Genomic DNA, 41,784 nt, shown 5'->3' with positions numbered 1-41,784 from the left:
AAAACCGCCCCGCCGGTGCGGCTGCCCTTGCCAAAGGCCTGACCTTGCTTGATCTGGTCGCAGACGCGGATAAGCCACAGCGTTTTGCCGAGCTCTTGAGCGCCTCGGGACTGTCAAAGCCAACATTTGCGCGCATCCTGCGGACGCTCATCGCATTTGGGCTTGTGAGGAATGACGAGGAAAAAGGCACCTACTCGTTGGGGCCACGATTTCTGGAATTGTCCCACCGGGTCTGGGATACTTTCGATCTGAACGCGGTGGCTGGCGCTGAACTGGAGCGGCTTTCGTCGGAACTCGGGGAAACTGTCGCGCTTTGTAAGCTCGACAATAACGAAGTGCTTTATATGGCTGAGAGTTCTGGCACTGGCCTAAGCGTGCATGTGCGCGCCGGGGATCGCGTGCCACTCCACTGCACCGCCGCGGGCAAAGCCCTGCTTGCTTTCCAAGACCCGTCCCTAACCCGCGCTTTCATTGATCAATCCCCGTTAGAGGCTTTCACCAAAACCACTCTCACGACGCAGAAAGAACTGGAAGGCGACCTCGCCCTGACCAAGGCACGTGGCTATGCGGTCTCTTACGAAGAACATCTTGAAGGCGTGAATGGCGTCTCGGTCGTTGTGTCGTCGCCGGATGGAACCCCACTGGGCGCTCTATCCATTCTTGCGCCCGCCTCTCGGCTTGGCGAAGAGCGCATTCACCCGGCAGGTCGCGACCTGATCGCCGCCGCGCGCCGTATCACCGGTGCCGCCGGTGCTGTCGCCATCAGCTCTCGCCCCCAGCCGCGCCAACAAAGCAGCAAAAGCGCACCGATGGATTTGGAATGCGTCCTGCCTTGGGGCGCACAACTGGGCGAAGCGCCGATCTGGCACAGCACTGACAACCTGCTCTATTGGGTCGATATCCTGCGTCCTGCCGTTTACCGCTTCAACGCCGAAACCGGCGTGAATGAGGCCTGCGTCCTGACCAAGCTTGTCAGTTCCGTCCTGCCAACGACTGAAAAGGAACTGATCGTCACCACGCAAGATGGTGTGGAGGTTTTGGACTTTGACAGCGGCAGCCTGCGCCCCTTCTGCGATCCAGAAGAAGGCTTGCACGAAAACCGTCTTAACGACGCAAAGATCGGCCCCGGCGGTGCGATCTGGGTTGGGTCCATGCGGATGGATGCGGCCAAACCAACCGGCGGGCTTTATCGCGTCGACAGCACTGGTACTTGGGCACGGCAAGAAAGCGGTTTGACCGTTTCAAACGGCCTCGCTTGGAGCCCCGACAACCGCACCTTTTATTTCGTCGATACCATTCCAGGCCTGATTTACGCCTATGATTGCGTGCCGGGCTCCGGCCAGATTTCAAACCGCCGGACCTTTGCGCAGATCCCTTCTGAAGATGGCCGTGCCGACGGGATTACAGTTGACGCGGAAGGCGGCGTTTGGGTTGCGCTTTGGGATGGCTGGAAAGTGCGCCGTTATGCTCCGGATGGCAGCATCGATTATGATATCGACGTCCCAGTCCCGCGCCCGACCAGCCTTTGTTTTGGCGGCACTGACAATGCCACTATGTATATCACCAGTGCCCGTACCCGTTTGCCAGCGGCAACGCTCTCTGAGGCGCCGCTATCTGGTGGAATTTTTGCAGTAGATGCGGGCGTCAAAGGCCTGCCCAGCAATCAGTTCAAACTCGAGGACTAAATGGACTATACCCCCAATGCTGTTTTTGACCTTTCCGGACGCAACGCCCTTGTGACCGGCGCAAGCCGAGGGATCGGTGCCGCCATCGCCAAGGGGCTTGCCGCCGCGGGAGCGCATGTATTTGTGCACGGCCAAACTCAAGAAAGCAGTGCCGAAACGGTGGCAGTAATCAGAGATGCAGGCGGTTTGGCCAGCCCGGTTCATGGGGATCTTTCGGCACCCAAAATGGGCAGCAAACTCATTGAAGACTGTGAGGATCAAGCCGGTCAGTTGGACATATTGGTGATCAACGCATCCGCCCAAGTGAACGCGCCATTGGCAGATCTGAAAGACGACGACCTCACGTTCCAAATCGACGTCAATCTGCGCTCTACCGTGGACATGCTGCGTGCCTGTCTGCCGAGCATGGCTGGGCGTGGATGGGGCCGTGTGGTGAGCATCGGTTCAATCAACCAATCTGGCCCGAAACCGGTGGTGACAGCTTACGCTGCCACAAAAGCAGCGCAGCACAACCTAATTCAAAGCCAAGCGCGGGAATATGCGCGCAGCGGTGTGACGCTTAATACGCTCTCACCAGGTCTCATTGATACAGACCGGAATGCCGACCGCAAAATCAACGACCCGGAAGGTTGGGCCGCTTATTTGGATCACGCAAACTGGATGGGCCGCGCAGGCACTCCAGAAGAGATGATCGGCACCGCCGTATTTCTCGCGTCAGACGCCAGTCGTTTCATGACTGGCGAAGTTGTGACTCTGTCCGGGGGCTATTGAAGCTCCCAACCGGTTGTTTGGATAAGCTTTATTGGCGACGCGATTTAATCGTCGCGAGCGCCATGTCTACGGCCTCTTCAATTGTCAGATTTGACGTATCGATCAAAACCGCATCATCGGCAGGCTTGAGTGGTGCCTCAGCCCGATTCATATCGCGCTCGTCCCGCGCTTTGACATCTGCCAGCACCTCGTCGCGGCTCACGTCTAGACCGTTGCCTGACAGCTCAAGATAGCGCCGCTCTGCACGCACCTCCGCAGAGGCTGTCACAAAAAGTTTCACGTCGGCGTTTGGGCAAATCACCGTGCCAATGTCGCGGCCATCCAATACGGCTCCACCAAGACGCCGTGCAAAGGCGCGCTGAAAGTCCACCAACGCGGCACGTACTTCAGCAATCACCGCAACTTTAGACGCTGCTTGAGCGACCTCAGGCGTGCGCAGGTTGTCCGCTTCCAAATCTTCGGACTGCAATGACGTCGCCGCGTCAACGGCCTCCGCACCAGACAATGTCTTCGCCCCAACCGCACGGTAAAGCAGGCCCGTATCCAAATGCGCGAACCCGAGCTGCTGAGCAACGGCTTTGGAAATGGTTCCCTTGCCAGCCGCAGCAGGACCGTCAATTGCGATGGTGATACGTGTTTCGTCCGCCATTAGTGGTTGTCACGCACAAGTTGGGCACCCAGATCCGCCATCAGTCCTTCAAAGATCGGGAAAGACGTCGCAATCGGGCTGCCATCATCCACGCTGACAGGCTTCTGTGCCGCCATGCCCATGACCATAAAGCTCATGGCAATACGGTGGTCAAGTTCGCTCGCGCAAGTCCCGCCACCCGGCACATTGCCATGGCCAAGACCTTTGACGATCCACCAATCGTCACCTTCTTCGACTTGAACACCATTCAGGCGCAGTCCCTTGGCCATGGCGTCGATCCGGTCAGATTCCTTCACACGCAGCTCTTTCACGCCTTTCATCACGGTGTCACCCTGAGCGAAAGACGCGACAACGGAGAGCACCGGGTATTCGTCAATCATGCTCGCTGCACGGGCTGGATCGACCTCAATACCTTTGAGGTCCGGCGAGAATTTCGCACGCAAATCCGCAACCGGTTCGCCACCTTCTTCGCGTTCATTTTCATAGGTCAGGTCGGCCCCCATCTCACGAAGCGTGGTAAACAAACCAGCACGGGTTGGGTTCAAGCCAATGTTTGGCACCAAAACATCAGATCCGGGCGTAATGATCGCCGCGCAAACCGGGAAAGCTGCGGAAGATGGATCGCGCGGTACGACGATCTTCTGAGCTTTTAGTTCCGGCTGGCCTGTCAAAGTAATAACGCGCCCCTCGTCGGTCTCTTCAACCGTCAGCTCTGCGCCAAATCCCTGCAACATGCGCTCGGTGTGATCGCGCGTCGCTTCTTTTTCGATCACCACGGTCTTGCCCGGCGCGTTCAGGCCCGCGAGCAACACGGCGGACTTCACCTGCGCCGATGGCATTGGAACTTCATAACGCACCGGCACCGGATCAGCCGCGCCCACGATTGTCATGGGCAAACGGCCACCAGAACGTCCAACGGATTGCGCGCCAAACAAAGCAATCGGATCGGTGACCCGCGCCATTGGGCGTTTGTTCAAAGACGCATCGCCGGTAAATGTCGCCGAAATACCAGTCGTCGCCATGCAGCCCATAATCAGACGCACGCCCGTGCCTGAGTTGCCGCAATCGATCACGTTCTCAGGCTCTGCAAAGCCGCCAACGCCAACACCGTGTACGGTCCATTCACCGCCGCCATGTTCAATGACATCAGCGCCAAACGCGCGCATCGCCTTGGCGGTGTCCAACACATCCTCGCCTTCCAAAAGACCGGTGATATGGGTCTCACCCACCGACAATGCCCCAAGGATCAGAGAGCGATGCGAAATCGACTTGTCGCCCGGTACATTGGCCTCACCTTTCAGCGGGCCGCAGGGGCGTGATGTCATTGGAATGGGGGTGCCGTGGCCAGACATTTTCACAATCCTCAAAAAGCAGTCAAAAGGCTGTTAGCGCAGAACATTCCGAAGGTCCATGGCACGCGCGCGCTGCCGGTCAAAAACCCCTGTATTCTTCTTTGTCAAAATACTCTGGGGTGAATTGGCTGTAAGCCAAGAGGGGCAAAGCCCCTACTCACCCAAGCCGCTTGAACGTAAGATAATGCGGCGTCCGGTCTTCGCGCAGAGCCTTTTGCTCATAACGGGTCGAAATCCAATCCCCCCAAGGCTCGCGCCAGTCGTTTGGGCGTTCCGCCAGCCACTCAAAGCCCGCTTTTGGAACCTCTTCCAATGTCTGACGCACGTAGTCTTCAATATCTGTGGCAACCCGGAAAATAGCGCCGGGCTTAAGAACCCGCGCCAATGGTTCCAAATGCTCCTGCGTCACAAAGCGGCGGCGATGGTGGCGCTTCTTGGGCCATGGGTCTGGGTAGAGCAAAAAGGCTTTTGAAATCGACTGATCCGGCAGCACATCAAACATGTCGCGCGCGTCACCGGGATGCACGTTGATGTTCTCGGCTTCAGCATCACGTATTTTGCCCAACAACATCGCAACGCCATTGATGTAAGGCTCACATCCAATGAATCCCACATCAGGGTTGTTCACGGCCTGATGCACCATGTGCTCGCCGCCACCGAAACCAACTTCCAACCAGACGTCTTTGTCCCCAAAGAGCCCCGCCAGATCAATATTTTCGCGATCCGGGTTCACATCCCAGTCGACCGCACCCGGAGAGAGCTTCGCCAAATCCTCATCCAGATAGGCTTCCTGCGACTTCCGCAGCCCCTTGCCTTTGAACCGGCCATAGAAATTGCGCCATGGCGCGCCGGAAGGGTGTTTATCGCTTTGTTTTGGATCGTCAGACATGGTCAGCCTCTTATAAGTGGCGCTCCACTGCCTTATGCTGGGCCTTGGGTCAAGGGCACCAACGAAAAAGCGCGACCCGATGGGCCGCGCTTCTCAACTCAATCTAGCGGTAAGTCAGATGGCTGCCTTGATGGCGTCCACCAGATCTGTCTTCTCCCAGCTAAAGCCGCCATCGGCGTCTGGCTTGCGACCGAAGTGGCCGTAAGCCGCGGTGCGCTGGTAGATCGGTTTGTTCATTTGCAGATGCTCGCGAATGCCGCGCGGGGTCAGATCCATGACCTGAGACACCGCCGCTTCAATCTGAGCATCCGCCGCTTGTCCTGTGCCATGGGTATCGGCATAGATGGACAAAGGCTTAGACACACCAATCGCATAAGACAGCTGAATGGTGCAGCGATCCGCCAGACCTGCCGCCACTACGTTTTTCGCCAAGTAACGCGCGGCATAAGCTGCGGAACGGTCAACTTTGGTTGGGTCTTTCCCAGAGAAGGCACCCCCACCATGCGGCGCAGCACCGCCATAGGTGTCTACGATGATTTTACGTCCCGTCAGACCCGCATCCCCGTCCGGGCCACCAATCACGAATTTACCGGTTGGGTTCACATGCCACTCGGTCTCATCGGTCAACCAGCCTGCTGGCAAGGTCTCTTCGATGTAAGGGGCCACAATAGCGCGGATGTCTGCGCTCGTGAGCGTTTCATCCAAATGCTGCGTGGACAGCACCAAAGACGTCACACCAACTGGCTTGCCATTCTCATACTTTACAGAAAGCTGAGATTTCGCATCCGGTCCTAAAACCGCCTGCTCACCAGATTTCCTCACTTCTGCCAATCGGCGCAGGATTGCGTGGGAATACTGGATCGGCGCAGGCATAAGGTCTGGGGTTTCGTTGGTCGCATACCCAAACATGATGCCCTGATCGCCAGCGCCTTCTTCTTTGTCCGCCGCCGCATCAACACCCTGCGCAATATGCGCGGATTGTTCGTGCAGCAAGTTGGTGATTTCCACGGTCTCGTGGTGGAACTTGTCCTGCTCATATCCAATGTCTTTGATACAAGCGCGGGCGATCTCGTCGATCTTGCCCATGTAGTCTTTTAGCTTGTCCTAATCGGAAAGCCCGACCTCCCCGCCAATCACAACCCGGTTGGTGGTGGCAAAAGTCTCAGCCGCAACACGCGCTTCTGGTTCCTCGGCGAGGAATGCATCGAGTACAGCGTCGGAAATGCGGTCACAAACTTTATCAGGATGGCCCTCCGAGACGGACTCGGAAGTGAAAACGTAATTCTGTCTGGCCATGAAGTGCTCCGTTAGATTTCATCTGTCACGCCAGGAAGCCGTTGTGACAGACAGTAATAGCCCCCCAATTAGGGTGCGTGAGTGACAACGTCAAATGGTATTGCGACGATTGCGCAGCCAGAGGGCGAAAAGGCCACAGCATAAAATGAGCGACACGGGGAGATCACCCGTGCGACTATACAAAGTTGTGCCGGACGGTTTGGGCAGATCCACATCCAAGAAACCGGCCTCATTTAGGGGCAACGCCTCCACAACCCGCCCTTTCGCATCAATCAAAGCGGATATCCCTGTGTTCGCTGCGCGCACCATGGGTAAACCTTGCTCGATCGAGCGCATGCGCGACTGCGCAAGCTGTTGATAAGGGCCCGAAAACGTTCCAAACCAAGCATCATTGGTGATTTGCATCAGGAAATCAGGGCGGGATTTAGAGGCCCCCACGTCTTGAGGAAAGACAGCTTCATAGCAGATCAACGGCAGAGCCATTCCCATAGACCCCAGATCCATCACCTCTGCGCCGCTGCCGCGGGAAAAGCCTCTCCCCTCAGAAGCGGCCAGTCCGTAAAAGCCAAATTGCGTGATAAACTCGCCAAGCGGCATGTATTCCCCAAATGGGACCAGGTGATGTTTGTCATAGGTCTGGGTGATTTGGCCTATTTCGTCCATCAAAACCGCCGAGTTGAACAACCGCACAATCTCAAACCGGTTGGCGCCAAACACAATAGGAGTCCCGTCCGCGGCTTCTGCAATCTGGTCCGGTTCAGTCGCACCTCCGGGCAGAGCAGCCGGAAGGCTTGTTTCAGGCCAAATGATCAGATCCACATCACCGGGCTGGGCCGTCAATTCCAATGCGCGATCAAAGATAATCGGCATATAGTCCGGGTCCCATTTTTGGTGCTGCGGCGCGTTGGGTTGCACCAATCGGATCGTGCCGACAGTCTCAACCTCGCCCTGCTGTTTTGGCAGTGGCCAAAACAAAGCCACACCGAACACGAGAACAAAACCCGCAGGGCGGAAGATCGGTTTTGGCTGCGCCAGCAACTGAAACATCCAGAAAGCTAAAGCAAAAAAAATGACGTTCAGCCCGTGCGGCCCCAGAAAGGCCGCCCCCTGCCCCAGAATGCTGTCCACCAGCCCATAAGCGGGCATACCCCATGGAAAACCCGTAAGCACATAGGCGCGGGCCAGTTCGGCGATTGCCAAGGTTACAACTAAAGAAGCCTCCCCAACTCGCTTTGCAACCCCAAATGCCAACGCCCAAAACAGCGACAAACCAGCGCTCATGAAGAACACCCCGAATGGGGCCATCCAGCCGGTTTGGCCTGCATCCACCAAAAAGGGCGACACGAGCCATTGCAAAGTCACGATGAAATAGCCCAGCCCAAACAGCCAACCATTCAAGACAGCAGCGCGGGTGTTTTGGGCGGCCGTCAACAAAGCGAAAGCGGCCGCAAATCCAATCAGTGAGAGCAAAGGCAAGCCAAAAGGTGCCTGCCCTAAACTTCCGATCATCCCCAAAAGAAACGGCGCACCAATCCGCGCCCAGCGCGGCTGATGCGACCAATTTTCCTGAAGTTTACTCAGCCACATGCTGCTGCGCTTCCGTCAGCAGGACCCGCAGCCGTTTGATGCGACGGGGATCAGCGTCGATGACCTCAAATTCGGTGCCATCTGGATGCACCACAACTTCGCCCCGTGCAGGTACACGACCAGCAAGCATAAAGACCAATCCCCCAAGGGTATCGATTTCTTCCTCGTCAATGTCTTCATGGGAGGTCAATGACCGGCCAATCTGAGCCTCGAACTCATCAAGTGGCGTTTTCGCAAGGGCAATGAAACAACCTGGCGCTTCTTCCGTCCACAACGATATTTCGGCCTGATCGTGTTCATCTTCGATCTCACCGACCACCTGCTCAATCAGGTCTTCGATGGTCACAAGCCCTTCGCCCCCGCCATATTCGTCAATCACCAAAGCCATATGGCGACGTTCGGTTTGCATCTTCGTCAGCAAAACCCCAATCGGCATGGAAGGCGGCACAAACAGCAATGGGCGGACCATGGCACGCAGCGCAAAGCGGCCGCTTGCACCATTAAAACCGTATTGCAGGGCCATGTCTTTCAAATGGAGAAACCCGATCGGCGTATCTAGCGTGCCATCATAAACAGGCAGCCTAGTAAATCCGGTTTCACGAAACGCATCAACAACCTCGCCACGGCTCATGGTCGCCGCCAAAGCTTTGATGTCGGCCTTAGGCACGGCCACATCTTCAACCCGCATCCGGCGCAGGTTGATCATGCCCGGCGCAGGGGTGAAGGTATTTTCGACCTGAGGGTTCTGAAAATTGTCGCCTGCGTCAGCAGGGCTTATCGCTTCAATCAAACGACGGAAAAACCCGCCGGATCGTTGTTCTTTTTGGGTCAGCCCATGCGCGCTTTGCGCTGCGCTAGAGGACCCGTCGGTGCTGTCGCCCATTTTACCTTTCCAAGTGGGGTTCTACCCCGGTATCTCTCTATATGGGTCGGAAATACCCATTTTGCCAAGTATCTTTGTCTCTAATGTTTCCATCAAAGTGGCATCTTGGTCACGGATATGATCATACCCTAATAGGTGCAAAATGCCATGCACCAAAAGATGGGTCACGTGATCCTCAAATGCCTTGTTTGCTTCATCCGCCTCACGTTTGCAGGTTTCAAAGGCAATCGCGATGTCACCAAGTTCCGGGTCGGGACCGGTCGGTGGCAAAGGCTGATCGCCATCCACCTCAGCGCCACGTTCCTCCGAAGGCCAGCTCAGCACATTGGTGGAGGACGGCTTTTCACGAAACTCGGCATTCAAATCCGCAATGCGCGCATCATCACAGGCCATGACGCAAATTTCCCAATCTGGTCCTAATTCAAGCTCGGCCACGACACCCTGCCCTGCACGTTCCGCCAACCGCTCAAGGTCAACCGCACTCCAGCGTTCATCTTCTATGACAAGATCAATCTCCATCTTCTCGCCATAGCGCGAAAGCCATAGGGTGAACAGCGAAATGAATACCCTTATTAGAGGCCAACATGATCCTGCACTGCGTCTTTTGTCATTTTCGCGATGATGTTTCTGAAGCTGATAAGACTGCGGCCCTGAAAGCGTTGGAGGCCTTCAGTTTAACGTTGGACGGCGTCGAAAGTTTCAAGTTCGGGCCCAACAAAGACTTCGAACAGAAGTCACAGAGCTACGATCAGGGATTCGTGATTGGGTTCACAAACGAAGATGCCCTGCATCACTATGCAGACCATCCAAAACATAAAAAGCTCGGGGGCCAACTCGCCCAACTCTGCCAAGGTGGCGGAGATGGGATTATTGTTTTTGACTTGGACGTCTAGGTTCCGCCATCGCCCGTTCGGCATCCGCGTCATAGGCTTTGATGATGGCCGCAACCAATGGGTGGCGCACGACATCATCGGCCGTGAAGTAATTGAAACTAATGCCTTTCGTGCCCTTCAACAGCCGCTCCGCATCCTTCAGGCCTGACTGCACACCGCGCGGCAAGTCGATCTGGGATCGGTCGCCCGTGATCGCCATTCGGCTGCCTTCGCCCAAACGGGTCAGGAACATTTTCATTTGCATCGTGCTGGCGTTCTGCGCTTCATCAAGAACCACAAACGCGTTCGCCAAGGTCCGGCCCCGCATGAAGGCCAGCGGCGCGATTTCGATTTTCTTTTCTTCGATCAACTTCGCCAACATCTTGCCCGGCAAAAAGTCATTCAACGCATCATAAAGCGGCTGCATGTAAGGATCGACCTTGTCCTTCATGTCACCCGGCAGGTAGCCCAGCTTCTCGCCCGCTTCTACAGCCGGACGAGACAGAATAATCCGGTCCACCTCACCAGAAATGAACATGCTGACGCCCACGGCCACGGCAAGATAGGTCTTACCAGTGCCGGCAGGGCCAATGCCAAAAGCCAGCTCATTCTGGAACAGGCTTTGCACATAGGCCTTTTGCGCATCCGTGCGCGGCTCCACATGTTTTTTCTTTGTCTTAATCTCGATGTGACCGCCCTTGAACATTTCAAGTTGGTCGCCATCCCGCGGACCGGTGCCTTTTTCAGCGGTGCCCATGCGGATTTCGCGATCGATGTCACCGCTTTCCACAGCCTTGCCGCTTTCCAGACGCTCATAAAGGGATTGCAGCACCTCATGCGCTTCTTGCTGCGCGGCCTCTTCACCGTGGATCACCAATTGATTGCCACGGCGGATAATCTGCACACTCAGCTTTTGCTCTATATCCGCCAGGTTGCGATCATATTCTCCGCAAAGATCAATCAGCAAACGGTTGTCGGGAAACTCGATCAAGACTTCTCTCACGGTTTCAGGTGTGGGCGGTGGGGTCAGGGCGCTGGTGGCCAAGTAGATCTCCTAGGCTTGGTGTTCTGAGTCTCAGCGTTGCAATTTGTGCGGCCCAGCGCAAGGGCAAGCTTGGTAAAATTCATGTAAGCTTCACAAAAAAAGATCGCGCGAATTTCTTCGCGCGATCTGCCGAATAATTAAGCAATTTCAGGTGCCTAGCTTAGGCCGGATCGTTAAAGATCGTGCCTTTCTTATAGTCACCGGTCGCGTGATTTGGCGGCGCAATTGGCGCACATACCGGCTTGCCGTAGCGATCAAGACGCGCATCCATATAACCTTCGTTTCCGTCATCAATGATCCAGTGATGACAGCCGTTTGGATCGACCCAAATCCCCGCAACCAGATCAGTCAGCGGTTTGGCATCATAGCCACCGTCGACTGTCTTGTCGGATATCTCGGAGACCCCAAGGCCACGCTCTTCACTGAAACAGCCGGCCAAAGCGGTCATTGCGGTCAGAGCAACACAGAGTTTTACGATTTTCATGACCAGCCCCCCTTAGCGAATACACATAATTTCAACACGACGGTTGGCTGCCCGTCCCGCGGATGAACGGTTAGAGGCCCGCGGCATACGTTCACCATAGGCGCGTACATCGGCGATCTGAGCACCAGCCGCTTGACCAACCTTGGCCACTGCGTTGGCCCGACGCAGGCTAAGTGCCATATTGGCCTCATCGCTGCCGCGGCTGTCGGTATGGCCCATGACAATGTAGTATTGCGCGCCTGCGGATTTGAAGAAGTTCTTGATCTGAGATTTCCCAGAACTGCTAAGGGCTAAGCTGCCTGACCGGAAGAACTGATCCGAGCTCAACTCGCCACAAAGGTTGCCTTCGTTACAAACTGGCAGGCCCTGACGTGTCAGAACCGGGCTCATGTAACCTTCAGCGCCATCATCCATGACCCAGTGCTGACACCCATCGGGATCAACCCAAATACCTGGAATATATTCCTGCGCACGAACCTGTTTGGTTCCTTCAGAAATGGCGGCACCGGCGGAGGCTGTGATGGACATGGCCGCAATCAACGCCCCTCCCAACAGCTTACGCGTGGATGCATTCAATGTAACTGCCACGATCATACCCTCTATTTGCCCGCACCCCCCAGCGTTCTAGTGACGCGGCACGGGCTATTTGTTGTCCTGCATTAGCGGCAGTCTAGCAAATTTTTGGTACATGTGAAGGAATAATACTAGATGTGGTGGTCACACCTAGGAACAGATCAGGCGTTTATGCGATTTCTGATCGACCGCGACGGATCAGGCCAATTGGCAATGGCCTTTAAACCGCCACACCCTTAAGGGAATTTGTGCCGCTTTCGACAATCTTTACTTTGCGAATGTCGCCAATCTCCGCTCCCGACCCTGCCACGTGAACCGCATGTAGATAATCGGATTTGCCGACCATTTGATCCTCGAATCGGCCCGTCTTTTCGAAAAGAACAGACACTTCCCGCCCCACCATTGAATCCTGCACTTCTTTCTGTTGTTTAGACAGCAATGCTTGCAGGCGCTGAAGCCGTTCATCCGCCGCGTCTTGATCCACCAATGGACGCTCCGCTGCTGGCGTGCCCGGACGGCTAGAATATTTAAAGGAATATGCTTGACCGTATTTGACCTCTTTGACGAGATCCAACGTCGCCTGGAAGTCTTCCTCAGATTCTTCTGGGAATCCGACGATAAAGTCACCGGACAATAACAAGTCCGGGCGGCCTTTGCGAATGCGTTCGATCAAACGAATGTAGCTTTCCGCAGTGTGCGAGCGGTTCATTCGTTTGAGAATTTTGTCGCTGCCCGACTGCACCGGCAGGTGCAGGTAAGGCATCAGTTTCTTGCACTCTGCATGGGCGTCGATCAAATCGTCTTGCATGTCGTTGGGGTGACTTGTGGTGAAGCGGATACGTTCTAACCCGTCAACCTTGTCGAGCTCCCAAATCAGGTCTGCCAATGTCCAGACTTTCCCATTTGGGCCTTCGCCATGGTAGGCATTCACGTTTTGACCTAGCATTGTGATCTCGCGCACGCCGCGTTCCACCAGATCGCGTGCTTCGGTGATGATGCGTTCAACTGGGCGAGAGACTTCGGCCCCACGCGTATAAGGCACCACGCAGAAAGCGCAGAACTTGTCGCAGCCTTCTTGGACTGTAAGGAATGCAGCAGGCGCACGTTTCGCTTTTGGACGGCGCTTTAGTTTTTCGAATTTATCCTCTTCAGGGAAATCCGTATCCAGCGCCTTTTTACCCTTACGTGTTTTTTCTTCCATCTCCGGGAGCCGGTGATAGGCCTGCGGGCCAACAACCAGATCAACGGACGGCTGGCGGCGCATGATCTCTTCGCCTTCAGCCTGTGCCACGCAGCCCGCAACACCGATCTTCAGATCCGGATTGTCCTTTTTGAAGCTCTTCAATCGGCCTAGCTCGGAATAGACCTTTTCTGCCGCCTTTTCACGAATGTGGCAGGTGTTCAGAAGAATCATATCCGCTTCATCAGGCTTATCGGTGGTCTCATACCCAGCACCCCCCATGGCTTCCGCCATGCGTTCGCTGTCATAGACGTTCATTTGGCACCCATAGGTCTTGATGAACAGTTTCTTGGTATCGGCCATCACGCGTATTCCCTAGATCTGAGATCGCACCGTATAGCATGCTCAGACACACTTGCAATGCACGTCAAATTAACCGAATTTAGAGAAAACAACAGAACATCACTTCGACAGCAGGCCCGTACCAAAATCATGCGTTTCTCTTCATTTGACGAACTTATCGCCAAGGATAAGGCACTGATTTCCAAAGGGCCTTTGGCGCTGATCTTTGTTGAAGATGAGGTAGAGATCGACACGACCCTTCGTCATCACGTGGATCTTGGCTTCAAACAGGTGATCGCCTTCATGCCCGCGGCCTTTAAAATGGCATATGATGTGAGCGAAGACGTGATCCGCGTCGATTGCGAAAGCACCAACGGCGATGACATGATCCGGATGGTGAACCGGGTCGCCAAAGAAGTGCCCGGGCAATGGCTCTACTACTGCTTTAACGCCGAATACTTGCTGTTCCCATTCTGTGAGACCCGTACAGTGGGTGAAATGCTCGCATTCCATACGGAAGAGCGTCGCAGCGCGATGTTGAGTTATGTGATTGACCTTTATGCAGATAATCTATGGGAGAACCCCAACGCGGTCTCTATCGAAAAAGCGATGATGGACAAGACAGGATACTACGCCCTGTCCCGCAACGATCCCGACAATCACAACCATCCCAAAGACCGGCAATTGAACTTCTATGGCGGTCTGCGCTGGCGTTACGAGGAACATATCCCTCAAGTGCGTCGTAAAATCGACCGCGTTTCTATCTTTCGCGCGACAGAAGACGTGGAATTGCGCTCTGATTTCACCATGTCAGACGAGGAAATGAACACGTTTAGTTGCGAATGGCACAACAACATCACCGCATCGGTTTGTTCCTTCCGCACGGCGAAAGCGCTCAAGACCAACGCAGGCAGCACCTTCGATATCAACACCTTTAAATGGCACAACTCTGTGCCGTTTGAATGGCATTCTCGGCAGTTGCTGGATTTAGGATTGATGGAACCGGGTCAATGGTTCTAAGCGGCGTCGTAAATTGCTTAGGCGCATCGACGCAACCAGCTTGTTCTTTCATCTCGCCCTGACGTAACGCCCCCTCTCGTTCCCTGCCTTTGAACGCAAGCACATGCTAACCACTCCAAGAGTATCAGGCTGAAGTAGGACTTTTCAGGACGCAAGTTTCACTATTTGAAACCTAGTGCTAAATATTGAAACCTCCTTGCCCGAACCGATGCTCCGATGTATAGCAATTGGTGACAATCGCGCTTTCGTCGCGCAAACTGCGTGACGCGGCGGTGATCGGCCCAACAAAACAAAGCCTATAAGAGTTCAAGACATGAAAATCACAAAGCTGACCACCTATATCGTGCCGCCACGTTGGTGCTTTCTGAAAGTCGAGACCGACGAAGGCATTACCGGTTGGGGCGAGCCCGTGATCGAAGGCAAGGCTCTTTCTGTGGAAGCCGCCGTCCACGAGCTAAGCGATTACCTGATCGGAAAAGACCCACTGCTGATCGAGGACCATTGGCAAGTTATGTACCGTGCTGGTTTCTACCGCGGTGGTGGCATCCATATGTCCGCGATTGCCGGCATCGACCAGGCGTTGTGGGACATCAAAGGTAAGGCAGCAAACCTGCCGGTGCATGCCCTGCTGGGCGGTAAGTGCCGCGACAAAATCAAAGTTTATTCCTGGATTGGCGGCGACCGTCCTTCGGATGTTGCTCAGAACGCCAAAGACGTCATGGCGCGTGGGTTTGAGGCGATCAAACTGAACGGCTGTGAGGAAATGCAGATCGTCGACACGAATGCGAAAGTCGATGCGGCGGTTGAGACCATCGCAACCATTCGCGATGCCGTAGGGTACGATCTGGGCATCGGCGTGGATTTCCCCGGCCGCGTTCAAAAGCCAATGGCAAAGGTTTTGGCCAAAGAGCTGGAACAGTTCCGCCTGATGTTCATTGAGGAACCGGTGCTCTCTGAAAACAAAGAAGCGCTGCGCGATATTGCAAACCACATTGCGACCCCGATTGCATTGGGCGAACGGTTGTATTCTCGCTGGGATTTCAAATCCGTGCTTCAGGATGGCTATGTGGACATCCTGCAGCCCGACCTATCCCATGCTGCTGGTATCACGGAATGCCGAAAAATCGCGACAATGGCAGAGGCCTATGACGTCGCTCTCGCACCGCATTGCCCACTGGGTCCAATTGCGCTGGCGGCATGTCTGCAAGTTGATGCGGTGTCCCACAACGCGTTTATTCAGGAACAATCTCTGGGCATTCACTACAACAAGTCCAATGACATCTTGGACTACCTCGTGAACAAAGACGTCTTCAAATATGAAGACGGCATGGTTGCGATCCCGGATGGCCCTGGCTTGGGCGTTGAGATCGACGAAGAATACGTGATTGAACGCGCGAAAGAAGGCCATCGCTGGCGCAACCCGGTCTGGCGTCACGCCGACGGTTCTGTCGCCGAGTGGTAATCCGCTCCGATTAAGACAAAAAGAAAGCGGCCTCAAACGGGCCGCTTTTTTCTTTCGCGCTTAGGCTCTGGTTACTTCTTGCGAAGACGGATCACCACATCCACCTTGGAAATCTCAGCGCCCTCAGGCACATCCGGCAAAGACTTGATTTCCAACTGTTCTGCCGGAGCGTCGGTCAATACGCGCTCGTCTTCCCAGAAAAAATGTGGGTGATCATGGGTGTTGGTGTCAAAATAGCTTTTGGAACCGTCAACAGTGATTTCCTGCATCAGTCCCGCGTCACAGAACGCACGCAACGTGTTGTAAACGGTCGCCAAAGACACGCTTTCACCGCGATCTTGGACCTTCGCATACAGGCTCTCTGCGGTTACGTGACGATTGCGACCATCGCCCACAAGCATTTCTGCAAGCGCCACCCTTTGCCGGGTCGGGCGCACGCCGCCGTCCGTCAACCACTGGGTTCCAATCTTTACCGGGTCGGTATTCATCTGCCTAAGCCTGTCGTAATGATCTCCTAATACTAAGAGCACATAGCAATGAATTCAATTGCAAATCATTTTCATCTAGGTTTGCTCCAACGACCTCATTTTTTCCAAGCCAATTCACCTTAGGTCACCTTGTAGCACCCCCTGCCCTTGCACCTGCTGCGATCCGGGTGATAGAGGGAAAGAAAGACCGATAATCAAGAGGGGGCATGCCTGCATGGCCGATTTTCCAACCAGCTTCGACAAAGAGGACCTACTCAAATGCGCCCGTGGCGAATTGTTTGGCCCCGGAAATGCGCAATTGCCTGCGCCTCCGATGTTGATGATGGACCGCATCACTGAGATCTCTGGTGACGGCGGCGCCCATGGCAAAGGTCATGTGCTCGCGGAATTCGACATCACCCCGGACCTTTGGTTCTTTGAATGCCACTTCCCAGGCAACCCGATTATGCCAGGTTGCCTCGGTCTAGACGGCCTGTGGCAGCTGACGGGTTTCAACCTTGGCTGGCGCGGCTGGCAAGGGCGCGGCTACGCACTGGGCGTTGGCGAAGTGAAGCTGAAAAGCATGGTACGTCCAGAAAGCAAATTGCTGACATACGAAATTGACTTCACCAAAGCGGTACAAACCCGCCGTTTGACCATGGGTGTGGCCGATGGCATCGTGAAAATCGATGGCGAGGTGGCCTATGAGGTCAAAGACATGAAGGTTGCCCTGTCTGAAGCGTAAAGCCTGCGGCGTTAGGCCGAAGGCATTAGCCACAAGAATTTACTGCGGTTGTTACTAAGGAGTACACGCATGCGTCGAGTTGTCGTCACCGGTCTGGGCATTGTCAGCTCAATCGGCAATAACGCGGAAGAAGTTGTCGCCAGCCTTAAGGCGGGTAAATCTGGCATCGAAGCCAGCCCTGAGATGGTGGAACACGGGTTCCGTAGCCAGATCGCAGGTACGCTAAAGATCGACGTTTCCGAACATGTCGACAAACGCACGCTCCGCTTTATGGGTCCCGGCGCTGCATACGCGCATATCGCGATGTCTCAGGCGATTGCCGATGCAGGTCTTTCTGAAGAGAACGTTGTAAACGAGCGCACCGGCCTTGTGGCAGGTTCTGGTGGCCCTTCGACTTCGGCCATGCTGACAGCGCACCAAACTGTCGCGAAAACCGGCGCGACCAAGCGGATTGGGCCATTCGCAGTTCCAAAATGCATGAGCTCGACCATTTCAGCAAACCTCGCAACGGCGTTCAAAATCAAAGGGATCAACTATTCGATCACCTCCGCTTGCTCGACATCCCTGCACTGCATTGGCAACGCCGCAGAGCAGATCATGATGGGCAAACAGGACGTTATGTTTGCCGGTGGCGGCGAAGAACTTGATTGGACCCTGTCCTGCCTGTTTGACGCTATGGGCGCGATGTCTTCGAAAAAGAATGACGAACCGACCAAAGCCTCTCGTGCCTTTGACCAAGATCGCGATGGTTTTGTGATCACCGGCGGCGGCGGCATTGTGGTTCTGGAAGATCTGGAGCACGCGCTGGCGCGTGGCGCAAAGATTTACGCGGAAGTCACTGGCTTTGCAGCCACATCTGATGGTCACGACATGGTGGCCCCATCTGGTGAAGGCGGAGAACGCGCAATGCGTCTTGCCCTGCAAACGCTGCCGGAAGGTCGCAAGGTCAGCTACATCAACGCGCATGGCACATCTACGCCGGTCGGTGACGTTGGCGAAGTTGAAGCGGTGCGTCGCGTGTTTGGTGAAGGCTCTGTGCCTCCGATCAGCTCTACCAAATCCATGACCGGTCACGGTCAAGGTGCGGCGGGTGCGATGGAAGCCATCTTCTGCCTTCTGATGCTGGACAACGATTTCATCACCCCATCCATCAACGTAGAAACCTTGGCTGAGGGCATCAACGAAGGTGAGATCGCGACTGAATATGTTGAGAACGCGGGCCTTGATAGCGTCATGACAAATAGCTTTGGCTTTGGCGGAACGAATGGTTCGATGATCTTGTCGAAGTACAACGGTTAAGCAAGGAAGACTGGAATGTCCGAACAGCTAAAGGGTAAACGCGGCCTGATTATGGGCGTCGCAAATGAGCGTTCTATTGCATGGGGCATCGCCAAAGCCATGGCAGATGCGGGTGCCGAATTGGCTTTCACCTATCAGGGCGAAGCCTTTGGTAAACGGCTAGAGCCGCTTGCAGCTTCAGTCGGCAGCGACTTTATGGTTGATGTGGACGTCACGGATGATGCGTCTTTGGACACTGCTTTTGCGCAACTGAACGAGCGTTGGGACAGCATCGATTTTGTGGTTCACGCCATTGCGTATTCTGACAAGAACGAGCTGACCGGGCGTTTCCTCGATACAAGCCGTGCGAATTTCAAAAACTCCATGGATATCTCAGCCTACTCTTTCATCGAAGTCGCACGCCGTGCCTACCCAATGATGAAAGACAATGGCGGCACGCTGCTGACGTTGACTTATGGCGGTTCAAACCGTGTGACACCGAACTACAACGTGATGGGTGTTGCCAAAGCCGCGCTGGAAAGCGCGACACGTTATTTGGCAAACGACTTGGGTCCAGAAGGTATCCGGGTGAACGCGATTTCACCGGGCCCGATGAAAACCCTTGCAGGCGCGGCAATCGGTGGCGCGCGCAAGACCTATAAGCACACGGATCAAAACGCGCCGCTGCGGTCTAACGCAACCTTGGAAGCGGTTGGCGGCACAGCCGTGTACCTCGCTTCAGACGCAGGCGCTTGCACAACTGGTGAGATCATTCGTGTGGATGGCGGGTACCACGTTCTTGGCATGCCGCAGCAAGAGCACCTGTAAACCGCGACATTTCAAAACAAAAAAGCCGGGCACTTCGCCCGGCTTTTTTGTGTCTGTCTATCAGAGAATTAGCAGCAACCGCAGCCGCCACCTTCGCCATCAGTACCGCACTCAGATGTTCCGTTGATGCTGACCAGTTCCAGAGCGAAGGTCAGGTCTTTGCCCGCCAAATCATGGTTCGCATCTAGCGTCACGGTTTGGTCGTCAAACTTGACAATCTTCACCGGCATGACGTGCCCATCTGGCGACTGCATTTGAAGCACAAGACCTGCCTCGACCGGGATTTCCGCAGGAATCTGCGCGCGTGGCACGTCTTGCACCATCTCTGGCTGAAACTCACCATATGCATCTGCACAAGGAATGGTGACGGTCTTCTTTTCACCCACGGCCATGCCAGTCACACCATCATCAAAGCCTTTGATGACCATGCCGGAACCCAGCTTGAATTCTAGCGGTTCGCGGCCCTCTGAGCTGTCAAAAACCGTGCCATCTGCAAGGGTGCCTGTGTAGTGAATGCGAACGCTATCGCCTGATGTTGCCGCTGTCATTTTTGGTATCCTAACCTAAGCTCTCGCCCAAAATGCTTGATTTACTTGGGCACAATCGGCGGCACACTACTCTGAACACCCATCAAAGCCAACCAGATGATTGACATTCCCCGTGGGCGCTTCAATCTGAGGCAAGGAGGAGCCAGCAGATGACCATCACCACATGTATCTTTGACGCCTACGGCACGTTGTTTGATGTGTCAGCAGCGGCGCGTGAAGCTGCGCAAGAACCTGGGTTTGAGGCACTATCAGAGACGTGGCCAAAAGTGGCGTCAGATTGGCGATTGAAGCAATTGCAATACACCTGGCTGCGCGCCATCACAAAAGAACACACGGATTTCTGGAGAGTGACCCAAGACGGTCTGGATTGGGCGCTGGAGGCCTCCGGTTTGCAGAGTGACCCAAAAATCAGAGAACGTCTTCTGCAACTCTATTGGGAGCTTGCCGCCTACCCTGAAGTGCCGGCAATGCTAAAAGCGCTCAAGGACAAAGGTTTGAACACAGCAATCCTGTCCAATGGGGAACCCAAAATGCTGCAAGCCGCCGTCGATAGCGCCGGAATTAACGATGTCTTGGATGACAGTTTGAGTGTCGAAGACGTTGGCATTTTCAAACCCGACGCGCAGGTCTACGAGCTGGTTCTCAAGCATTTCAACTGTACACCCGATCAGGTGCTCTTTGCCTCCTCCAATGGCTGGGATGCAGCGGGTGCCACTGGATTTGGCTTTCAAACCGTTTGGGTCAATCGCGCGAGCGAGCCGGTTGATCGCTTGCCCCACCGGCCACAGCATATATTATCGGATCTCACAGATATCCCCGCCCTTGCGGCGCAGTGACGGACAGCAAATGCCCAATTTTGAAACCACCGACGGCCTGACGCTTTATTTTTCTGATCAGGGCGAAGGTCTCCCGGTGCTATGCCTTTCCGGTCTCAGCAGAAACTCTAATGATTTCAGCTATATCGATGGCCACCTTGATGGCGTGCGCCTGATCAAGATGGATTACCGAGGCCGGGGTCGCTCTGATTGGGACAAAGACTACGCCTCCTACAATATCCCGCGCGAAAGCATGGATGCGTTGGAATTGATGGACCATCTCGGGATCGTGCAATTCGCGCTGCTTGGCAGTTCTCGAGGAGGGCTCTGCGCCATGGCGATTGGCGCGATGGCCAAGCACCGTTTGTTGGGTGTTGCCTTCAACGATATTGGCCCGGAGATCGATCCGCGCGGCTTGGCCGTCATCAACGATTACCTCGGCCGACCACCTGTCTGGAAAACGCTGAAAGAAGCGAGCAAAAAGCGGCCCAAGGTAATGGTCGGTTTTGACAATGTGCCCGCGTCGCGCTGGCGCGAAGAGATCGAACATCTTTACCGTCAAACCGATAAAGGCCTGGGTCTAACCTATGACCCCAAGTTGCGGGATGCGGTGCTTGAAGCCGGTGTCCAACAAGTGCCAGACCTTTGGCCCTTCTATGAGGTATTTTCCGATATCCCTGTTGCGGTGCTGCGCGGTGAACACTCCAACATCTTAGCCCCGGATTGCTTTGAAAAAATGGGCGCCACCCTGCCCCACGCCATCACCGTCGAAGTCAAAGACCGCGGGCATATCCCATTCCTGGATGAACCCGAATGCGTCGACGCTTTGCGCCAGTGGGTCGATCAAATCAAAGCTTAACCCCCTGACAAAATCCGTCGTTTGGGGGTGCGAACCAAGTGTTCTCCCCTTTGTTGCAGGCAATCGCTACGCTACATCTGATGCAAACAACCTGATCCAAGGTGCGAAATGACCCAGTTCACGATTGCCTCTTTCAATGTCAAAAACCTGATTGGTGCTGACAAAGAATATTACAAGTTTCAAAGCTATACATCGGAAGAATACGCTTGGAAGGTGGATTGGATGGCGGATCAATTGCTGTCCATGGATGCCGACATTGTTGGTTTTCAAGAGATCTTTGAAGAAGACGCACTGCGTGATGTCATCAATGAGACGGAGCGGCGCGGCGCGGAACTCAACGATGCCGTCATTCCCGGACGCGACAAACGCTATCATCGCAAAGCCATTTTCAAGAAGCTTGGGTTTGATGGTTATGGCGATGCTGCTTTGGCCTTTGCACCTAATGTGAATGACACCGGCCTTGCTGGCCAACGACGCCCCGGCGTCGCGGTTCTCAGCCGGTTTGGTTTCGCAGAGGATCCTGAAATCATTCAGGAGCTGGATCAGCCGATCACCATCCCATTCCAAGAACTTGGTGGCGGTGATGCCGGTGGGTTCACCATCAGCAAGATCAGTCGACCGATCCTCAAAGTGCGCATCCCGGTGGGTGATCAGGTGATCACGGTCTTTAACTGCCACCTGAAATCCAAACTGGGGGAGCACATCACCCCGGAAGGCGCAGGTTTTGCGCCAGAAGCCGATCTTACGAAATATGATGCGGTGGGCCGCGCTTTGGGTTCCATGCGCGCGGCTGTCCGGCGCATGGCCGAGGCTTGGGTCTTACGCAAAGCCATTGTGGAAGAGCTGCAAAAGGGCCGTCCAGTCATGGTGACCGGCGACTTCAATGATGGCGAACATGCGGTGAGTTCCGAGATCATTTCCGGTGAGACACCCTTCAAGAACTACGCTTGGATGTTGCGCCATGACGCGGAGACCCCACGGGATCGCTATAGCGAGGAAGAAGACGCTCAGATCCGCAAAGAGATGTTGAAACTACAGCTCACGCCAGCAGAAAAGTTCTTTGTTCGCAAAAGCTTGCGCGACATGGTTTACACAACAGCGTTTGGCGGTGTGCATGAAAGCATTGACCAGATTTATCTCAGCAACCACTTCCATCCTGACAATGCTGCGCGTATTGGAGAGATGGATTACTTCAGCGTGTTCAATGACCATCTGACCGATGGCAGCCACCCGGAAGCGCCCTACAACAAGCTTGCATCCGATCATGGACAAATCATAGCCCATATGCGGATTGGTAAGGCAGGATAAGACCGACACATGGACTTCACGGCAGCGAGTTTCGCCACCAACACCATTCAATCCGGCCCGGAAGACGGAGCGCCTTTGGTGCTATTACACTCATTGGGCGGCGATCTTTCGACATGGGACCCGGTGCTTCCGCAGCTCCCAGAAACGTTGCGCATTGTTCGAATAAACCTTCGTGGTCATGGCAAAACCGAGTGCCCACCGCCGCCATATTCCATGGGGTCGATGATCCGCGAGGTCGAGCAATCGCTTGATAACCAGAACATCCGCGATGCGGTGGTGGTTGGCATTGGCCTTGGCGGTTTGGTAGCGCAAGGGCTGGCGGTGAAACGGCTGGATCAGGTGCGCGCATTGGTGTTGGTGAACACAGCAGCCAAACTAGGGCATCCGCCCCATTGGCAGGCAATGATCGATGAGATCAACGGCGGCGGAAAATCCGACCTCGCCAAACGCTTGATGCCCCTCTGGTTCCACCGTGCCGCTTTGAAGGACGGGCTAGAGGGCCCCGCCCTCGATGTTTTCGAGCAGACGAATTCAGAAGGTCTCGCCGGTGCTTTGGACGCCATCAAAGGCACGGACTTTTACACGCCCACAGCGGGCCTACGCCTGCCTTGCCTTGGCATCGCCGGTGCCGAGGACCGTTTCGTCCCAAATGACATGACACGCGAGACAACCAGCCTGATCCCCGGCTCTGACTTCGTGTTGCTACGTAAGTCAGGCCACCTGCCACCACAGGATCAGCCAGAGGCCTTTGCATTGCACCTGACGGAATTTCTAGTACGTATCGGCCACGCTTCATCTGCGCCCACCTAGAAGGATCACAGCCCATGGCCGCCAGCGTTTTTGACAGTCCGATGTTTGCCAAATCCTATCCCACGGGAGAGGCGGCACGGCTCTTTTCCGACAGTGCAGCGGTGCGCGCGATCTTGTTGGTGCTGGGCAGTCTGGCAAAGGCGCAAGGCAGCCTTGGTGTTGCCCCGGAAGACAGTGCGTTTTTTATTCACCGCAGCTCAATGGAAGTGCAAATCGATCCGGCTGGGTTGGACCTGCTGAATGATGGATTTGCCGGCGCTGTCACCAAAGCATTTCAAAAGGCGATGGAAGCGCCAGAACACGCGCAGTTCATTCAGTATGAGGTTGCCGCCGACCAAATTGAAGCGGCTGGCCTTGCACTACGCATGCGGCAGTTTCTGACCTACTGCGCCAAACGTTTGCAAGAGAGCCCGTTTGAGGCTGAAAGCTTGGTAAAACAGCTTGAGACAGTGAAGTCCGAAACCATCGGCTTGTACATCACAACTGATCAGAAGGTCGCCGAAGCTGTCTCTGACGCACTGCGACTAAAGGTGCTTTCAGAACCGTTGGAGATTTCACCCATCGCTGAGATCGCCCAGACCATCGTGGCATTCATCGTACAATCTGTCCCCAACAACCCGCGCCTACAACAGTTAGACGCGTTTGCGAACGCACTCGCGCAAGCGTTGAAGGACAATCCGCAGCCAATGGCTCCGCTTTGTCTCCCGCAACTTTGCCTAAGCGCAGCCGCAGCTCTTGAATTGGTGGCAGGTCCGTCCCAAGCTGACTGACGATTGATCGCGAAGGGTAAGGACGGAAAGCATTGGCAGCGACATCTGAAACCCTACGTGACCAATTCCCGGAAGCGTTTGAGAACTGGTTTGCCAGCAAGGGCTGGTCCATCCATCCCCATCAACAAGAGATGCTCGCCCGCGCGAATGAGCCTTCATTAATGCTCATCGCCCCGACAGGCGGCGGTAAAACCCTTGCGGGGTTCCTGCCCACGCTTGTTGACCTCGCAGAGCAACCACATGAGGGCATGCACACATTGTATGTGTCGCCGCTAAAAGCGCTGGCCGCAGACATCAAACGCAATCTGCGCACGCCTGTGGATGAGATGGGTCTGAACATCCGAATTGAGGACCGCACCGGAGACACGTCTTACACTCAAAGACGACGTCAGCGGGCGGACCCGCCTCATATTTTGCTGACTACGCCGGAGAGTCTGGCCTTGATGACCAGCTATGAGGATGCCGCGCGCACCTTTCAAGGACTGAAACGCGTGGTGGTCGATGAAATCCATGCGCTGGCGGACAGCAAGCGCGGCGACCAACTGATGCTGGCTTTAGCCCGGCTTCAACAGATTTGCCCAGACCTGCGCCGGGTCGGCCTCTCGGCCACAGTCGACAAGCCCGAAGAAATCGCAGGCCTTTTGGCGAAGCAGCCAGACCCTTGCACTATCCTGCGCGCGGACCCCGGCCCTGATCCTGACATCCAGATGCTGACAACCAACGAGCCGCCCCCTTGGTCTGGCGGCGGGGCGGCCTATGCGATCCCGGCCGTGCTCGAACAGATTAAACAACACAACACGACGCTGATTTTTCACAACACACGCGCTCAAGCAGAGATTTTCTTTCACAATCTCTGGCTTGCCAATGAGGAAGGTCTGCCCATCGGCATCCACCACGGGTCGCTGGATCGAGACCAGCGGCTGAAGGTAGAAGCCGCAATGGTGCGCGGAGATCTTCGCGCGATTGTTTGTACCGGCAGCCTAGATCTGGGCATAGACTGGGGCGACGTGGACCTTGTGATCCAGATCGGCGCCCCTAAAAATGTGAAACGCTTGGTGCAAAGGATCGGTCGCGCCAACCACCGTTACAACGCGCCCTCCAAGGCCCTGCTGGTGCCTGCAAATCGGTTTGAGGTTGTCGAATGCACCGCTGCACTTCAAGCGGTTCTGGACCAGGACCTTGATGGCGAGACCCGCGGTCCCGGCCCTCTCGATGTCTTGTGCCAGCATATCCTCCTCCGCGCGGCTTCTGGCCCCTTCTTGGCCGATGATCTTTTTTCAGAAATGACCTCGGTCGGCGCTTACACGGATCTGGACCGGGAGACGTTTGACGCCTGCCTAGATTTCTGTGCGACCGGAGGCTACGCCCTGCGGGCCTATGACCAATGGCAGCGGTTGAAACAGGCACCTGACGGGAGCTGGCACCTGCGCGATCCGCGGGCGGCATCCAAGATTCGTATGAATGCGGGGACAATCCAAGACGCGGATCTTCTCAAAGTCCGTATGAAACGCAGCCGAGGTGGGAAGCCCTTAGGTGAAGTCGAAGAAGCCTTTGCAGCATCGCTACTGCCCGGCGACACGTTCCTGATCGGCGGCCAGATCGTAAAATACGAAGGCCTGCGAGAAATGACCGTTGAGGTCAGCAAAGACGCCCGCAAAAAACCCAAAGTGGCTGTGTTCTCGGGGACCAAATTCTCCACGTCCACGCAATTATCGCAACGGATTTTGCGCCTGTTTCAACAGCACGACTGGCCAGAACTCCCTAGCCACACCGCAGAGTGGTTGTCCTTGCAGCGCCATGTGTCTCGCTTGCCAGAACCGGGACGTTTGCTGATCGAGAGCTTCCCCCATAACAGCCGTCAGCACATCTGTGTCTATGGTTTTGCCGGGCGCAACGCGCAGCAGACATTGGGGCTGTTGCTTACCAAACGCATGGAGGACCTGGGCCTTGCGCCCCTTGGGTTTGTGTCCACAGATTACGCAACATTGATCTGGGGGCTCGATGAAGTGACGGACCCAAGCGCCCTGCTCAATCGCGATGCGATCCACGCAGGGCTTGAAGGTTGGCTTGCAGGCAACGCGTTGATCAAGCGCACCTTCAGAGGTGTCGCAACGATTGCTGGGCTGATTGAACGCAACACGCCGGGCCAACGGAAATCCGGGCGGCAGGCAACGTTTTCCAGCGATATTCTCTATGACACCCTGCTGAAATATGACCCGGATCATCTCTTGATGCGCATAACGCGAGAGGAAGCCATGCGTGGTCTCGTGGATTTCTCGCGCATTGAAGAAATGCTGGATCGTGTCGAGGATCGGATCGATCTTGTCCGGCTCGACCGAGTAACGCCGCTGGCCGCGCCACTTCTGTTGGAAGTTGGCAAAGTATATGTGGGCGAAAGCGCAGAAGAGCGGTTACTCGAGGAGGAAGAAGCCGCGTTGATGAAAGCTGCGGGGCTTGCGTAGGCCGCAGCCCTAAAGCCTTGTCTTACCGTTGGAATCGCGCCACCAATACTGACATGAAAACCGTAGATTTCTCTTTGGCTGGCGTTCAGCTGACCGCGCTGGGGTCTGGCGCGCTCTGGTGGCAGGACAAACGCCTCTTATGCGTCTCCGACCTTCATCTTGGGAAATCCGAACGGATCTCGCGCCGGGGCGGCGCAGCCCTGCCCCCATATGACACTCGCGACACGCTTATTCGATTGGAGCAAGATCTGCGGTTTACCAATGCCGAAACGGTGGTTTGTCTCGGAGACAGTTTCGACGATTTGGACGTGCTGGACGCCATGCCGGAAAGCGAAAGCAATTGGATCAACCGACTTCAAGCCGGACGTCGTTGGGTCTGGATCGAGGGCAACCATGATCCCGGGGCAGTGGAACTGCCCGGCAGTCACTTGTCCGAGCTATTGCAGCCGCCACTGACCTTCCGCCATATTGCCAAGGCGGGTGATAGCGGTGAAATCTCTGGCCATTACCATCCCAAAGTACGTGTGCAAACGCGCCTGCGCGGCATTTCGCGCCCTGCGTTCCTATTTGATGCAGATCGGGTGATCATGCCGGCATACGGGACTTATACGGGCGGGTTACGCAGCACAGAGGCCGTATTGGAAGATCTCATGCGGCCTGAAGCGAAAGCAATCGTTACAGGGCAGACGCCTCGGATTGTACCTTTGCCGCGGACCCTACGTCGCTAGAGCACTCCGGCAGCTTTTGAGCATCCACATTCTCACGATATTTACGGCTCACCGGAACAACTTCACCATTGTTGAGAACCACTGAGATTTTGCCGCTCGCTTTTCTAACTGAAACCATGACGTCAAGTGGCACCCAATGAGAGCGGTGAACGCAGACGCCATCGACCCCATCCATCTCTAGGATCGCGTCGCGCAGGCGCATGCGGATCTTATGCTCGCCCGTTTCAGTACGCACATGCACAAAATGATCATTGGCTGACAATCGATAGACCCGACCATGGGCGCCAGACGGTAATCTTTGAAACAATCGTGGCTCTGGCGATGTCTCGGACGGCGTGGGTACCACAATCTGGATCGGGCTCGACCTGTTCTCTTGCGCATTTTTTTCTATGGCTTGTGAAAACATGAAACGCCCCAAGATGACCGAGAAAAAAACAAACCCAACCCAACCTAGCAATGACAAATAGGATGGACCGTCGGCAAAGTCATAAACCCAATGGCTCAGGGCAAATACGTCTGTTGCGATAAAGAAAGTGCCCAATGTGCCGGCCATCATACGGCTTAGCGTGGTCTCTTCAAATCCCAGCGTGCATCGTGTCAACGCATAGGCGAGGTATCCAAGAAGGATTGAGCTGGTGGTCACAGAGGTCCAGTAAATTGCGAGCTGGACCGACGTCATTTCCTCAAAGGTCCCAAACGGACCAGACAAAACCGTCAACAAGGTTGCAACAACCCAAATTGAAAGAGTCAGCTTAGAAAAAAGCGTTTTGTAGGTGTCTTTAAATGTTTCAATCATCGTCTTTTGTCGAAACGCTTTCTGCACATCATCGCACCACCTTAATCTATCACTGGTCATTGGATAAGAGCGTTTCTCACGAAATAAAATCTTCGTGAGAAAACTCTTCGAATCCCCATAAAAAAAACGCCGCTGCAGAGCAACGGCGTTTTTTATTGATATTAAGGCGGTTTACGCTGTCAAACCTTCTGGCTCAGCCAAGCCGTTTGCCCGGCAGCAAGCCGTCACTGTGTTTGCCAAAAGGCAAGCAATGGTCATTGGGCCAACACCGCCCGGCACAGGTGTAATTGCACCGGCACGCTCTGCGCAGGACGCGTAATCCACGTCGCCAACCAATTTGTTTTTACCATCGCGTTCGATGCGGTTGATACCCACGTCGATTACTGTCGCGCCTTCTTTGATCCAATCACCGGGCACCATTTCAGGGCGGCCCACGGCGGCAACAACGATGTCAGCGCGGCGGACAACGTCTGGCAAGTCTTTTGTGCGCGAGTGTGCGATTGTCACTGTGCAGCTATCGCCCAGCAAAAGCTGCGCCATCGGTTTGCCGACGATGTTGGAGCGACCGATCACTACCGCGTCCATTCCAGACAGGGAACCATGGTAGTCACGTAGCATCATCAAGCAGCCCAGCGGTGTGCAAGGCACCATGGATTTCTGACCGGTGCCAAGCAATCCAACGTTGGAAATGTGGAAACCATCCACGTCTTTTTCAGGCGCAATGGAATTGATGATGAGATCTTCGTTCAGGTGTCTTGGCAATGGAAGCTGAACAAGAATTCCGTGTACCGCCGGATCGTTGTTCAGTTTCTCAACAACCGCCAGCAGGTCCGCCTCAGATGTATCCGCGTCCAGCTTGTGCTCATAGCTGTTCATGCCGGTTTCAACAGTCTGTTTGCCTTTTGAACGCACATAGACCTGAGAGGCCGGATCTTCGCCAACCAAAACCACCGCCAAGCCTGGGGTAATACCGTGTTCTTCTTTCAGGCGCGCCACATGACCCGCGACCTTTTCGCGTACAGTGGCGGCGAAGGCTTTGCCGTCGATAATTTTTGCAGTCATCACTCTCTCCTACGCACCCACACTAACTGATGGGAAAGCGTTATTTTCGGCCCAGACCGGTTTCTTCCCGGGTGATGGACCAGTCGATCAATTGACGCCAAAGCTGTTCCACCAAATCGGGGTCTAAACCCTCGGTTTCAGCGACACGCCTTGCGTTGTTGACAACTTCTTCTACGCGCTCGGGAATGCGGGCTGGCCAGCCATTGCCTTGCTTCAGTTCAGTCGCCCGGTCGATGTACCCTGCCCGCTCTTTAAGAAGCTCCACCAAAGTCTTGTCCAAAGCGTCGATGCCCAAACGGACCTCTTCCATTGATGAACAATCTTGCGGTTTTTTGGGTGTGGTCATCTGTATCTCCTGCGGCCCGAAAGCTCACGGACCGCAGTAATCTTATTAGGCTCTTAGAACAAGCCTTCGATCTGACCTTCTTCGTTCAGACGGATCGATTCTGACGCTGGTTTGCGTGGCAGACCCGGCATGGTCATGATCTCACCGCAGACCACGACGATAAAGCCCGCACCGGCAGAGAGGCGAACCTCACGTACTGGAACAGAGTGGCCAACCGGCGCACCGCGCAAGTTTGGATCGGTGGAGAAGCTGTATTGAGTCTTCGCCATGCAAACCGGCAGGTTGCCGTAACCTGCATCTTCCCATTCGCGCAATTGGTTGCGGATTTTTTGGTCAGCCAGAACTTCGTCTGCGCGGTAGATGCGCTTCGCGATGGTTTCGACTTTTTCAAAGAGCGGCATGTCATCTGGGTAGATTGGCGCGAACGCTGCTGCACCGGAGTCAGCCAGAGCCACAACTTTTTCCGCCAGTTCCGCAGAACCTTCAGAGCCCAATTCCCAGTGACGGGACAGAACCGCTTCAACCCCGTGAGTTGCCACGTAGTCTTTGACTGCCTGCACTTCCGCTTCGGTGTCGGTGACGAAGTGGTTAATCGCAACGACAACTGGGACGCCGAAGGACTTCACGTTCTCGATGTGACGGCCCAAGTTCGCGCAGCCGTTTTCAACCGCTTCGACGTTTTCCGCGCCAAGGTCAGCTTTCGCAACGCCACCGTTCATCTTCATCGCGCGAACGGTCGCAACCAGAACCACCGCGTCAGGCGCAATGCCTGCTTTGCGGCACTTGATGTTCATGAACTTCTCTGCACCAAGGTCGGCGCCAAAGCCCGCTTCGGTCACAACATAGTCTGCCACTTTCAGCGCAGTCTTGGTCGCGATGACAGAGTTACAGCCGTGCGCGATGTTCGCGAATGGACCGCCGTGAACAAACGCTGGGTTGTTTTCCAGAGTTTGTACAAGGTTTGGCTGCATCGCGTCTTTCAGCAGAACGGTCATTGCGCCTTCTGCTTTGATGTCGCGGCAGTAAACCGGTGTCTTGTCGCGACGGTAAGCAACGATGATGTCGCCCAAGCGCTTTTCAAGGTCTTGCAAGTCGTTTGCCAGACACAGGATCGCCATAACCTCAGAGGCCACAGTGATGTCAAAGCCGGTCTCACGTGGGAAACCGTTAGAAACGCCACCCAAAGACGCAGTGATCTGACGCAGCGCACGGTCGTTCATGTCAACAACACGACGCCATGCAACGCGGCGGATGTCGATCTCTTGCTCGTTGCCCCAATAAATGTGGTTGTCGATCATTGCAGACAGCAAAGAGTGAGCGGAGGTGATCGCGTGGAAGTCACCTGTGAAGTGCAGGTTCATTTCTTCCATAGGCACAACCTGCGCCATACCGCCACCAGCAGCACCACCCTTCATACCGAAGTTCGGACCCAAGGACGCTTCGCGAATACAAACCATCGCGTTTTTGCCAATGCGGTTCAGGCCGTCACCCAGACCAACCGTGGTGGTGGTTTTACCTTCACCCGCCGGGGTCGGGTTGATCGCTGTAACGAGGATCAGCTTACCATCTTCTTTGTCTTTGACAGAGTTGATGAAGTCCTGGCTGACCTTCGCCTTATCATGGCCGTAAGGCAGCAGGTCGTCATTAGACATGCCAATTTTCGCGCCAATCTCTTGGATCGGTTGCTTGTTCGCTTCGCGTGCGATTTCGATATCTGTTTTGTAGGCCATAACCGCATTTCTCCTTCGGTGCGCCGTGTCTTACCTAATGAGTACCGCGGGATTCTAGACCAGCAGGTCGCAAATCCGACATTTCGAAGAGAAGTTACGTCGCAAATCAAATGCAATGTCGCGGATTGGAAACTTCGCGCATCATTTGCGAAAACCCTAACACTTTAAGGGATTTATTAAAAAACAAACCCCGGAGATGGGTATCTCCGGGGTCCGCAATGTCGTTTTTTACCTATTAGGCTGTCGGTTCGGGCTCCATGCCACCGTCACCGGACTTGCCCCGGGGCTTGGTCTTGGGAATCGCTGTCAAAGAAGGCTTATCTTCTTTCTCCGGCGTTCCGCCTTCGTCGTCATCGGACTGTGGAGGCTCGCCATTCATCACGCGCTTGATCTCTTCACCCGTCAGGGTTTCGTATTCCAGCAAACCTTGCGCCAGACGTTCCCACTCGTCTTTGTGCTTGGTCAGCAATTCAAACGCTGTGTCATAGCCTTCTTGGATGAAGCGTTTTACTTCTTCCTCAATCAGCTCTTTTGTATTCGCGGAAACAGAGAAGCCTGCGGTGTTGCCAGAGTAGCCTTCATGTGCCTCGGCATAGTCGATGTTACCGACTTTATCAGACATGCCCCAACGCAGAACCACCGCACGTGCCAGCTGGCTGGCTTGCATGATGTCGCCCGCAGGGCCGTTAGACACGTGGTCTTCCCCGTATTTCAAAATTTCAGCTGCTTTACCCGCCATGGTCATGGCCAGTTTCTGCTCACATTCATTCTTGTGATAGTTCAGACGATCCATTTCAGGCAGGGACACAACCATACCCAATGCGCCACCGCGTGGGATGATGGTCGCTTTATATACCGGATCACATTCAGGCAGTTTCAGACCCACAACCGCGTGGCCCGCTTCGTGGTAAGCCGTCTTCTCTTTCTGATCCTGCGTGAGAACCATAGAGCGACGCTCTGCCCCCATCATCACCTTGTCTTTGGCGGATTCAAAATCCTCCATTGTGACAAAGCGGCGACCGACACGCGCAGCCATCAATGCTGCCTCATTCACGAGGTTCGCGAGGTCCGCACCAGAGAAGCCAGGTGTACCACGCGCGATAATGCGCAGATCAACGTCAGGGCCCAGTGGCGTCTTGCGCGCATGCACGCCCAAGATTTTCTCACGGCCTTTGATGTCAGGGTTTCCGACGGTCACGTTCCGGTCAAAACGACCTGGACGCAGCAGCGCAGGGTCCAACACGTCTTTACGGTTGGTCGCTGCGAGGATGATCACGCCTTCGTTCGCTTCAAAGCCGTCCATCTCAACCAGCAATTGGTTCAGCGTTTGCTCGCGTTCGTCATTACCACCGCCGTAGCCTGCACCACGGTGACGGCCGACAGCGTCGATTTCGTCGATGAACACAATACAAGGCGCGTTCTTCTTGGCTTGTTCAAACATGTCACGGACACGGGATGCACCCACACCCACAAACATTTCAACAAAGTCGGAACCAGAGATGGTGAAGAATGGCACACCCGCCTCACCCGCGATCGCGCGTGCCAGCAAGGTTTTACCAGTACCCGGAGGGCCCACCAGCAATGCGCCTTTCGGGATTTTACCGCCAAGACGAGAGAATTTCTGCGGATTGCGCAGGAATTCAACGATTTCTTCCAGCTCTTCTTTGGCTTCATCAATACCCGCGACATCATCAAAAGTCACACGGCCATGCTTTTCGGTCAGCATCTTGGCTTTGGATTTGCCAAAGCCCATTGCGCCACCTTTGCCGCCGCCTTGCATGCGGTTCATGAAGTAGATCCACACACCGATCAGCAGCAGGAATGGCAGCAAGCTCAGAATAAAGGCCTGAAGGCCGGACTGTTCCTGAGATTTCGCAGCAACGTTCACGTCATTGGCCAGCAATAGATCTGTGACGCGTGCATCATCTGGCGCGATGGTCACGTAGCTGGTGCCATCTGAACCGCTATAGATGACCTTCTCGCCATCAAGTGTCACGTTTGTGACCGCGCCATCTTCCACGGCGTCCACAAATTCAGAATAGGCGATATCGCGGCTCTGTAGCGTGCTGTTGTTACCACTGAACAAGTTGAACAGGGCCAAAATCAGCAGGATGAGCACAACCCAAAATGCAATATTGCGTGCGTTGCCCAAGGCAATTCTCCTCAAAGTCGATTGCAACTGGTCCTAACACAGCTGCTATCGGTCATAAATAGCCATCAAAGCCGCATGTTCAATGCGATAATGAATTTGCATTAAAGGCTGGCGAGAAAATCGGGCGATTTTAAGCCAGCTTCCCAAGAACTTGACGGTTCAGCAAGTGGCGCAGCGATCAACACATCTTTTTTCCAGACGCTGGGGCTACTCATCAGCGACTTACGCGGCAGCTCCGATTCTCGCCAATTTTCTAGTCCGGCAAGTGCCGGCTCTCCTAAAGGTCGCACCTGCATCCCCATTTCCCATGGACCATCCACAATCCAACGATCCCAACTGGGGGAATGCTCAACAATATCGCGCACCGCGTTATACTCTCGCGCGATGCGAATGCGGGTTTTGGTCACTGTGATCATACAGCCTGCCAATGAAAAGTTGCGGCCTTCCTGAATCGCATGATCGAGCTCTTCCACCGGCGCACGACGAGGGGCATAGTCGGCATTTGAAACCCATCTAAGCGCTTTCACAAGCAAACGGCGGCGCAGCTCTTTGGCCGCAAAAAGGAAGCCCTCTCGCTCAATCAATAAGTCGCCTTGGACTTGCGTCACCAATGCTTTGCCAAGGCACCGCGCGTCAGCTTCCAAAACTTCACGCGCATCGCGCATGTTTTGAGAAACCCGAGCAAGGCTTTCAGTCGAAATTCCAAGCCCCTCAAACGTCTCGATTGCGCGACGGATGCGCACCCGTTCAAACATTTCGTTCTCGTTTGACGGGTCCTCACGCCAATCGCGCCGATGGCGTTTCAGAAACTGCCGCAAGTCCTCGCGCGATGCTGACAGCATGGGCCGCAGAAAAGTCACCCCATGACGCTCAAACCGCGCATCCATTTCCGCGAGCCCATCCACGCCGGCCTCCCGCGCAAGCCGGATCAGAAATGTCTCGGCAACATCGTCTTGTGTATGACCGATCAGAACCACGTGTAGCTTGCGTCGTTTGGCCCATTCGCTAATCAGGCTGTAGCGCGCCTCCCGTGCCCGCTTTTGGAGGTTCCCTTCACCTTTCCAACCCGTCCATCGGGCCGTGGCATGGGGCACATTCAAAGTCGAACAGACCTTTTGGACGAATTCAGCCTCCGCTGTTGATCCCTCTCGCAGACCGTGATCAACGGTGATCGCCTCGATGCGAAAGCGTTCGCCGAGGGCCGTTGCCAGATGCAGCAACGCCATGGAGTCGCCACCACCGGATACAGCGACGCCGATCCGTGTGGCTCCAGCTTTGGCAATTTCAGATGAAAGGATCGCGAGCAGGTCGGTGTCAGACCGACCTAGCTGCATCCCAAACTCTGCATTTGGGATTTGGCTTCCGCGGCAAACTCATGCCCCGGATGGCGAATCTCCACCTCGTTCAAGGTCACGCAGGCCTCAGAGGTCTGACCCAATTTACCAAGTGCTGACCCTAGGCGGTAAAGCGCTTCTGGCGCGACACGGCTTTGGGGATAGCCTGAATAGCTTTCCAAATAAGCGCGCGCCGCGTTTGGCATCTCGCCAGCGCCTTCCAAGGCTTCGCCGCGACGCAGATGCGCCTCTGCTTCCAATGGGCTGCCCGGATAGGTCTGCGTAAATGCAGCAAATTGATCAGCCGCAACGCGGAATTCTTGGCCTTCAAGTGCCGCAAAGGCGCGTTCAAAGTCCGCCTGTTCACCTACGGCGAGTTCAGTGTTTTCCGAAGGTGTTGGATTGGCAGATGGAACTTGTTCGCCGAAATCACCGCCAAGCGTGGTGGTTTCACCCAGCTGGCTCAAATCGCCGCCCTCGAGTTCCACAAGACGGAATTCCAAGTCACCGATCCGGTTGGTCCCATCACGCACGATTTCATTCACGCGAAACTCAAGCTGTTCCGTCTTTCCGGTCAAACGCTGCATCTCTGCTTCAATTGCATCAAGACGCGTTAGCACCGAACCGCCAGACACGCTTCCCTGCGGTGCGCCAGTGGTGGAGAGTTCACGCTTCAAGCGCTGCACTTCAACATAAAGGACTGAGAGCTGCTGGCGGATATCTGCCAGCGTTTCCTCCGATTGCGCAGCAACCGAAAGCGGAGAAACAAAGCCCATAAGGGCCACAACCAAAGCCAGCGCGCGCATGGGTTCGCTCCTTTAGCTCGTCAGACCAGCAGAGATCACCGTCACCGCGCGGCGGTTCTGGGAATAGCAGGCTTCATTCGAACAGATTTCAATTGGACGTTCTTTACCGAATGTCACGGTTCTTAGGCGGCTGCTTGGGATGCCTTGGCTGAGCAAGAACTCCTTCACCGCGTTGGCGCGGCGCGCACCCAGCGCGAGGTTATACTCGCGGGTGCCCTGTTCATCAGCGTGGCCTTCGATGATCGCCATGTAATCGGCATTTGTGATCAACCAATCAGCCTGTGCCGTCAGCGTCGCACGGCCGGCGTTGGTGAGCGTGGATTGGTCCACCTCAAACAGCACCCTGTCGCCGATGGCTTGCTGGAAGTAAGCTGGGCTGGTTGGGTCGCTTACGCTGCCTGGCTCAAAACCATTGGCCCCTGCCCCAGCGCCGCCTCCGAAACCGCCTCCTAGACCGTTTGGATTGGTACAAGCGCTCAGCGCCACAAAAGCGACAAGCAGGGCGGATTTACCCAAAATACTCTTCATGATGATGCTCCCGACGTTTGCGCCTCTAGATTGTTATTTGTGTTCGGTATTACCACAGGTTGCCCCGAAATCATATGTGCAGGTGTGACGTTATTGTTGCAGTGGCGACCAGCTTGGATCTGATCCGCCGCCTTGGGTACGGACCGGCTTCAGGTTACGCCCAGAGACGTCCACCGAGTAAAGCGAAGCCGAGCCATTTGCGCCCTGCGTTTCACGGGTGAACATGATCACGCGGCCATTTGGCGACCAGGTAGGGCCCTCATCCAAGAAGCTTGCGGTCAGCAAACGCTCTTCAGAACCATCCGTGCGCATAACACCAATGTGGAAACGGCCTTTGTTTTGTTTGGTGAAAGCGATCAAATCGCCACGCGGGCTCCAGACCGGCGTACCATAGCGCCCCTGACCAAAGCTGATGCGACTTGCCTCGCCACCGTTGGCGTTCATTACATAGAGCTGTTGGGTGCCAGACCGATCGCTCTCAAAAACAATCTTTGAGCCGTCGGGGCTAAAACTTGGCGCTGTTTCGATGGAAGGTGCGGACGTAAGACGTGTTCGTGTACCTGTCGCAATATCCATTCTGTAGATGTCAGAGTTGCCTCCATCGGTCACCGAGAAAACCACGCTTTGCCCATCTGGCGAGAAGCGCGGCGCAAAACTCATGTCGCCCGACTGCGCTTCAAGAACGCGGCGGGTCACGGAACCGATGTCCAGAACGAACACCCGTGGGAACCCGGTTTCATAAGAGGTGTAGAGCACCCGGTCGCCAGATGGAGAAAACCGCGGCGCAAGCACGATATTGTTGCTATCGGTCAGGAATTTCAGGTTCGCGCCATCGTAATCCATGATTGCAAGGCGCTTCTTACGATCGTTCTTTGGCCCGGTTTCAGACACATAGACCACACGACTATCAAAATAGCCGCTCTCACCGGTGATACGAGAATAGACCGCGTCAGCCACTTTGTGCGCCATGCGCCGCCACCCGTCACGGGTGCCACGGAACCGCAACCCGTTACCCAGCTCTTGACCCGCGAACACGTCATACACGCGGAATTTGACAGCGATGTTGCCAGAGCTATCGACGCTCACCGCGCCCGATACCAATGCCTGGGCGTTGATTGCTTTCCAATCCGCAAATTGCACAGGAGAGGCGAAATTGGTGATTGTGCTAATGAAAGCTTCTTCCGGGATTTCGCGGAACAACCCGGTGCCAGACAGATCAGCCGCCACGACCCGCGCGATGTCTTGGGCAATCTGCCCTGCCCCGTTGCTTTCAGCAACGAAATCAGGAACCGCAAAGGGCAACGGTTCGATCACACCATCGGTGATTTCAATCCGCAGCGGCCCGTTTTGCGCCATTGCCGCGTTCGGAGCCATATGCACACTGGTCAGCACCAGCATCAGAGCCAAGAAAATTTTTGTCATCTGCGCCTCATTTTCTCCGGATTAAACGTGATTTCCACATCACGCCAATGGTCATACTTTTCTATCGGCAATTTATAGCCACCCCGTTGGCAGCGCAAAATCGCGCGGCGGGCGGATTCGAAGGCGGCATTTGCCGCATTTTCGTCGCCCCCAGTTGCACTTAGCCGTCGGAGTGACCCTCCTACGACCTTTCCATCACGATCAAGTGACATTGCAACAGTCACCGTAACATTTGCCGCCTGACTGCCCACATCCACGACCCAACATTCCTGAACCGAGACGCGCAACGCATCTTTTTCGCCAGATGTGAGCGGTGGTCCCGAAGGTGCCGCGGGCGTTTCCGCCAAGGCTTGCGCCAGAGCATCGTTCACGCTGCTTTCGCGAGACTCGGTCTGGGTTTCTGCGGCTTGGGTATCATTTTCCGCCGGTGTGGCAGGTGGCGTAGGGCGATTTGGCCGCGCTTTTGGACGAATGGACGACGTGACCGCGCCGGATTTTGGTTCGGTCGGAATTTCAGGGGCCGCCTCTTCCCGTGCCGTTTCTTCTTGCGCCTCAATGGACTCTGTCTCGGATTCCGCAGGCGCTGTTGGCGCTTGATCCACATCAGCGATCTGCACATCCGGTTCCGGCGTCTCAACCGCCTCTGGAGCGACACGTGTCACTGGCCGAGACACCGGTCGCACCGATTGATCTGGCGCGACGTCAGGCTCCGCGGGAGGCGTAATTTCAGGGGCGGTGTCTGTCAGCTCAACAGGCTGCTCCACCGGTGGTTCGACCTCAGGCGTCACTTCAGGCTCTGGCGCGGTTGCCGCTTTTGGCGGTGCCGGCGGTGTCACTGGATCTGGCTCTGTCACCACCTCAGGCGGGGCTTCCGAAATCTCGGGCGCAACCGGGGTTTCCACATCATCTGCTGTTAAAGGCGGGCGATCCGCGTTCAAAATTCGTTCAAACTGCTCGGTCGAAATAATATCGACACCGGTCACCACCGGCGGCTCTGGCTCAGAGCTAAAGACGCCACCAAAAAGCACATAGCCAATCAAAAGCGTATGCGCTCCACCGGAGACGACGTGACCGATATTGAAGCGAGATTTCAAACCACTAGGCCTCAGCCATCCGAACCGTCAGCGGCGCCGTCAAGATTTGGCCCGCCAATGTCGGTCACCAAACCGATATCGCTGAATCCACCAGCGTTAAGCGCGCCCATGATCTGGACGACGTTTTCATAAGGAATAGCGCCATCAGCCCGCAGATAAACCCGATCAGAGGCTCGCTCGACCGCAATGGCACGCAGCTTTGGCACAAGATCCGCCAAAGAGGTTTCGGTTGTCTGAATCAAAACCGCACCTTCGGCGGTGAGTGTCACCGTCAGTGGCTCTTCCTGCTCGCCCGGCAATGGGTTCGCTGCGGTCTTTGGCAACTCCACCGGCACGCCCACGGTCAACAAAGGCGCGGCCACCATGAAGATAATCAAGAGAACCAACATGACGTCCACAAATGGGGTGACGTTGATCTCTGCCATTGGTTGGCTGCGCGTCCGCCGACTGCGCCGCCCGCCACTTTGTTTTTTGATAACGCCCGCCCCCATGGATCAGCTGTCCAACTGGCGGCTAAGGATGGTGGCAAACTCGTCGGCAAAGGCCTCATAGCCCGCAAGGATGCGATCACTGTCGGCGCTGAGTTTATTGTAGAAAATCACCGCTGGGATCGCGGCCAATAGGCCGAGCCCAGTTGCCAAAAGCGCTTCGGCAATACCCGGCGCAACCACGGCGAGGTTCGTGTTCTGCTGTTCAGCAATTTCGATAAAGGCATTCATAATGCCCCAGACGGTGCCGAACAGTCCGACAAATGGCGCGGTGGAGCCGATGGTCGCAAGCACCGGAAGGCCCTTTTGCAGCGCTTCCGCTTCTTTGGCGACGGCTACATCCATGGATCGATCAATCCGACTGGTTGCATTGGCAATTAATCCACCGTCCTGACGATGGCTTCGCCGCCACTCCATCATGCCAGCCGCAAAGATCCGAGCCGAGCGACCCTCAGGTTCCGGGCCAATCTCGTCAAACAATCCATCCAGTGGTTCGCCTGACCAAAAGGCGCGGTCAAACTGCGCCGCCTCGCGCCGAGCACTGCGATAAAGAATGATCTTTTGAATGATCACGGACCATGACCAGAAAGAGGCGACAACCAACATCACCATCACAAGTTTCACGGTCAATGTGGCGCGCGCAAATAGCCCCCACATCGAGAAATCGACTGCTGCTTCCATATGCCTGCTCGTTTATTGGCGGACCTTATTGGCCCTTTTGCCAGAAAACTAACGGGTTTTATGGGATTTATCTACGGGGAATGCTGCGCAATGCACGCCCCTCACAGGAAATTGCGCACAATTAGTGTAGCATTAAGCGAATATCTGCCGGCAAACGCACGGGTTGGCCCGCTTCATTGATGCAAACAAGCGTGACAATGGACTGAAACAGCAGGACACTATCGCGCTTCACAATCTGCTCCAGCACAAACCGTGCCCCAGACACAGAAACCGGCCGCGTCTCGACAATCAGCTCATCGTCAAAATGCGCAGGCGAGAGGTAGTCCGCTTCAACCCGACGCACAGCGAACACCAGACCTTCTTTGTCTTTCAGATCACGCTGATTGATCCCCATCTCGCGCACCCAATCGCTGCGTGCTCGCTCAATGTATTTTAGGTAATTGGCATAAAACACGATCCCGCCCATGTCGGTGTCTTCGTAATAGACGCGGATTGGAAAGTTATGCTGCATTGGGCCTGCCTCCGATATTCACATTCCGGTTACGGGAGAGTGCGACAAATATCAATGAATTCAATTTGAAGCAGACGCCCCATGGCCATTTTTCGATATCTAACCCACCCGCAAGTGAAGATAGACCCCGCGGTTGAGGTCCCCAAATGGGGCCTGTCTGAAGAGGGCAAAGCGCGTGCGAATCTGCTCGCAAAATCCGATGCCCTGATCGGGACCAAAACAATTGTCAGTAGCGACGAAGTCAAAGCAATTGAAACAGCAACCCCCATCGCACGTGCTTTGGGGTTGGACATCAAACTCGAAGCGGCCTCGCATGAAAACGACCGTAGTGCGACAGGGTTTCTGCCGCCCTCTGAATTTGAAAAGGCGGCGGATCAGTTCTTTGCGCATCCCGAAACCAGTTTTCGCGGATGGGAGCGCGCAATTGATGCGCAAGCGCGCATTCTCGGCGTGTTTGACAAAGTAACAGCTCACGCTGCTACCGATGACATCCTCATGGTCGGCCATGGTGGTGTTGGCACATTGCTCTATTGCGCACTGGCCCAGAAAAGCATCGCCCGGTCGCGTGATCAGAGCGCTGGCGGTGGTTGCCTATGGAGCTACCATCTGGAAACGCGCGAAATGATACACGGCTGGCGCAGCATCGAAGAGGTTATGCAAAGCTCATGATGCGGCTTGCAAACGCGCGAATACGCGGTAGGCATGGCTTGCATCATTTGCCACTGCCGGCATCATGCGATCGTAGGCGGCGGCAATAATTCCCGCCACTTCGGGGCGCAAAATCGTTGCGCCATTTTCAGGCAAGACCGCCAAGGGCGACGTGTCTTTAAAAGCCTGATCGCCCCAAAGCAAAATCACCTGCGCCGCCTGGCCCAAGGCCAGCGTATCTGCAGGCAGTTTAGAAAGCGCCGCATCCATTTTCAAAAACACGAAGGCCGCTTGAATGGCGTGCCCATCATCAAACCGGAAGGCCCGATATTGATTGGCGCCCGCCGCATCAAGCTGTGTAACCAATTCCGCTAAATTGGGGATCAGTCGATCCAGATCAGGCACCTCAAGCAGCTCTTTCCAATCCCGGAAAAAGAAAAACATGAGATTGCTGCCCAACTCTGGATCCGTCTCTGCC

42 protein-coding genes, 1 pseudogene and 1 riboswitch (1 of these 44 running past the window's edge) are annotated in these 41,784 nt (G+C 55.2%); of the genes and pseudogenes, 16 read left to right on the top strand and 27 right to left on the bottom strand.

Going from position 1 to position 41,784, the window contains the following annotated elements:
- Both TA5113_RS06045 and TA5113_RS06040 read left to right on the top strand, forming a co-directional pair.
- The coding region (locus tag TA5113_RS06045; RefSeq protein ID WP_082638111.1) for an SMP-30/gluconolactonase/LRE family protein at positions 1 to 1,685 on the top strand (1,685 nt) is incomplete at its 5' end.
- Positions 1,686 to 2,456, top strand: coding sequence for an SDR family NAD(P)-dependent oxidoreductase (locus TA5113_RS06040; RefSeq protein ID WP_058315454.1), 771 nt, complete (start codon positions 1,686 to 1,688; stop codon positions 2,454 to 2,456). It abuts the gene before it with no gap.
- 28 nt (positions 2,457 to 2,484) lie between these two features.
- Here the strand turns inward: TA5113_RS06040 and cmk are convergent, their stop codons facing one another.
- From cmk to ybeY, 7 genes and pseudogenes are all read right to left on the bottom strand, one after another.
- The gene (cmk, locus tag TA5113_RS06035; RefSeq protein WP_058315453.1) at positions 2,485 to 3,105 is read right to left on the bottom strand and encodes a (d)CMP kinase; all 621 of its coding nucleotides are present in this window, start codon (positions 3,103 to 3,105) and stop codon (positions 2,485 to 2,487) included.
- The gene (aroA, locus tag TA5113_RS06030) at positions 3,105 to 4,457 is read right to left on the bottom strand and encodes a 3-phosphoshikimate 1-carboxyvinyltransferase (RefSeq protein WP_058315452.1); all 1,353 of its coding nucleotides are present in this window, start codon (positions 4,455 to 4,457) and stop codon (positions 3,105 to 3,107) included. Before aroA ends, cmk begins: the two co-directional genes overlap by 1 nt.
- A gap of 157 nt (positions 4,458 to 4,614) precedes the next feature.
- A complete protein-coding gene (gene trmB, locus TA5113_RS06025) occupies positions 4,615 to 5,346 on the bottom strand; it encodes a tRNA (guanosine(46)-N7)-methyltransferase TrmB (protein WP_058315451.1) in 732 nt (243 codons plus the stop codon).
- Between the two features lie 114 nt (positions 5,347 to 5,460).
- Positions 5,461 to 6,642 (bottom strand): annotated as a pseudogene (metK, locus tag TA5113_RS06020) (methionine adenosyltransferase).
- Positions 6,643 to 6,646: 4 nt separating this feature from the next.
- Positions 6,647 to 6,695, bottom strand: a riboswitch (SAM-SAH riboswitch).
- A gap of 37 nt (positions 6,696 to 6,732) precedes the next feature.
- Positions 6,733 to 8,229: an apolipoprotein N-acyltransferase gene (lnt, locus tag TA5113_RS06015; protein WP_058315449.1), complete on the bottom strand. Its 1,497-nt coding sequence runs from the start codon at positions 8,227 to 8,229 to the stop codon at positions 6,733 to 6,735.
- On the bottom strand, positions 8,216 to 9,112 hold the full coding sequence (locus TA5113_RS06010; RefSeq protein ID WP_058316640.1) for a hemolysin family protein: 897 nt from the start codon (positions 9,110 to 9,112) through the stop codon (positions 8,216 to 8,218). The genes lnt and TA5113_RS06010 overlap by 14 nt, the downstream gene beginning before the upstream one ends.
- Positions 9,113 to 9,133: 21 nt before the next feature.
- Entirely contained in the window at positions 9,134 to 9,631 is a 498-nt protein-coding gene (ybeY, locus tag TA5113_RS06005) for an rRNA maturation RNase YbeY (protein WP_058315447.1), read from the bottom strand.
- A 65-nt stretch (positions 9,632 to 9,696) separates the two neighbouring features.
- On the opposite strand from ybeY, the gene TA5113_RS06000 reads away from it, so the two are divergent.
- Complete coding sequence (locus TA5113_RS06000) at positions 9,697 to 10,005, top strand: Dabb family protein (RefSeq protein ID WP_058315446.1); 309 nt, start codon at positions 9,697 to 9,699, stop codon at positions 10,003 to 10,005.
- On the opposite strand, the gene TA5113_RS05995 is transcribed toward TA5113_RS06000, so the two are convergent.
- The 4 genes from TA5113_RS05995 to miaB all read right to left on the bottom strand — a co-directional run bounded on the left by TA5113_RS05995 (position 9,980) and on the right by miaB (position 13,629).
- Positions 9,980 to 11,029: a PhoH family protein gene (locus TA5113_RS05995; protein WP_058315445.1), complete on the bottom strand. Its 1,050-nt coding sequence runs from the start codon at positions 11,027 to 11,029 to the stop codon at positions 9,980 to 9,982. The genes TA5113_RS06000 and TA5113_RS05995 overlap by 26 nt on opposite strands.
- 160 nt (positions 11,030 to 11,189) lie before the next feature.
- Positions 11,190 to 11,513: a flagellar basal body L-ring protein FlgH gene (locus tag TA5113_RS05990; protein ID WP_058315444.1), complete on the bottom strand. Its 324-nt coding sequence runs from the start codon at positions 11,511 to 11,513 to the stop codon at positions 11,190 to 11,192.
- Positions 11,514 to 11,525: 12 nt separating this feature from the next.
- The gene (locus tag TA5113_RS05985; protein WP_058315443.1) at positions 11,526 to 12,107 is read right to left on the bottom strand and encodes an OmpA family protein; all 582 of its coding nucleotides are present in this window, start codon (positions 12,105 to 12,107) and stop codon (positions 11,526 to 11,528) included.
- Between the two features lie 199 nt (positions 12,108 to 12,306).
- Positions 12,307 to 13,629 (bottom strand): tRNA (N6-isopentenyl adenosine(37)-C2)-methylthiotransferase MiaB, encoded by a 1,323-nt coding sequence (gene miaB, locus TA5113_RS05980; RefSeq protein WP_058315442.1) that lies wholly within the window; start codon positions 13,627 to 13,629, stop codon positions 12,307 to 12,309.
- A gap of 129 nt (positions 13,630 to 13,758) precedes the next feature.
- Between miaB and TA5113_RS05975 the strand changes: the two genes are divergently transcribed.
- Together TA5113_RS05975 and dgoD are read left to right on the top strand one after the other, a co-directional pair.
- The gene (locus TA5113_RS05975; RefSeq protein WP_058315441.1) at positions 13,759 to 14,628 is read left to right on the top strand and encodes a hypothetical protein; all 870 of its coding nucleotides are present in this window, start codon (positions 13,759 to 13,761) and stop codon (positions 14,626 to 14,628) included.
- 313 nt (positions 14,629 to 14,941) lie between these two features.
- Positions 14,942 to 16,090, top strand: a complete 1,149-nt coding sequence (dgoD, locus tag TA5113_RS05970) for a galactonate dehydratase (RefSeq protein ID WP_058316639.1) — start codon at positions 14,942 to 14,944, stop codon at positions 16,088 to 16,090.
- 71 nt (positions 16,091 to 16,161) lie between these two features.
- On the opposite strand, the gene irr is transcribed toward dgoD, so the two are convergent.
- Entirely contained in the window at positions 16,162 to 16,578 is a 417-nt protein-coding gene (gene irr, locus TA5113_RS05965; protein ID WP_058315439.1) for a Fur family transcriptional regulator Irr, read from the bottom strand.
- A 214-nt stretch (positions 16,579 to 16,792) separates the two neighbouring features.
- On the opposite strand from irr, the gene fabA reads away from it, so the two are divergent.
- The 3 genes from fabA to TA5113_RS05950 all read left to right on the top strand — a co-directional run bounded on the left by fabA (position 16,793) and on the right by TA5113_RS05950 (position 19,408).
- Complete coding sequence (gene fabA, locus TA5113_RS05960; RefSeq protein WP_058315438.1) at positions 16,793 to 17,302, top strand: bifunctional 3-hydroxydecanoyl-ACP dehydratase/trans-2-decenoyl-ACP isomerase; 510 nt, start codon at positions 16,793 to 16,795, stop codon at positions 17,300 to 17,302.
- A gap of 69 nt (positions 17,303 to 17,371) precedes the next feature.
- Positions 17,372 to 18,601: a beta-ketoacyl-ACP synthase I gene (gene fabB, locus TA5113_RS05955; protein WP_058315437.1), complete on the top strand. Its 1,230-nt coding sequence runs from the start codon at positions 17,372 to 17,374 to the stop codon at positions 18,599 to 18,601.
- A gap of 15 nt (positions 18,602 to 18,616) precedes the next feature.
- On the top strand, positions 18,617 to 19,408 hold the full coding sequence (locus TA5113_RS05950; protein ID WP_058315436.1) for an enoyl-ACP reductase FabI: 792 nt from the start codon (positions 18,617 to 18,619) through the stop codon (positions 19,406 to 19,408).
- 68 nt (positions 19,409 to 19,476) lie between these two features.
- On the opposite strand, the gene TA5113_RS05945 is transcribed toward TA5113_RS05950, so the two are convergent.
- Positions 19,477 to 19,956, bottom strand: coding sequence for an FKBP-type peptidyl-prolyl cis-trans isomerase (locus TA5113_RS05945; RefSeq protein ID WP_058315435.1), 480 nt, complete (start codon positions 19,954 to 19,956; stop codon positions 19,477 to 19,479).
- A gap of 149 nt (positions 19,957 to 20,105) precedes the next feature.
- Here TA5113_RS05945 and TA5113_RS05940 point away from each other — a divergent pair, with 149 nt between their 5' ends.
- The 7 genes from TA5113_RS05940 (at position 20,106) to pdeM (ending at position 27,708) form a co-directional block, all read left to right on the top strand.
- The gene (locus tag TA5113_RS05940) at positions 20,106 to 20,792 is read left to right on the top strand and encodes a haloacid dehalogenase type II (RefSeq protein ID WP_058315434.1); all 687 of its coding nucleotides are present in this window, start codon (positions 20,106 to 20,108) and stop codon (positions 20,790 to 20,792) included.
- Positions 20,793 to 20,802: 10 nt separating this feature from the next.
- Positions 20,803 to 21,630: an alpha/beta fold hydrolase gene (locus TA5113_RS05935; RefSeq protein WP_058315433.1), complete on the top strand. Its 828-nt coding sequence runs from the start codon at positions 20,803 to 20,805 to the stop codon at positions 21,628 to 21,630.
- A gap of 108 nt (positions 21,631 to 21,738) precedes the next feature.
- Positions 21,739 to 22,938: an endonuclease/exonuclease/phosphatase family protein gene (locus tag TA5113_RS05930; RefSeq protein ID WP_058315432.1), complete on the top strand. Its 1,200-nt coding sequence runs from the start codon at positions 21,739 to 21,741 to the stop codon at positions 22,936 to 22,938.
- A gap of 9 nt (positions 22,939 to 22,947) precedes the next feature.
- Positions 22,948 to 23,748 carry an alpha/beta fold hydrolase gene (locus TA5113_RS05925; RefSeq protein WP_058315431.1) on the top strand — a complete coding sequence of 267 codons (801 nt, stop codon included), beginning with the start codon at positions 22,948 to 22,950 and terminating at the stop codon, positions 23,746 to 23,748.
- Between the two features lie 14 nt (positions 23,749 to 23,762).
- A complete protein-coding gene (locus TA5113_RS05920) occupies positions 23,763 to 24,518 on the top strand; it encodes a lyase family protein (RefSeq protein WP_058315430.1) in 756 nt (251 codons plus the stop codon).
- A gap of 32 nt (positions 24,519 to 24,550) precedes the next feature.
- Entirely contained in the window at positions 24,551 to 26,980 is a 2,430-nt protein-coding gene (locus tag TA5113_RS05915) for a ligase-associated DNA damage response DEXH box helicase (RefSeq protein ID WP_058315429.1), read from the top strand.
- 53 nt (positions 26,981 to 27,033) lie between these two features.
- Positions 27,034 to 27,708, top strand: a complete 675-nt coding sequence (gene pdeM, locus TA5113_RS05910; protein ID WP_058315428.1) for a ligase-associated DNA damage response endonuclease PdeM — start codon at positions 27,034 to 27,036, stop codon at positions 27,706 to 27,708.
- On the opposite strand, the gene TA5113_RS05905 is transcribed toward pdeM, so the two are convergent.
- The 13 genes from TA5113_RS05905 to ybgC form a co-directional block, all read right to left on the bottom strand.
- On the bottom strand, positions 27,656 to 28,504 hold the full coding sequence (locus tag TA5113_RS05905) for a LytTR family DNA-binding domain-containing protein (protein WP_058315427.1): 849 nt from the start codon (positions 28,502 to 28,504) through the stop codon (positions 27,656 to 27,658). The two genes, pdeM and TA5113_RS05905, sit on opposite strands and share 53 nt — an antisense overlap.
- 171 nt (positions 28,505 to 28,675) lie before the next feature.
- Complete coding sequence (folD, locus tag TA5113_RS05900) at positions 28,676 to 29,566, bottom strand: bifunctional methylenetetrahydrofolate dehydrogenase/methenyltetrahydrofolate cyclohydrolase FolD (protein WP_058315426.1); 891 nt, start codon at positions 29,564 to 29,566, stop codon at positions 28,676 to 28,678.
- Between the two features lie 40 nt (positions 29,567 to 29,606).
- The gene (locus TA5113_RS05895) at positions 29,607 to 29,912 is read right to left on the bottom strand and encodes a chorismate mutase (protein WP_058315425.1); all 306 of its coding nucleotides are present in this window, start codon (positions 29,910 to 29,912) and stop codon (positions 29,607 to 29,609) included.
- A gap of 53 nt (positions 29,913 to 29,965) precedes the next feature.
- Positions 29,966 to 31,642, bottom strand: coding sequence for a formate--tetrahydrofolate ligase (locus TA5113_RS05890; RefSeq protein WP_058315424.1), 1,677 nt, complete (start codon positions 31,640 to 31,642; stop codon positions 29,966 to 29,968).
- A 235-nt stretch (positions 31,643 to 31,877) separates the two neighbouring features.
- Positions 31,878 to 33,794, bottom strand: coding sequence for an ATP-dependent zinc metalloprotease FtsH (ftsH, locus tag TA5113_RS05885; RefSeq protein WP_058316638.1), 1,917 nt, complete (start codon positions 33,792 to 33,794; stop codon positions 31,878 to 31,880).
- A gap of 101 nt (positions 33,795 to 33,895) precedes the next feature.
- Positions 33,896 to 35,128, bottom strand: a complete 1,233-nt coding sequence (gene tilS / locus TA5113_RS05880) for a tRNA lysidine(34) synthetase TilS (RefSeq protein ID WP_058315422.1) — start codon at positions 35,126 to 35,128, stop codon at positions 33,896 to 33,898.
- The gene (ybgF, locus tag TA5113_RS05875; protein ID WP_058315421.1) at positions 35,119 to 35,934 is read right to left on the bottom strand and encodes a tol-pal system protein YbgF; all 816 of its coding nucleotides are present in this window, start codon (positions 35,932 to 35,934) and stop codon (positions 35,119 to 35,121) included. Before ybgF ends, tilS begins: the two co-directional genes overlap by 10 nt.
- A 12-nt stretch (positions 35,935 to 35,946) precedes the next feature.
- Entirely contained in the window at positions 35,947 to 36,462 is a 516-nt protein-coding gene (pal, locus tag TA5113_RS05870) for a peptidoglycan-associated lipoprotein Pal (RefSeq protein ID WP_058315420.1), read from the bottom strand.
- Positions 36,463 to 36,552: 90 nt separating this feature from the next.
- Positions 36,553 to 37,860, bottom strand: a complete 1,308-nt coding sequence (gene tolB, locus TA5113_RS05865) for a Tol-Pal system beta propeller repeat protein TolB (protein ID WP_058315801.1) — start codon at positions 37,858 to 37,860, stop codon at positions 36,553 to 36,555.
- Between the two features lie 20 nt (positions 37,861 to 37,880).
- Positions 37,881 to 38,978, bottom strand: a complete 1,098-nt coding sequence (gene tolA, locus TA5113_RS05860) for a cell envelope integrity protein TolA (protein WP_058315419.1) — start codon at positions 38,976 to 38,978, stop codon at positions 37,881 to 37,883.
- A gap of 11 nt (positions 38,979 to 38,989) precedes the next feature.
- Entirely contained in the window at positions 38,990 to 39,469 is a 480-nt protein-coding gene (tolR, locus tag TA5113_RS05855) for a protein TolR (protein WP_058315418.1), read from the bottom strand.
- A gap of 3 nt (positions 39,470 to 39,472) precedes the next feature.
- A complete protein-coding gene (gene tolQ / locus TA5113_RS05850; protein ID WP_058315417.1) occupies positions 39,473 to 40,147 on the bottom strand; it encodes a protein TolQ in 675 nt (224 codons plus the stop codon).
- Between the two features lie 121 nt (positions 40,148 to 40,268).
- Positions 40,269 to 40,658 carry a tol-pal system-associated acyl-CoA thioesterase gene (gene ybgC, locus TA5113_RS05845; RefSeq protein WP_058315416.1) on the bottom strand — a complete coding sequence of 130 codons (390 nt, stop codon included), beginning with the start codon at positions 40,656 to 40,658 and terminating at the stop codon, positions 40,269 to 40,271.
- Positions 40,659 to 40,739: 81 nt separating this feature from the next.
- Here ybgC and TA5113_RS05840 point away from each other — a divergent pair, with 81 nt between their 5' ends.
- Positions 40,740 to 41,327 (top strand): histidine phosphatase family protein, encoded by a 588-nt coding sequence (locus tag TA5113_RS05840; RefSeq protein ID WP_058315415.1) that lies wholly within the window; start codon positions 40,740 to 40,742, stop codon positions 41,325 to 41,327.
- On the opposite strand, the gene TA5113_RS05835 is transcribed toward TA5113_RS05840, so the two are convergent.
- A protein-coding gene (locus TA5113_RS05835) for a hypothetical protein (RefSeq protein ID WP_058315414.1) crosses the window boundary here: on the bottom strand, positions 41,322 to 41,784 show its 3' portion. 176 nt of this gene lie beyond the right edge of the window; the window shows 463 of its 639 coding nt (coding positions 177–639); its start codon lies beyond the right edge, outside the window; the stop codon is at positions 41,322 to 41,324. The two genes, TA5113_RS05840 and TA5113_RS05835, sit on opposite strands and share 6 nt — an antisense overlap.

This window comes from Cognatishimia activa (genome assembly GCF_001458335.1).
GTDB classification, from domain to species: Bacteria; Pseudomonadota; Alphaproteobacteria; order Rhodobacterales; family Rhodobacteraceae; genus Cognatishimia; species Cognatishimia activa.
This window is presented reverse-complemented; position numbering and strand designations above follow the sequence as displayed.

Excerpts from the sequence above, each read along its gene's own strand:
- TA5113_RS06040 (WP_058315454.1), top strand. The coding sequence starts at position 1,686 with ATGGACTATACCCCCAATGCTGTTTTTGACCTTTCCGGACGCAACGCC.
- cmk (WP_058315453.1), bottom strand. The coding sequence starts at position 3,105 with ATGGCGGACGAAACACGTATCACCATCGCAATTGACGGTCCTGCTGCG.
- aroA (WP_058315452.1), bottom strand. The coding sequence starts at position 4,457 with ATGTCTGGCCACGGCACCCCCATTCCAATGACATCACGCCCCTGCGGC.
- trmB (WP_058315451.1), bottom strand. The coding sequence starts at position 5,346 with ATGTCTGACGATCCAAAACAAAGCGATAAACACCCTTCCGGCGCGCCA.
- lnt (WP_058315449.1), bottom strand. The coding sequence starts at position 8,229 with ATGTGGCTGAGTAAACTTCAGGAAAATTGGTCGCATCAGCCGCGCTGG.
- TA5113_RS06010 (WP_058316640.1), bottom strand. The coding sequence starts at position 9,112 with ATGGGCGACAGCACCGACGGGTCCTCTAGCGCAGCGCAAAGCGCGCAT.
- ybeY (WP_058315447.1), bottom strand. The coding sequence starts at position 9,631 with ATGGAGATTGATCTTGTCATAGAAGATGAACGCTGGAGTGCGGTTGAC.
- TA5113_RS06000 (WP_058315446.1), top strand. The coding sequence starts at position 9,697 with ATGATCCTGCACTGCGTCTTTTGTCATTTTCGCGATGATGTTTCTGAA.
- TA5113_RS05990 (WP_058315444.1), bottom strand. The coding sequence starts at position 11,513 with ATGAAAATCGTAAAACTCTGTGTTGCTCTGACCGCAATGACCGCTTTG.
- TA5113_RS05985 (WP_058315443.1), bottom strand. The coding sequence starts at position 12,107 with ATGATCGTGGCAGTTACATTGAATGCATCCACGCGTAAGCTGTTGGGA.
- miaB (WP_058315442.1), bottom strand. The coding sequence starts at position 13,629 with ATGGCCGATACCAAGAAACTGTTCATCAAGACCTATGGGTGCCAAATG.
- TA5113_RS05975 (WP_058315441.1), top strand. The coding sequence starts at position 13,759 with ATGCGTTTCTCTTCATTTGACGAACTTATCGCCAAGGATAAGGCACTG.
- dgoD (WP_058316639.1), top strand. The coding sequence starts at position 14,942 with ATGAAAATCACAAAGCTGACCACCTATATCGTGCCGCCACGTTGGTGC.
- irr (WP_058315439.1), bottom strand. The coding sequence starts at position 16,578 with ATGAATACCGACCCGGTAAAGATTGGAACCCAGTGGTTGACGGACGGC.
- fabA (WP_058315438.1), top strand. The coding sequence starts at position 16,793 with ATGGCCGATTTTCCAACCAGCTTCGACAAAGAGGACCTACTCAAATGC.
- fabB (WP_058315437.1), top strand. The coding sequence starts at position 17,372 with ATGCGTCGAGTTGTCGTCACCGGTCTGGGCATTGTCAGCTCAATCGGC.
- TA5113_RS05950 (WP_058315436.1), top strand. The coding sequence starts at position 18,617 with ATGTCCGAACAGCTAAAGGGTAAACGCGGCCTGATTATGGGCGTCGCA.
- TA5113_RS05945 (WP_058315435.1), bottom strand. The coding sequence starts at position 19,956 with ATGACAGCGGCAACATCAGGCGATAGCGTTCGCATTCACTACACAGGC.
- TA5113_RS05940 (WP_058315434.1), top strand. The coding sequence starts at position 20,106 with ATGACCATCACCACATGTATCTTTGACGCCTACGGCACGTTGTTTGAT.
- TA5113_RS05935 (WP_058315433.1), top strand. The coding sequence starts at position 20,803 with ATGCCCAATTTTGAAACCACCGACGGCCTGACGCTTTATTTTTCTGAT.
- TA5113_RS05930 (WP_058315432.1), top strand. The coding sequence starts at position 21,739 with ATGACCCAGTTCACGATTGCCTCTTTCAATGTCAAAAACCTGATTGGT.
- TA5113_RS05925 (WP_058315431.1), top strand. The coding sequence starts at position 22,948 with ATGGACTTCACGGCAGCGAGTTTCGCCACCAACACCATTCAATCCGGC.
- TA5113_RS05920 (WP_058315430.1), top strand. The coding sequence starts at position 23,763 with ATGGCCGCCAGCGTTTTTGACAGTCCGATGTTTGCCAAATCCTATCCC.
- pdeM (WP_058315428.1), top strand. The coding sequence starts at position 27,034 with ATGAAAACCGTAGATTTCTCTTTGGCTGGCGTTCAGCTGACCGCGCTG.
- TA5113_RS05905 (WP_058315427.1), bottom strand. The coding sequence starts at position 28,504 with ATGATTGAAACATTTAAAGACACCTACAAAACGCTTTTTTCTAAGCTG.
- folD (WP_058315426.1), bottom strand. The coding sequence starts at position 29,566 with ATGACTGCAAAAATTATCGACGGCAAAGCCTTCGCCGCCACTGTACGC.
- TA5113_RS05895 (WP_058315425.1), bottom strand. The coding sequence starts at position 29,912 with ATGACCACACCCAAAAAACCGCAAGATTGTTCATCAATGGAAGAGGTC.
- TA5113_RS05890 (WP_058315424.1), bottom strand. The coding sequence starts at position 31,642 with ATGGCCTACAAAACAGATATCGAAATCGCACGCGAAGCGAACAAGCAA.
- tilS (WP_058315422.1), bottom strand. The coding sequence starts at position 35,128 with ATGCAGCTAGGTCGGTCTGACACCGACCTGCTCGCGATCCTTTCATCT.
- ybgF (WP_058315421.1), bottom strand. The coding sequence starts at position 35,934 with ATGCGCGCGCTGGCTTTGGTTGTGGCCCTTATGGGCTTTGTTTCTCCG.
- pal (WP_058315420.1), bottom strand. The coding sequence starts at position 36,462 with ATGAAGAGTATTTTGGGTAAATCCGCCCTGCTTGTCGCTTTTGTGGCG.
- tolB (WP_058315801.1), bottom strand. The coding sequence starts at position 37,860 with ATGCTGGTGCTGACCAGTGTGCATATGGCTCCGAACGCGGCAATGGCG.
- tolR (WP_058315418.1), bottom strand. The coding sequence starts at position 39,469 with ATGGGGGCGGGCGTTATCAAAAAACAAAGTGGCGGGCGGCGCAGTCGG.
- tolQ (WP_058315417.1), bottom strand. The coding sequence starts at position 40,147 with ATGGAAGCAGCAGTCGATTTCTCGATGTGGGGGCTATTTGCGCGCGCC.
- ybgC (WP_058315416.1), bottom strand. The coding sequence starts at position 40,658 with ATGCAGCATAACTTTCCAATCCGCGTCTATTACGAAGACACCGACATG.
- TA5113_RS05840 (WP_058315415.1), top strand. The coding sequence starts at position 40,740 with ATGGCCATTTTTCGATATCTAACCCACCCGCAAGTGAAGATAGACCCC.